The sequence below is a fragment of the Planococcus massiliensis genome, assembly GCF_000821325.1.
Lineage (GTDB): Bacteria > Bacillota > Bacilli > Bacillales_A > Planococcaceae > Planococcus > Planococcus ruber.
In genome coordinates this window covers 820,111-877,781 of record NZ_CCXS01000001.1, presented here as the reverse complement: position 1 = coordinate 877,781, position 57,671 = coordinate 820,111, and the positions used below count along the sequence as shown (strand labels likewise).

The 57,671-nt window shown below is 46.8% G+C and carries 54 protein-coding genes (2 of these 54 only partly in view); 7 read left to right on the top strand and 47 right to left on the bottom strand.

Going from position 1 to position 57,671, the window contains the following annotated elements; all coding sequences use genetic code 11:
* Both BN1080_RS04400 and BN1080_RS04395 read right to left on the bottom strand, forming a co-directional pair.
* Positions 1 to 903, bottom strand: the 5' portion of a protein-coding gene (locus BN1080_RS04400; protein WP_052650729.1) for a nucleotide sugar dehydrogenase. 369 nt of this gene lie to the left of the window's left edge; only the first 903 of its 1,272 coding nucleotides appear in the window; it begins with the start codon at positions 901 to 903; the stop codon falls past the left edge of the window.
* Between the two features lie 17 nt (positions 904 to 920).
* The gene (locus BN1080_RS04395) at positions 921 to 1,634 is read right to left on the bottom strand and encodes a WecB/TagA/CpsF family glycosyltransferase (RefSeq protein WP_052650728.1); all 714 of its coding nucleotides are present in this window, start codon (positions 1,632 to 1,634) and stop codon (positions 921 to 923) included.
* Positions 1,635 to 1,770: 136 nt separating this feature from the next.
* Here BN1080_RS04395 and csaB point away from each other — a divergent pair, with 136 nt between their 5' ends.
* From csaB to murJ, 3 genes are all read left to right on the top strand, one after another.
* Positions 1,771 to 2,880: a polysaccharide pyruvyl transferase CsaB gene (gene csaB, locus BN1080_RS04390; protein WP_052650727.1), complete on the top strand. Its 1,110-nt coding sequence runs from the start codon at positions 1,771 to 1,773 to the stop codon at positions 2,878 to 2,880.
* 24 nt (positions 2,881 to 2,904) lie between these two features.
* Entirely contained in the window at positions 2,905 to 4,077 is a 1,173-nt protein-coding gene (locus BN1080_RS04385; protein WP_052650726.1) for a glycosyltransferase family 4 protein, read from the top strand.
* Between the two features lie 106 nt (positions 4,078 to 4,183).
* On the top strand, positions 4,184 to 5,704 hold the full coding sequence (murJ, locus tag BN1080_RS04380; RefSeq protein ID WP_052650725.1) for a murein biosynthesis integral membrane protein MurJ: 1,521 nt from the start codon (positions 4,184 to 4,186) through the stop codon (positions 5,702 to 5,704).
* 343 nt (positions 5,705 to 6,047) lie between these two features.
* Here murJ and BN1080_RS04375 read toward each other — a convergent pair whose 3' ends face one another.
* The 17 genes from BN1080_RS04375 to BN1080_RS04295 all read right to left on the bottom strand — a co-directional run bounded on the left by BN1080_RS04375 (position 6,048) and on the right by BN1080_RS04295 (position 28,813).
* On the bottom strand, positions 6,048 to 8,078 hold the full coding sequence (locus BN1080_RS04375; protein WP_052650724.1) for an S-layer homology domain-containing protein: 2,031 nt from the start codon (positions 8,076 to 8,078) through the stop codon (positions 6,048 to 6,050).
* A gap of 333 nt (positions 8,079 to 8,411) precedes the next feature.
* Entirely contained in the window at positions 8,412 to 9,467 is a 1,056-nt protein-coding gene (locus tag BN1080_RS04370) for a C40 family peptidase (protein WP_052650723.1), read from the bottom strand.
* Positions 9,468 to 9,785: 318 nt separating this feature from the next.
* Entirely contained in the window at positions 9,786 to 11,684 is a 1,899-nt protein-coding gene (locus BN1080_RS04365; RefSeq protein ID WP_052650722.1) for a S8 family peptidase, read from the bottom strand.
* Positions 11,685 to 11,932: 248 nt separating this feature from the next.
* Positions 11,933 to 13,399, bottom strand: coding sequence for an N-acetylmuramoyl-L-alanine amidase (locus tag BN1080_RS04360; protein WP_052650721.1), 1,467 nt, complete (start codon positions 13,397 to 13,399; stop codon positions 11,933 to 11,935).
* Positions 13,400 to 13,621: 222 nt separating this feature from the next.
* Positions 13,622 to 15,808 carry a 5'-nucleotidase C-terminal domain-containing protein gene (locus BN1080_RS04355; RefSeq protein ID WP_052650720.1) on the bottom strand — a complete coding sequence of 729 codons (2,187 nt, stop codon included), beginning with the start codon at positions 15,806 to 15,808 and terminating at the stop codon, positions 13,622 to 13,624.
* A gap of 98 nt (positions 15,809 to 15,906) precedes the next feature.
* On the bottom strand, positions 15,907 to 16,383 hold the full coding sequence (locus BN1080_RS04350) for a VanZ family protein (RefSeq protein WP_052650719.1): 477 nt from the start codon (positions 16,381 to 16,383) through the stop codon (positions 15,907 to 15,909).
* A 95-nt stretch (positions 16,384 to 16,478) separates the two neighbouring features.
* The gene (locus BN1080_RS04345; protein WP_199876585.1) at positions 16,479 to 17,891 is read right to left on the bottom strand and encodes an alanine/glycine:cation symporter family protein; all 1,413 of its coding nucleotides are present in this window, start codon (positions 17,889 to 17,891) and stop codon (positions 16,479 to 16,481) included.
* Positions 17,892 to 18,013: 122 nt separating this feature from the next.
* The gene (locus BN1080_RS04340; RefSeq protein ID WP_052650718.1) at positions 18,014 to 19,048 is read right to left on the bottom strand and encodes a CAP and S-layer homology domain-containing protein; all 1,035 of its coding nucleotides are present in this window, start codon (positions 19,046 to 19,048) and stop codon (positions 18,014 to 18,016) included.
* 133 nt (positions 19,049 to 19,181) lie between these two features.
* Entirely contained in the window at positions 19,182 to 20,273 is a 1,092-nt protein-coding gene (locus BN1080_RS04335) for an amidohydrolase (protein ID WP_052650717.1), read from the bottom strand.
* 3 nt (positions 20,274 to 20,276) lie between these two features.
* Positions 20,277 to 21,398 carry a mandelate racemase/muconate lactonizing enzyme family protein gene (locus BN1080_RS04330; protein ID WP_052650716.1) on the bottom strand — a complete coding sequence of 374 codons (1,122 nt, stop codon included), beginning with the start codon at positions 21,396 to 21,398 and terminating at the stop codon, positions 20,277 to 20,279.
* Between the two features lie 312 nt (positions 21,399 to 21,710).
* The gene (locus tag BN1080_RS04325; RefSeq protein ID WP_052650715.1) at positions 21,711 to 22,667 is read right to left on the bottom strand and encodes a nuclease-related domain-containing protein; all 957 of its coding nucleotides are present in this window, start codon (positions 22,665 to 22,667) and stop codon (positions 21,711 to 21,713) included.
* Positions 22,668 to 22,740: 73 nt separating this feature from the next.
* Positions 22,741 to 23,097 carry a hypothetical protein gene (locus tag BN1080_RS04320; protein ID WP_052650714.1) on the bottom strand — a complete coding sequence of 119 codons (357 nt, stop codon included), beginning with the start codon at positions 23,095 to 23,097 and terminating at the stop codon, positions 22,741 to 22,743.
* A 61-nt stretch (positions 23,098 to 23,158) separates the two neighbouring features.
* Positions 23,159 to 24,772, bottom strand: coding sequence for a M20/M25/M40 family metallo-hydrolase (locus tag BN1080_RS04315; protein ID WP_052650713.1), 1,614 nt, complete (start codon positions 24,770 to 24,772; stop codon positions 23,159 to 23,161).
* Between the two features lie 15 nt (positions 24,773 to 24,787).
* Positions 24,788 to 25,948 (bottom strand): aminotransferase class I/II-fold pyridoxal phosphate-dependent enzyme, encoded by a 1,161-nt coding sequence (locus BN1080_RS04310; RefSeq protein ID WP_052650712.1) that lies wholly within the window; start codon positions 25,946 to 25,948, stop codon positions 24,788 to 24,790.
* A 198-nt stretch (positions 25,949 to 26,146) separates the two neighbouring features.
* Positions 26,147 to 27,058, bottom strand: a complete 912-nt coding sequence (locus tag BN1080_RS04305; RefSeq protein ID WP_052650711.1) for a DMT family transporter — start codon at positions 27,056 to 27,058, stop codon at positions 26,147 to 26,149.
* 28 nt (positions 27,059 to 27,086) lie between these two features.
* Positions 27,087 to 28,547: a sodium/pantothenate symporter gene (gene panF / locus BN1080_RS04300; RefSeq protein WP_052650710.1), complete on the bottom strand. Its 1,461-nt coding sequence runs from the start codon at positions 28,545 to 28,547 to the stop codon at positions 27,087 to 27,089.
* Positions 28,544 to 28,813, bottom strand: coding sequence for a YhdT family protein (locus BN1080_RS04295; RefSeq protein ID WP_052650709.1), 270 nt, complete (start codon positions 28,811 to 28,813; stop codon positions 28,544 to 28,546). The genes panF and BN1080_RS04295 overlap by 4 nt, the downstream gene beginning before the upstream one ends.
* Positions 28,814 to 29,037: 224 nt before the next feature.
* Here BN1080_RS04295 and BN1080_RS04290 point away from each other — a divergent pair, with 224 nt between their 5' ends.
* Positions 29,038 to 29,949, top strand: coding sequence for a C40 family peptidase (locus BN1080_RS04290; protein ID WP_052650708.1), 912 nt, complete (start codon positions 29,038 to 29,040; stop codon positions 29,947 to 29,949).
* A gap of 124 nt (positions 29,950 to 30,073) precedes the next feature.
* Here BN1080_RS04290 and BN1080_RS04285 read toward each other — a convergent pair whose 3' ends face one another.
* The 7 genes from BN1080_RS04285 to BN1080_RS04255 form a co-directional block, all read right to left on the bottom strand.
* On the bottom strand, positions 30,074 to 31,381 hold the full coding sequence (locus BN1080_RS04285) for an efflux RND transporter periplasmic adaptor subunit (RefSeq protein WP_052650707.1): 1,308 nt from the start codon (positions 31,379 to 31,381) through the stop codon (positions 30,074 to 30,076).
* Positions 31,374 to 31,991 carry a hypothetical protein gene (locus BN1080_RS04280; protein WP_052654393.1) on the bottom strand — a complete coding sequence of 206 codons (618 nt, stop codon included), beginning with the start codon at positions 31,989 to 31,991 and terminating at the stop codon, positions 31,374 to 31,376. The genes BN1080_RS04285 and BN1080_RS04280 overlap by 8 nt, the downstream gene beginning before the upstream one ends.
* 282 nt (positions 31,992 to 32,273) lie before the next feature.
* The gene (locus tag BN1080_RS04275) at positions 32,274 to 32,495 is read right to left on the bottom strand and encodes a DUF2187 family protein (RefSeq protein WP_052650706.1); all 222 of its coding nucleotides are present in this window, start codon (positions 32,493 to 32,495) and stop codon (positions 32,274 to 32,276) included.
* Between the two features lie 487 nt (positions 32,496 to 32,982).
* Positions 32,983 to 33,906 (bottom strand): S66 peptidase family protein, encoded by a 924-nt coding sequence (locus BN1080_RS04270; RefSeq protein ID WP_052654391.1) that lies wholly within the window; start codon positions 33,904 to 33,906, stop codon positions 32,983 to 32,985.
* A 47-nt stretch (positions 33,907 to 33,953) separates the two neighbouring features.
* A complete protein-coding gene (locus BN1080_RS04265) occupies positions 33,954 to 34,778 on the bottom strand; it encodes a M55 family metallopeptidase (protein ID WP_052650705.1) in 825 nt (274 codons plus the stop codon).
* Positions 34,779 to 35,303: 525 nt separating this feature from the next.
* Positions 35,304 to 35,759, bottom strand: coding sequence for a hypothetical protein (locus BN1080_RS04260; protein ID WP_052650704.1), 456 nt, complete (start codon positions 35,757 to 35,759; stop codon positions 35,304 to 35,306).
* A gap of 105 nt (positions 35,760 to 35,864) precedes the next feature.
* Entirely contained in the window at positions 35,865 to 36,224 is a 360-nt protein-coding gene (locus BN1080_RS04255) for a hypothetical protein (protein WP_052650703.1), read from the bottom strand.
* Between the two features lie 317 nt (positions 36,225 to 36,541).
* Between BN1080_RS04255 and BN1080_RS04250 the strand changes: the two genes are divergently transcribed.
* Both BN1080_RS04250 and BN1080_RS04245 read left to right on the top strand, forming a co-directional pair.
* Positions 36,542 to 38,074 carry a hypothetical protein gene (locus BN1080_RS04250; RefSeq protein WP_052650702.1) on the top strand — a complete coding sequence of 511 codons (1,533 nt, stop codon included), beginning with the start codon at positions 36,542 to 36,544 and terminating at the stop codon, positions 38,072 to 38,074.
* Positions 38,071 to 40,794, top strand: a complete 2,724-nt coding sequence (locus BN1080_RS04245) for a DEAD/DEAH box helicase (RefSeq protein ID WP_052650701.1) — start codon at positions 38,071 to 38,073, stop codon at positions 40,792 to 40,794. The genes BN1080_RS04250 and BN1080_RS04245 overlap by 4 nt, the downstream gene beginning before the upstream one ends.
* 52 nt (positions 40,795 to 40,846) lie before the next feature.
* On the opposite strand, the gene BN1080_RS17160 is transcribed toward BN1080_RS04245, so the two are convergent.
* Positions 40,847 to 40,990, bottom strand: coding sequence for a hypothetical protein (locus tag BN1080_RS17160; RefSeq protein ID WP_199876584.1), 144 nt, complete (start codon positions 40,988 to 40,990; stop codon positions 40,847 to 40,849).
* 23 nt (positions 40,991 to 41,013) lie between these two features.
* Positions 41,014 to 41,427 carry a single-stranded DNA-binding protein gene (locus BN1080_RS04240; RefSeq protein WP_110925567.1) on the bottom strand — a complete coding sequence of 138 codons (414 nt, stop codon included), beginning with the start codon at positions 41,425 to 41,427 and terminating at the stop codon, positions 41,014 to 41,016.
* A gap of 292 nt (positions 41,428 to 41,719) precedes the next feature.
* Here BN1080_RS04240 and BN1080_RS04235 point away from each other — a divergent pair, with 292 nt between their 5' ends.
* A complete protein-coding gene (locus BN1080_RS04235) occupies positions 41,720 to 42,157 on the top strand; it encodes a YwpF family protein (RefSeq protein WP_052650700.1) in 438 nt (145 codons plus the stop codon).
* Positions 42,158 to 42,206: 49 nt separating this feature from the next.
* On the opposite strand, the gene BN1080_RS04230 is transcribed toward BN1080_RS04235, so the two are convergent.
* From BN1080_RS04230 to BN1080_RS04140, 19 genes are all read right to left on the bottom strand, one after another.
* Complete coding sequence (locus BN1080_RS04230; RefSeq protein ID WP_052650699.1) at positions 42,207 to 42,590, bottom strand: hypothetical protein; 384 nt, start codon at positions 42,588 to 42,590, stop codon at positions 42,207 to 42,209.
* A gap of 113 nt (positions 42,591 to 42,703) precedes the next feature.
* Positions 42,704 to 43,141, bottom strand: a complete 438-nt coding sequence (fabZ, locus tag BN1080_RS04225) for a 3-hydroxyacyl-ACP dehydratase FabZ (protein WP_052650698.1) — start codon at positions 43,139 to 43,141, stop codon at positions 42,704 to 42,706.
* A 59-nt stretch (positions 43,142 to 43,200) separates the two neighbouring features.
* On the bottom strand, positions 43,201 to 43,467 hold the full coding sequence (locus BN1080_RS04220; protein WP_052650697.1) for a DNA-directed RNA polymerase subunit beta: 267 nt from the start codon (positions 43,465 to 43,467) through the stop codon (positions 43,201 to 43,203).
* Between the two features lie 208 nt (positions 43,468 to 43,675).
* A complete protein-coding gene (gene mreB / locus BN1080_RS04215) occupies positions 43,676 to 44,668 on the bottom strand; it encodes a rod shape-determining protein (protein ID WP_052650696.1) in 993 nt (330 codons plus the stop codon).
* Positions 44,669 to 44,925: 257 nt separating this feature from the next.
* Positions 44,926 to 46,224, bottom strand: a complete 1,299-nt coding sequence (gene murA, locus BN1080_RS04210; RefSeq protein ID WP_052650695.1) for a UDP-N-acetylglucosamine 1-carboxyvinyltransferase — start codon at positions 46,222 to 46,224, stop codon at positions 44,926 to 44,928.
* Positions 46,225 to 46,567: 343 nt separating this feature from the next.
* Entirely contained in the window at positions 46,568 to 46,801 is a 234-nt protein-coding gene (locus tag BN1080_RS04205; RefSeq protein WP_052650694.1) for a DUF1146 family protein, read from the bottom strand.
* A gap of 130 nt (positions 46,802 to 46,931) precedes the next feature.
* Positions 46,932 to 47,336, bottom strand: coding sequence for a F0F1 ATP synthase subunit epsilon (locus tag BN1080_RS04200; protein WP_052650693.1), 405 nt, complete (start codon positions 47,334 to 47,336; stop codon positions 46,932 to 46,934).
* Positions 47,337 to 47,360: 24 nt separating this feature from the next.
* Entirely contained in the window at positions 47,361 to 48,776 is a 1,416-nt protein-coding gene (gene atpD, locus BN1080_RS04195; RefSeq protein ID WP_052650692.1) for a F0F1 ATP synthase subunit beta, read from the bottom strand.
* A 105-nt stretch (positions 48,777 to 48,881) separates the two neighbouring features.
* The gene (gene atpG / locus BN1080_RS04190) at positions 48,882 to 49,739 is read right to left on the bottom strand and encodes an ATP synthase F1 subunit gamma (protein WP_052650691.1); all 858 of its coding nucleotides are present in this window, start codon (positions 49,737 to 49,739) and stop codon (positions 48,882 to 48,884) included.
* A 106-nt stretch (positions 49,740 to 49,845) separates the two neighbouring features.
* Complete coding sequence (atpA, locus tag BN1080_RS04185; protein WP_052650690.1) at positions 49,846 to 51,354, bottom strand: F0F1 ATP synthase subunit alpha; 1,509 nt, start codon at positions 51,352 to 51,354, stop codon at positions 49,846 to 49,848.
* A gap of 28 nt (positions 51,355 to 51,382) precedes the next feature.
* Positions 51,383 to 51,913: a F0F1 ATP synthase subunit delta gene (locus tag BN1080_RS04180; RefSeq protein WP_052650689.1), complete on the bottom strand. Its 531-nt coding sequence runs from the start codon at positions 51,911 to 51,913 to the stop codon at positions 51,383 to 51,385.
* Positions 51,910 to 52,431: a F0F1 ATP synthase subunit B gene (gene atpF, locus BN1080_RS04175; RefSeq protein ID WP_052650688.1), complete on the bottom strand. Its 522-nt coding sequence runs from the start codon at positions 52,429 to 52,431 to the stop codon at positions 51,910 to 51,912. The genes BN1080_RS04180 and atpF overlap by 4 nt, the downstream gene beginning before the upstream one ends.
* 286 nt (positions 52,432 to 52,717) lie before the next feature.
* On the bottom strand, positions 52,718 to 52,942 hold the full coding sequence (atpE, locus tag BN1080_RS04170) for a F0F1 ATP synthase subunit C (protein WP_006829234.1): 225 nt from the start codon (positions 52,940 to 52,942) through the stop codon (positions 52,718 to 52,720).
* Positions 52,943 to 53,000: 58 nt separating this feature from the next.
* Positions 53,001 to 53,711 carry a F0F1 ATP synthase subunit A gene (gene atpB / locus BN1080_RS04165; protein ID WP_052650687.1) on the bottom strand — a complete coding sequence of 237 codons (711 nt, stop codon included), beginning with the start codon at positions 53,709 to 53,711 and terminating at the stop codon, positions 53,001 to 53,003.
* A 27-nt stretch (positions 53,712 to 53,738) separates the two neighbouring features.
* Positions 53,739 to 54,110: an ATP synthase subunit I gene (locus tag BN1080_RS04160; protein ID WP_052650686.1), complete on the bottom strand. Its 372-nt coding sequence runs from the start codon at positions 54,108 to 54,110 to the stop codon at positions 53,739 to 53,741.
* 3 nt (positions 54,111 to 54,113) lie between these two features.
* The gene (locus tag BN1080_RS04155; protein WP_052654389.1) at positions 54,114 to 54,335 is read right to left on the bottom strand and encodes an AtpZ/AtpI family protein; all 222 of its coding nucleotides are present in this window, start codon (positions 54,333 to 54,335) and stop codon (positions 54,114 to 54,116) included.
* Between the two features lie 237 nt (positions 54,336 to 54,572).
* Positions 54,573 to 55,691: a non-hydrolyzing UDP-N-acetylglucosamine 2-epimerase gene (wecB, locus tag BN1080_RS04150; RefSeq protein ID WP_052650685.1), complete on the bottom strand. Its 1,119-nt coding sequence runs from the start codon at positions 55,689 to 55,691 to the stop codon at positions 54,573 to 54,575.
* Between the two features lie 76 nt (positions 55,692 to 55,767).
* Complete coding sequence (upp, locus tag BN1080_RS04145) at positions 55,768 to 56,397, bottom strand: uracil phosphoribosyltransferase (RefSeq protein WP_052650684.1); 630 nt, start codon at positions 56,395 to 56,397, stop codon at positions 55,768 to 55,770.
* Positions 56,398 to 56,552: 155 nt separating this feature from the next.
* Positions 56,553 to 57,671: the 3' portion of an EAL domain-containing protein gene (locus BN1080_RS04140; RefSeq protein ID WP_052650683.1), read on the bottom strand. Its footprint extends 1,056 nt past the window's final position; 1,119 of the gene's 2,175 nt are visible here — the last part of the coding sequence; its start codon lies off the right edge, out of view; its stop codon occupies positions 56,553 to 56,555.

Sequence of the window (57,671 nt, the reverse complement as noted above, 5' to 3'; positions counted from 1 at the left end):
AGCGTTCAAAATATCCGCTGTCAGCTGCGCTGTGTAAGACGGCATGCCGTCGTTTGTTTTGCGTGCCAAGTGGATGAGTTTCGATTTTTCCGGATCCAATTCAACTAGGAACCATGGATCCACCGCGATGCAGTGTCCGCCGACGCCAGGTCCTGGCGTGTGGATGTTCACGCGCGGATGGTAGTTCGCAAGCTTGATCGCTTCCCAAATATTGACATTGATTCCTTGGGCAATCATAGCGAGTTCGTTGGCAAATGCGATGTTGACGTCACGGTATGTATTTTCCATTACTTTGACGAGTTCCGCTGTTGTTGCGTCTGTTTCGTGCATCTTCCCTTCGACAAACGATGCATACAATTCAGAAGTCAGGCGTGCCGATTCTTCGTTGATGCCGCCGATGATGCGGTCGTTGGTAACGAGTTCCTGGAACACACGGCCCGGGATAACGCGTTCCGGCGAGTGGGAAACGAATAGCTCAGTTCCAATTTCAAGACCGGATTGAACAAGTTCCGGCATCATGACATCTTCCACCGTTCTTGGTGGCACAGTTGATTCCAAAATGACCAAATTGCCTTTTTTCAAGAAAGGCACAACCGAAGCGGTCGCTTTGCGAACGTATTCGAGTTCAGCTGTTTTATCCGCTTTGATTGGCGACGGAACTGCAATGATGAAGACGTCTGCTTCTTCCGGTTTCATGGAAGCGGTCAGCATGCCTCCATCGATGGCCATGTTGAGGCGTTCCTGCAATCCGTTTTCTTCTATATGAAGCTCTTTATTTTGAATCATGGTTACCGCTTTTTCATTGACGTCTACGCCATGGACTTTGTGTCCGTGGTTCGCAAACATAACGGCTGTCGGCAAGCCGATGTAGCCAAGTCCGACAACACAGATGGATTTCTTCATTTTGACATTATCTCCTTTTATCGTGATCGCAATACTTTAAATAAGAAAACCGGCAAGTTGAGCTGGCGTTTGAAGCGGGAAGGGCTGGCGAGAAGCCTGTACAGCCATTCGATTCCGAGTTTCCGGAAAGGTGCCGGTGCGCGTTTGACGGTTCCTGAGAACACATCAAAACTGCCGCCAACCCCCTGGAATACTTGGACGTTTGGCAAGCTCTTCAAGTTTCTTCTGATCCAAAGTTCTTGTTTCGGGCTGCCGAGCGCAACGAAAAGGATTTTCGCCCCGCTTTGGTGGATGCGTGAAACAAGCGCCGCTTCATCTTTTTCATAGCCGTTCGTGTAGCCGGCTACGCGGATATTCGGGTGCTGCGCTTGGATGTTCGCGATCGCTTTTGTGACCACTTCTTCCTTAGCACCGTAAAAATACACAGAATGGCCATCACTTTCTGCAAACTTCAATAATCTCGCCATCATATCGACGCCGGTGACGCGCGATGTGATGCCGCCGCCTTTGATTTTCGCAGCGAGCAAAATGCCGACGCCGTCCGCAATCTGGTACGTGGAAGCGTTGATCAATTCCTTCACGTTCGGATCGCGCTGGGCGCTCATCACTTTTTCCGGGTTTACCGCAATGATGGTCGACTGTTTGCCAGCCCCAATGCGGACCCTCAAATCATTTATTATACCTTCATATGACAGAGGCGAAACGTCCACCCCTAAATATTTTTCCTTCATTAGTCAAACCCTCGATTCAGTCGCTTTCAATTTTATTAGTATAGCAGATTTTTAGAGGAGTTGCACAGGCTGTTTGACAAGTGGTAGAATTTAGCGAGGACAAGGCTTGCGAGCTTTAGTTTGAGGAGGAAAATATGTGAAAATTGTACTATCTGGCTTCTATGGATTGGGCAATACGGGTGACGAAGCGATCCTGAAAGCCATTATTGATAACTTGCGTGCGGAATTGAATAACCCGGACATCACCGTCTTTTCTTTGTCACCGGAAAAAACGGCGAAAGAATACAATGTGAAATCAGTTTACCGCGCATGGCGCCGTGAAAATAAAGAAAAAGTCAAAGCGCTGCGGAGCGCCGACCTGCTGATTTCCGGCGGCGGCGGCTTGCTGCAGGATACATACCCGACGAAATTCCTGTTCGGTCCCCTTCCGTATTATTTGCTGATTGTGATGCTGGCAAAACTTTGCGGAACGAAAGTGATGTTCTTTTCACAAGGCATCGGGCCTGTCACTTCAACTTGGGGCAAGATTTTGATGAAAGTGTTTGCGAACCGCGCCGATTTCATCACCGTGCGCGACCAGTATTCGAAGGATTATTTGAAAAAGCTCGGCGTGACGCGTCCGGAAACGGTCGTGACGGCGGATATCGTGTTCGCGTTCAAAGCGGACGAAGAAGACCGTGCCTATAACTCACTGCCTTTGACAGGCAATGAAAAAATCGTCGCTGTGACCGTGCGCCCATGGTTCGACAATCCTGATTACATCGAAAAAACGGCTCGCCTGCTTGACCAGTTGATCGAGCTTCGCGGCGTGACGCCGGTATTCGTTCCAATGGAAGGAAAATACGACGTCCCCGCTTCAAACGATGTGCTATCGAAAATGAAGCATGCGGATAAAGCGATGCTGCTCGGCTCCGACTTTACGCCGAATGAGTTCTTGAACTTCATTCGCCATGCGGAACTGACGGTCGGCCTTCGCCTGCACGCGCTGATTTTCTCAGCCCTTTCAAATGTGCCGCATCTCGGCTTCAGCTACGATAAAAAAGTGGAAAGTTTCCTGAAGCGTTCGGGCATGTGGGACTATTCGTTCCGCCTGGGCGAAATCGATGAAACTAAACTGCTCGAGAATGCGTTATATCTATTAGACAACAAAGAAGCTGCGCAAGCGATCATCGAACCGAATGTCGCGACGCTTCATGCAGAAGCCATGCGCAATGTGGAATTATTGGAAGAGAACTTTGTGAAATAAAGGATTTATGGAAGGGACAGAATCATGAAAATTTTATTGGCAACATCTTACGATTACCCTCACCTCGGCGGTTTGTCGACACATATGACGACGCTGAAGACTGGGCTTGAGAACTTGGGGCATACGGTTGAGACGTTATCGTTCTCAGACGTCGCTAAATGGCGCCGCGATTTGATTGCCCGCGGGCCTTCGTTCGTTTTGAACAAAATGTCTTTAGGTGCTGGATATGTCTGGACATTAAACCGCCGCCAAGGTTTCTTGGAAGCGATGCTGAAACAAGAGAAATACAAATCCTTCGACATCGTCAACGGCCAGGACGTTTTCGCGACGCGCGCTTCGTTGAACGCGGGGCTTCCGACGGTCACAACGGCCCACGGCTATTTGACGTATGAAGGGATTTCAAAAGGTTCGGTCGCTGAAGACAGCAAGCACAAACAGACTTTGCTGAATGTTGAGTTCAGCATGTACAAAAAAACGCGCGCCGTCATTACGGTCGATACGCGCATCAAAGAATACATCAAACGCGAGTCTGGCGTAGATGCGACGATGATCAAAAACTTCATCGACGTGGAAGATTTCAAACCGGAAGTGGAACGCCGCGCAGAATTCCGCACTAAATACAATTTGCCGCAGGATGATTTGATTTTCTTCATCCCGCGCCGGTTGACGAAGAAAAACGGCGTCATCTATCCGATTCTTTCCTTCCCGCCTGTTCTTGAGAAATACCCGAATGCACGATTGGTATTTGCCGGAACCGGCGAAATGATGGACGACATGAAAGCGAAAGCGCGCGAACTCGGCATCGAAGAACGCGTGACAATGCTTGGCGCTGTTGACCATAAAGACATGATCCAATATTATGCTTTGAGCGATATCGCCCTTGTGCCGTCGATCTATTCGGCTGGCGTTGAGGAAGCGACGTCGATTTCCGCTTTGGAAGCGATGGGTTCCGGCATTCCGTTGATTGCTTGTGCCGTTGGCGGCTTGAAAGAAATCGTCGACCACGAAAAAGACGGCCTGCTTGTCGAAGAACGCAATGTGGAAGACTTGTCGAATGCCATGATCCGCTTGTTGGATGAGCCGGCGTACGGGCAGGAGCTTGCGAAAGCGGCCCGCGAAAAAATCGTCGCGGAATACTCGCATTTCGCAGCGGCTGAGAAATACGAAGCCATCTACAAAAAAGCGCTGAAGAAATAAGAACTTGAGCTTAAATACAACCGGCGGCTGACTCGAGACTTTCGGAGTCAGCCGCTTTGCTTGTCTGTGCCACGTGCGCACACACTTTCAGAAAGAAGGGAAATTGATGTCCAGTCTTAAAAAAGCGGCCATATGGACCACCGGGCTTGCACTTTTATTAAAATTATCCGGCTTCCTGCGCGAATCGATTGTCGCAAAGGAATTCGGGGCTTCCGATGCCACCGATGCCTACTTCCTGGCGTTTTCATTTATTACGCTGGTCGTCGCAATGATTGCCACCGGCTTTAACAACGTCTTTTTGCCGATGTACATCAAGCGCCGGAAATCCGGTGAAGATAAAGACGACACGAACGCCAATGCCTTATTGAACTGGACGATGATTCTGTTCGTCGGCATTTCGGTCGCCGGCTGGTTCTCTGCCCAGTGGCTTGTGCCGCTCATCTACCCGAAGATGTCGGAAGGCGCTGAACCGATTGCCGTTGAAATGACGGAAGTGTTCTTCATCTTCATGGTCTTTATCGCCCTAGCCGGCTTATTGGAATCCTACCTGCAGTCGCGCCGCATTTTCGTGCCGACCTTGATTTCGAAATTGCTGGCGACGTTGATGTCCGCTGTGTTTGCTTTATTATTCTCAGACATTTGGGGAATTTATTCGCTGGCATACGGGTTCGTTTTCGGGACGGTCGTCGGGGCATTGATCCAAATCTATTATTTGATCCGCTCTGATTATTCCTGGAAACCGACGCTGCGCCTGGAATCCGACTTCAAGAAAGCCTTTATCATCCTGATCGTCCCTTCCCTCCTGAACTCGGTGGTCGGGCAGATCAACCTTTTTGTCAATAAAGCCTTTGCATCCGGCACCGGCCTTGAAGGTGCCGTGACGTATTTGAACAACTCGCAATTGATCGTCAGCATTCCAAATGCGATTTATGCCGCAACGCTCGCGGCCATCATCTTTACGTTGATGTCGGAACAAATTGACGATCTGCCGAAATTTAAAGATACCGTCTTCCGCGGCATGGAAATTTCGTTCATCACGCTCGTGCCGATTGCGGTCGGACTTGCGGTTGTCGGAGATGCTGTCGTGTCGTTCATCTACGAACGCGGACTCTTTACCGCTGAAGACACAGCGAATACACATCTTGCTCTCCTGTTCTATTTGCCGATCATCATTTTCCAAGGGATGCAATTGATCCTGTCGAAATCGATGTACGCACGCGGAAAAACGGCTGTCGTTTTCCGCATTTCCGTGACGACGATCGCTGTCAACTTGCTGCTGAACTGGCTGCTCGTTGACCGCTACGGCTACACGGCGCTCGCTTTCGCCGCTTCCGCCGTTTCGATTTACTACTTCACGGTTTCGATGATTGTCGTGTATAAAGATTTAGGCTGGGACCAGTTGCGCCGCTTCGGCACAACAGCTTGGCGCATCCTGGTTCCGGCGCTTGTCATGGGTGCGGTTGTATGGGGCGCGAAACAGCTGCTTGGCGCCGAAGACTGGTATTCATTGATTCAATTGGCAGTGCTTGTACCGATTGGAGTCATTGTTTACGCAGGGATGCTGCGCATCGTCCACCCGCATGGCTTCAAGCGTTTCCTCGGGCTTGCAAGACGCGGGAAGAAATAAAATAGGTTGATTTGATTGAATGAAAGATCCGCTGCGGCGGGTCTTTTTTGTTTGGGTGGGCGTCAGAGGTGATTTCGAGAGTGTTTGGGGTAATTTCGGACGCTCGAAGGGTGATTTCAGACTCGAATGGGGTAATTTCGCAAGCTATCCGGGTAATTTCCGGTGATTGGTGGTGATTGCACTGCTATTTTAGGCATTTGGCTTCATCTAGAATAGGATGGGTTGATTTGGAGGCCGAATGGATTGATTTCACATGCTTAATGGTTGATTTCGCACCCACCAAGGTTGATTTCAGCCAAAATAGTAAAAAAAAGGGCAGCCGCAGCTGCCCCTTTTCTCAATTTCAGTTGATGACATCGACCAGGTCCGAACGGATCCAGCCAAAGCCATTGTTGGTATCGTGTTCCGGGTTTAAGTCGGAAATGACTTTGTACCAATTGTAGCCGTCTGTATGTTTTTTCGTTTCAACGATGACCACCGGGTAGCCAAAGGCATTTTCAACTCCCAGGTACGTGCGTTTGTATTGATACAGCAAAGCGCCTTCTGGAGCATTGCGTACATTTACTGACGCGGTATTCGTGATGCCGAGCTTGTATTTGTTGATGTCTTTTTGGCCCAGTTCCAAGTCAGCGCGATACATATGCCCCGCCACTTTCGATCCCCATGTCGGGTCAGAAGCGTAGCTGACGTTGAAGCCTGTGGTTTTATTGCCCGGAGCTGCTCCGTTTGCATAAGAGCCGTTCGGATTGACGTAATTGCGGTTCATGTATTCGCGCGCGAACGCGTCAATGCTTCCTTCCGGCTGCTTGTACGTCGTGCCTTCATGCGGCGAACCGTCGTAAACGCGGATGCCGAACAGGTTGTTCTTCGTCTGTGCGTTCGCGCTCATGCCATACGCACTTTCGTGCATCGCTGCCGACAGCATGAACAAGGCATTGATGTTGTATTTCTCCTGCATTTCAAGGAAATATTTCCCTTTGCCGATCAGTTTTGATTTCGTGATCGCGTCTTTGTACGTTCCTGACGAACTGTTCAAAGCAGTCAAACGACTCATGATGTATTTATCGAGTTCCGCTGCTGAGTAATTCGTTTTCGTGCGGACCGATTGGTATTGGAAGTACGGGTAGTGCACCACTTTCGACGATCCTGCTGTAAAGTGGACGCCGTCGTGGCTGTAGTATTTCACGCCTTGCTGCATCGATGAAGGTGCTGGTCCGATGGAATAGCTCGAGCCTTGTTTATTCACATAATTGTATTGGTAATGGCTAAGCGTCCCCCACTGGCTGACGATGTAGTAGTCGCGGTCTTTGATCAATTCATAAGGCACAAAATCCACTTCGCTGTGCTTCGCATAGCCGATCGTTCCGCCGACCTGCACTTTGACGAAATCAGCGTTTGAATCGATGTAGCGGATTTCACGGCCGTGTTCGATATACGTCGCTTGTTTCTTGAAATCGGTATCGTAGTAGATCGTTGTGACTTGCTTGACGCCGTTTAATACCCGGTCACCGAACGCAAGCCCGCTCTTCACGCGGATGATTTCATCGCCGCGCAGAATCGCTTTTGCGGATGCCACGTTCTTGAACGATTCCGCTGCGCTTAGATAATCTTTATGTCCGTATTCCTGTTTAACTAACTTCCCGTTTTCAACGTACCCTAAATAATAAAGGCTGTTGTCTGTTGGAGGCGTTGGTGCAGGAGTTGGATCCGTTGGTGCCGGCTGCTCAGGCGCCGGCGTCGGGGCTGCTTCATAAGCCGTTAAGAAACGGTAAATAAAGGCTGCTGCCTGCTCACGTGTCGCATTGTTTTTCGGTTTAAAAGAATAAGTCACAGGTGAAGTCTTGTAATCCGGATAGCCGAAGACAATATCGTAGTTGGCAATATTGTAGATGGCGCTTAACGTCACCGACGACATTTCATTTTCATCGGTGAAACTCATGCGTTTCGGATTTAACGTCATCTTGCTGTATTCCAGCATGTTCTTTACGGTGATGGCTACTTGATCACGCGTAATCAGGGCTTGCGGCTGGAACGAATCTTTTGTAATACCCTGCATGATGCCGGCGGCGTACACTTTGCCGACTTCAGCACCGAGGCTTGAATCGCTTCGGACGTCTTTGAATGTATGCGTCCCTGCCGGCAATTTCATGGCCCGGCTAATAAAAGCGGCAAATTGTTCACGCGTCACATTTTCAGTTGGACGGTACGTGCCATCTTTATAGCCTGAAAGGATGCCGCGGTTGATCATTTCATTCATTTCTTTTTCCAGGGCGCTGCCCGGGACTATGTCACTGGCCTGGCTTGGTGATGATGCGAACCCTAAAACTCCCATAATCAACAAGATAGACGCAACGAATTTACTAATGTTCTTCATGAAGTCCTCCTTATTTCTGCCTGATTTCAGTGTAATGCATTTTTGTCCTTTAAAAAAGGTTTTTTATGGCATGTTCTGAAAGAACGAGCCCTTTGCCTTATCAAAAATACAGTAAAAAAAGTTTCTTCTATAGAACTAGTTCTTTTGTTTCGAAAAAATGAGAAGAACGTTTTACAGTTGCCATGAGTTGCTCTCTAATTGTGTCGAGTTTTCCTCAAAGTGGCGTGAGTTGCTCGCAAATATTGGCGAGTTTCCCTCAAGACGGTTTGAGTTGCAGCTAAAAAAACTGCCGCCCAACCATTTTCATGGCTAAGCGGCAGTTCTTGTCTTTTATTATTTTGCGTTCATTGCGCTGTAAAGGGCTGCAGCGAATTCTGCACGGTCTGCATTCGATTCACCATAGTAATTCGATGTTTGGAAGACCGTTGTTTGATCGATTGCTTTCAATGTCACGATTGGCTTGTGCGCCCAGAAAGAAGTTGCCACATCCAAATATTTCACTGAAGCTGTTTGTGCTTGAATTTCTGCTGATGTCGACATCTGGAAGGCTCTTTCCAGGATGACTGCCAATTGCGTTTTCGATAACGGTGCGTACATTCCGAAAGATCCGTTTGTAAATCCTTGGAGAATTCCTGCTTCGTTCATCGCTGCAATATCTTTAGCAAACGAATGGTTCGCTGCGACGTCGCTGAATTGGACTTTGTTTTTCGCTGTCAGGCCGAGCACGCGGTTGATCATCGTTGCTGCTTGTCCGCGCGTCACTTCTTCTGATGGGCGGAAATCTTGTTGGTGGTAGCCGCTGATGACGCCCGATGTGTTCAATGTTTTGATGGCTTCATAAGCCGGGTGCGATGTTTTAACATCCACGAAGTTGCCGTCTGTTACTGGCGGCAGCGGTTTCGGCTCCGCTTTTACCGGAGCTGCGCTTTGTACGCTGCTCAAGCGTTTCGCGCCTGCATATTTCGGTCCCCAGTACGGGTTCGTGTTAATATTTGAAACATTGACTCCGCCGCTTTCAGCAGAGACCACATTGCCGTCACCTAAGTATATTCCTGTATGCGAAATGCCTTTTTTATATGTATTTGCGAAAAATACAAGATCACCTTTTTGCAGGTTGCTTTTTGATACGGACGTTCCTACGTTATATTGTTCTGCGGATGTTCTCGGCAATGAAATTCCGAAATGGTTAAAGACGTATCGGATATAGCCTGAACAATCGAACCCTGACGGCGTTGTTCCGCCAAACTTATAAGGGGTGCCTTTAAATTTCAAAGCGTATGCTGCTATATCATCTGGTGTTGTTCCACTGGCATCGGCTTTAGTTGTCATAAATGGACTAGCTGCTATCAATAGGACAGCAATCATCAATAGTATAATACGTTTTTTCAAATCGTCACCTCTAAGTATTATTGGCGATTCAAAGCGCTGATCAGGCACTGAATCTTTCTGTTTTCTTGACCTGTTTTAGATTCTAACAGAGAAACTGCCAATATTAGGTTACGATTCTATTACAGTTGTGTAACATTGCCTAGAATCAGGTTTAGAAACCGGGTAAAGCGGGCAAAATAAGGAGTTGACGCCTGATTATTGAGTCCTGAAAAGAAATAAAATCTTCTTTTTCCGAGTAAATCTTACAGAATTGAAATCTAAAAAACCGCAAAACGGCTCTTCCGTTTCGCGGTTTTTATAGTTAAATATTTACTTTTATTATTTAAATAGTAATGGATTTTCCGCTCTAGCTAGGAATACGCTGAACGAATAGCGGTTCATGTTCAGGCTTGGTCCAAAAGTTGTTTCGTTTACACCCAAAGTAATGCCTTGCTGCGTCATGGCTTGGATCGCTTGATAGCTTGCCATGTTCTCGTTGACGTCTGTGAACGGCATTTTTGCGGCTGGATCAAAATCGAATTGATACGTTTTTTGGATCAACAATGCCATTTCAGCACGCGTTACTGACTGGTAGGGACGGAACGTGCCATCCGGGAAACCGGACAAAATCCCTTTATCATAAGCAGACTGAATATAGCCGGAAGCTGCATTATTCGCGCTCACGTCTTTGAAGACGGTGTTGCGTGCTTTTCCGTCAAGCCCTTTGGCTCTGCCGATCAATATCAATGCTTCTGCGCGGGTGATTTCTTTTCGCGGTTTGAAGGTTCCGTCTGTGTAGCCGCTAATTCTATCGTTGCTGTAGAGGTAGCTGATATGCGGCGCAAACCAGGACGACATCGTTACATCTTTAAAGGCCGGCTCTGTCAGCGTGATGGACAGATTCTCCGACTTTTTCACGCCTTTTGCATCCGTGTAGCTGAACGCAAAGGAATAATTTCCTTTTGTTTTGTACGTTTCCCATTTGTTCGTACCTGTACTTTTCAATTCCGCATCCCCTTCTTTTAGAGAAGGCGAAGCTGCAAGCTCAGGATTTTTTAAGGTAAAGGAAATGCCGCCTTTTTTAATGGCTGCTTGGATAAACGGGACGGCTTTGATTTCTTTTTCGTATTGAATCGCCCCAAAGCCAAATACATTGTCGCGGCCAGGCGTTCCTAAATCTTTTGCGGTTGCTTGCGCCATTTCACGCAATTTCACGTTCGAAAGGCCCGGATACTGCTCTTTGTAAATGGCGAATACACCTGCTACGTGCGGAGCGGCCATCGAAGTGCCCGTCAAATTCCGGTAGCCGTCTATTTTATTGTCCCATTCGTCGAGCTCTTTCGGATAAGTGCTGAAAATCTCCGTTCCGGGAGCTGCAAATTCCATTGAAGGCCCGATCGACGAGTTTTGCTCTCTTGAAAAGTCATTGTTAACGGCGCCTACTGCGATGACTGACGAATACTTGGCCGGATACGTCATTGTGTCCATCTGTCCGGAACCGCCTTCATTTCCGGCTGCGGAAACGATGATCATGCCTTGTTTGTAAGCTTCCTGCAGCATCAATTCCAACGGCCGGTCATTAACCGAAATGGAAATGCTCAAGTTCAAAATATCGATCTTATTTTGAATTGCCCATTCCACGCCTTTCGTAATTTGCGCTGTCGATCCGGCTCCACGGTTGTTCATTGCTTTGATCGCGTACAATTGCACATTCGGTGCGATACCGATGATGCCGGAATCATTTTTTTGTGCTGCAATAATGCCCGCTACGTGAGTACCGTGCCCGAAATTATCATCGTACGGAACTTTGCTCGCACAAACAGCTGCCGTACAGACACCGCCCGCCACTTTCAGGTCGGGATGCTCCGTATCGATTCCTGTATCCAGGACCGCCACTTTCACGCCTTTTCCGGTATAAGGGGAAGTTTGCTTCGGCGTACTTTTAATCATTGAAAAAGAAGGAGAGACAAGGTCTGCTGCAGTTTCGTACTGCCGGTTCGGGTAGATCTCAGCGCTAGAAAATCGCTTTTGCAAAGCCGCTTTTTCCGATTCGCTGAGCTCTAATTCCACGAGCAGAATTTCTTCAAACGCTTCGGCAAGCGTCCCGAACTGTTCTTTAATGGCCTCCAATTCTGTTTCATTCGCATGAATCAAATATGTATCGGTTTCCTCCGCAAAAATGTGGGAAGGCAGGAATAGGAATGCAAATAATAAAGCAAGTAAGCCGACGCGTTTCATGGTGGCAATCCCTCTTTTCTCAGTATATTTCTCATGATACCCTAAGCGGGATTTTAAAAAACCGGACAAAAGATCGAAAAACGTATTTTTTTAACATTAATATTATTAATTTAAAATAAAAAACTAGCTTTTGCTATTTTCGTGGGTATTTGAGACAGCTGAATAGCTCGATTAGAACTAGAGAAATGGCAAGGTGAATAGAGGGAAATAAAAATTCCGCCTGGCAGCTGCCTGGCGGAATTGAAGGATTAATGAAGTTTTTTGGCTGGAGATCCGCTTACTGTGCTGTAGTAAGGAAGGATATCGGTACGCCCTTCATAGTTATAGAAGTAATCAAGTGTTCCAAGGAATAAGGCTCTCCCCATTTTCTTGCGTTCTGCTTCTGAGCCGATGTATTTAATATCCGTTGAGTTGTCGATGAAGCCCATTTCCACTAGAGCAGCCGGAACGGTATTTTCACGAAGAACCGCATAGTTGCCAGCGCTGTTGTTCGGGTTAACGCCGCGGTTTCTTAGTGTTGGCCAAGCTTCCATCATGCGGTTCTGCAAATAGATCGCTAAAGCGCGAGACTGTTTCACGTTTGGATTAGTTGCAGCCGTTTTTGCGTAATAATACGTTTCCTGGCCGTTCGCTGTTCCGTTAAATGCGTTTGTATGCAGGCTGACGAAAATGTCTCCGTTATTTTTCGAAGCGAATTTTGCACGGTCTCTCAATTCCATAAATGTATCGCTTGTACGTGTCATTTTCACATTGATCGGTGTTTTATCAAAATACGATTTTGTATGAAGTCCAATATTCAATACGACGTTCTTTTCCATATAGCCATTGCCGATGCCGCCGGAATCCTGCTTGCCGTGGCCCGGGTCAAGAATGACCGTCAAATCGCTGCCGCCGATCGGTGCCGGGCTTGGAAGTACAGATCCCGGTTTGGTTGTAGAAAGATAGCTTGTCGCCACGTAGCCGACTACGCCATTTACACGGATGTTTGACCAGCCGTTAGATGAAGTGCCAACGCCTACAGCCGTTCCGCTCTTTAATTTGCTGATGACTTTGCCGGAGTTGCTTGGTGCTGAACGCATGTTCAACGTATCTGAACCGGTATTCACGTACATTGTCGTGCTAAATGAAACCTCGCCTGGCTTCACACGGAAGCTTTCGTTCAAGCTGCGTGCCAAGAAGACGGCAAAATCGGCACGAATAATCGTAGCTTCCGTTCCGAACGTGCCGTCCGGGAACCCTTGGGCAATCCCTTTGTTCATCAAGTTCGTTGCGGCTGCCGATACGCTATTGCCGCCGTAGCCAAAGGCGCGGTTGATCAAAATCGCCATTTCTCCGCGTTTTAATACCGTATTTGGTTTGAATGTGCCATCAGGATAACCTGAAATAACGCCTTTTTTCACCATTTCTTTGATGTAGCCCGATGCAAAGTTGCCGGCGCCGACATCACTGAATCCCGTGTTTTGTTTCGTTCCGTTCAATCCGAGTGAACGGCCAAGCATCGCTGCCGCTTCTGCTCGGGTAACTTGTCTGCTTGGTACGAAATGAGTGTTCGAAACACCATTGACAAACCCTTTTTCCACCAAGAAGGTGATCTCCGCTTTTGCACGATGCGTGTCTCCGATGTCTTTAAAATTTGTACTGGCATTCGCTGGGCTTTGTGGGACGATTATTGAGGCAATTAATGCAAAACATAGCATCATAATCCATTTTTTCAAATCTCATTTCCTCCTAGGGTTTAATTCTCTTCACATACCTTAACCCAATTTATTGAAAATTTCTATGTATCATTTGGTCTAATTCGCCATTTAGACCTGACTTTTAGCTAGTTCGTGTAGGTAAAAAGAAGTAAAGCCCGCCCTCGCATTGAGGTCGGGCTTTCGATTTTATTAATTTCTTCATATCTCCTCAATTAAACTTTTACAAATAATTGAAGGGAATTAATTTGCTGCAGCTGCTGGATTTACATCCACGATGCGGCCTTCTGTTTTCGGTGTAACAGTACCGATTCTTTCCAATTCTTCTCTCAAGTTCTCCCAATCTGAAAGACCTAGATCGGTTACGCGGCCTTCTTCATAAGCTTTTGCAAAACTATCAAAGCCGTCGCCGCCTTTAGCAGTGAACGCATTTGTTGCCACTGTGTAAGTTGTTGCATCTTCAATACCCGTCAATGTGCCGTCCGCATTTTTCAATGAGATTGAAACGATGCGCTCGCCAGCCGGTTTAGAAGAATCGAATTTCACTTCTGCTCCAGATACGTGCAAGAATCCGCCGTTTTCTTTCGGATATTGGCCAACGCTGACTTCAAATGCCTCTTTCAATTCTGCACCTGTCACTTTCATCGTTGCCAATGTGTTGCCGAATGGAAGAACCGTGATGATTTCTCCAACAGTGATCGGTCCTGCATCAATGCCTGCACGGATTCCGCCGCCATTTTGGAAAGCCATGACGACATCTTTGTTATATGTTTTCGCTTTAGACAACATGCCGTCTGTGATGATGTTTCCAAGAGCCGTTTCGTTTTTACGGACACTTGGGGCATCCGGATTTTCGCCTGTACGCGGTGATTCAAGCGCTGCTGTTGCCGTTGCTTTTGTTGCTGTTTCAGAAACTTTCTTCACGCCTTCTTTATATGGCGCCAATACTTTCACTGCCGCCTCGTCTTCAGCCAATTTGCCGACTTCGATCAATTCTCCGTCATGGCTCACAACAACGCCTTTGTCATCGAACTTAACATCCAATGTCCCTAAGTTTTCGCCGTATTGGCCAGTTTGAACGATAACCGTCGGCTCTTCTTTCGTCCCTGCAACGACTGGTTCAGCCAATTTCGTATGGCTGTGGCCGCCAACAATGACGTCAATTCCTTGGACCGCTTTTGCCAATTCCAAATCGTTGTCGATTGCCGGGTTGTCGTCATAGCCGATGTGCGTTAAAGCGATGACTTTGTTAACACCCATTTTTTCAAATTCATCGACCATGTCCTGAGCTTCTTTGATATAGTCTTCATCAAACGAAACCAGTTCCGGGCTAGCGATGTCTTCTGTTTCTTTCGTTGTCAAACCGAAAATCCCCACTTTTTCGCCGTTTACTTCTTTGACGATGCCTGTGTAGATATTCGCTTTTTCAGGTGCAGAAGAAATTTTTGTTTGGAATAAACCATCGAATAATGGATCTTTCGAGAAGTCCACGTTTGCCGAAACGAACGGGAAGTTCGCTGCTTTTACAAATTCCTGCAACGCTTTATGGCCTTCAGGAGATGAACCTAAGTCAAATTCATGGTTCCCAAATGTCATTGCGTCGAAATTCATCAGTTTCATCAATTCAAGATCCGCTTGCCCTTTGTATTCATTGAAGTAAAGCGTTCCAGAGAACACGTCCCCCGCATGAAGCAATAGGGAATTCGGGTTTTCTTTGCGGAATTCTTTCGTAGCCGTCACCAATTTCGCTGCATCATCCAAATGGGCATGCGTATCGTTCAGGTGCATCAATGATAGTGAGAATGTATCATCTTCCAACAGGAGTTTCGCTGTTCGGTGAAGGAAAAGAGCAGCTTCGCCGCGTGTTACAGGAGCGCCTGCTCCGAATTGAGTAGCCGTCTTGCCGACTGCCAGTTTGTTTTTCACTAAAGCGTCTACGTATTTTGCAAAACGCTCGTTTACATCTGTAAATTGCGTTTTCTTCAAATCATTGTTGATTTCTAGTCCTGCAGCAGTTGCCAGGATTTTTGCTGTTTCGTTGCGTGTCAATGGATCGCTGGCGCCAAAGCGTTTCGCCGATTTCCCGTCGATGAATCCTTTTTCCGCCAATGCATCCACTGCCCATTTCGCGCTAGCTGGAACGTCTGTAAACCCAGAATCTGCATACTTGCCGCTTGAAGTGTAGCCGAGTGCGCTGGCAATCATGACTGCCGCATCTTGGCGCTTCACGCTGTGATGTGTACCATACGTTGTTGCTGTTTCACCTTTTACGATTCCGAGATCAAACAAAAATTGAACGGCTTCTGTATAACGGTCCGGCACATCAGTAAATTTCATCTCTGCTGCTGATGCTGGTGAAACTGCTGTTGCCACTGCCGCGATCGCTACTGCTGAAGCGACAAACTTTTTGTTTTTCAAGACATTTGTCATGTGTTCTTTTCCTCCTTAGGGAATGGGTTTTCTCATGCATCTCTACTTTACCAAATTTGTGACTTACGTTCTATAGAATTTGCGTAATTTTTACAATCTTACAACAGAGAATGTTGTTCTTTTCTCCTAGCTTTTATTTTCCGGAATAAAAACAGGCAGCTTAATGCGAGGAGGGCGCCTACTGTGTCAAGAAGAACATCGGCGGCCATCGGGCTTCTGCCTCCGGTCACCGCTTGATGCAGCTCATCCAAAACGGCGATGAAAGCTGTTATCGGCAAAGCAAACCACACCAATTTTTTCGGCAGGAAGCTGGCGATGGCTAGTGCAATCAGGCCGAAGATCGCCACATGCGCCCCTTTTCTGATAAAGAATTCGAGAAATAAATAATAGCCCCTTTCTTCAATGGAAATCACGCTTCCCCAATACGTAAGTTCGAGAGTACTGAGTGTGGAATAAAACGGCATGGACGGAAAATATTTTTCAAGCGCCGGTATTAATGATTGCTGCTCATAGGTCTGGCTTGAAGAGATAAATAACACAATAAATAAGGCGAGAACAATTATTAATTTTTTCATATGCAAATTGTATCATTAGCCGTACCGTTTTTTACATTTTTTCCCGCAAAAAAGCACATCTGCAATCGCAGATGTGCTCCTATTTAAATTCTCAATTAATCCCGGTGATGTTCTCCCCAGCATTCGGTGTTCTTCAAGCCGGGAATATTTTTCGCAAAGAATTCCGGATTCTTGCCGGCTTTCCGTTGATCGGTATAGTCGTGAAGCACTTTGAACGCCGTCTTCCCGAGAATCGCAATGACCGTCAAGTTAAGCACAGCCATGAGGCCCATGAACAGATCGGCCATATTCCAAACCAATTCGACTTTCGCCAATGCACCGAACATCACCATGGCCAAAACGCCGACACGGTATGCGGTCAGCCAATTTTTATGTGCATTGATGAATTCGATATTGGTCTCGCCGTAATAATAGTTCCCAATGATCGAACTGAAGGCAAAGAATAGAATCGCTCCAGCTAAGAAGTAAGGCGCCCAATCGCCAACATGCACGTTAAGTGAGGCTTGGGTGAGTAAAATGCCTTCCTGTTCTCCTGTTTTGTATACGCCCGCCAAAATGATGATAAAGGCAGTCGCTGAACAAATCACAATCGTATCGAAAAATACGCCGAGGCTTTGCACAAGCCCTTGCTTCGCGGGATGCGAAACGTTGGCAGATGCTGCCGCGTTCGGAACGGATCCCATCCCGGCTTCGTTGGAGAACAAGCCGCGGCGTACGCCTTGCATGATGGCGATGCCGATTGCCCCGCCTGCCGCTTCTTCAAGCCCAAATGCACTTTTCACAATCAATGAAAAGACCGCTGGGATTTCAGTGACGTTCATAATGATGACGTATAGCGCAACCAAAATATAAAGAATCGCCATGACTGGAACCAATACTTGGGTGACGCTCGCAATTCGCTTCACTCCACCGAAAATGATCAAAGCAGCCAGGATAACCAAAGCGATGCCAACCGTCCAATTCGGAATGTTGAAAACATCCCCAAATGATTCGGCAATCGTATTGGACTGGACCGAATTAAAGATGAATCCAAATGCCAAAGTTAAAAGAATAGCAAAAATAATGCCAAGTTTACGGTTGCCGAGCGCCATTTGCATATAGTAAGCTGGACCGCCGCGGAATTGGTCGCCGTCTTTAATTTTGTAGACTTGCGCTAACGTACTTTCTACAAAAGCAGTGGCCATCCCGATCAAAGCGACGATCCACATCCAGAAAACAGCTCCCGGCCCACCGATGGCAATCGCTAATGCGACGCCCGTGATATTCCCGGTCCCGACGCGGGAAGCCGTGGAAATCGTAAAGGCCTGGAATGCGGAGACTCCACTGTCGCCGTCTTTTTTCTCTGTGATAACACGGAACATTTCTCCGAACAGGCGAATCTGCACAAATTTTGTGCGGATGGTGAAGTAAACGCCAAGCCCGAGCAAAAGCGCAATCAGTATGTACGTCCATAATAAATCATTGCCTTCATTGACAATCCAGTTTAAGCCATCAATCAATGCATCCATTTTTAATCTCCTCTTGTTCATTTTGTAAATATCTATCTATACCCTAATATACCAGTGAGAAACAGATTGCTTATGTATTTGTAAAAGTGAAAAAATCCTCTGGTAAGAGAGGATTTCTCACTTTAGTTGATTGCGAAGAGGTGAACCCAATACGGAATGCCGTCTTCGTCTTCCACATAGCCCACGCCAATCGACGTATAGCTTGGAAGCAGGATATTGTCTTTATGGCCTTTCGATTCCATCCAGGCGTCCATCGTTTCACGGGAAGAAGCGTAGCCGAGCGCAATATTCTCCCCTACCTGGTTGGTCGGATAGCCGAAATGCACCGCCATTTCCGAAGGTTTGCCGTAAAGCGGGGATACGTGGGCGAAATAGCTATTGTCGACCATGTCTTCCGCTTTCAATTGCGCAATTTTGGATAACGCCGGATCTTCCTTAAGCATTTTCAATCCTTTTTTCGCCCGTTCTTTATTGACCATGGCGATTGTGTCGAAAGCAACTGAATTGATGCCGGAATACAATTTCAAGTTCGCATCATACGTAATGGACTTGTCTTTTACACGCTGGTCGAATTTCAATGCCCGTTCCGTAAACGCCGCCAGTTGTGCTCGCGTTACCGAAGCTCCTGGCTGGAACGTGGTGCGCGTTACGCCGTAAGAAATGCCGACTTCGGCGATGGTGATGATGTAATCATGCCCCCAATAATCTTTCGGTACGTCCTGGTAAGATTCCAAATGGTTGGAATCCACTTGGATGCCAAAGCCTTTGATAAGAATTTTCGCCATTTGCGCCCGTGTCAATGGCGCTTCCGGGTTAAACGAACCGGCATCCGAAAAGACGCCTTTTTCCGTTAAGGCATTAATCTGTTTGTACGCATAATGGGAAGTGGGCACATCTTTAAATTTCGCTTTAAAGCTGGTCTTTCCATCAATTTTCAACGCTTTGGCCAATACAATAGCCGCCTGCGCCCGTGTGATTTCCTGGCTCGGTTTGAAATTCCCGTTCGAATAGCCGGTTATTATTCCGGAATCCGCTAAGGTATGTACGGAATGATAAGCCCAATGCTTTTTCGATAAATCGGTGAAATGATGTGCACTCACCGTCATTGGCAATAGAAACAGGAAGAGGATAATGGCAGCTGACAGATATTTTTTCATTCGAGCACCGCCCTTTCTTTGATGTTATTGCCCAGGAAATAGCTTATTTTGGCTTCATACACTTTCTATACCCATTTTCACATGCTTTTTACACCAAAATATTAAAAAAGTCCTTTATTTTAACAAAAATAAATTATGTTCTTCTAATTGTTTCAGCAAGTACGCGCGCACCGATGTCCAGTGCTTCATGGTTGAATGCCATATCCGGATGATGCAGCCCCGGGCTCAAGTCCGCGCCGATTCCAAGCATGGCCGCTTTCAATTCTGGCTTTTTGATCGTATAGAAATGGAAATCATCCGCTCCAGTCGTTTCAATCGGCGGGGCTGTGCGTTCATCTCCGATCACTGAACGGATCGCACTGTCTGCCAGTCGTCTAGCGTCTTCTGACACTTCTGCTGCCGGCGTATAATCGGTCCACTCCCATTCCAAGTCTACGTTATGAAGCGATTTAATCGAATCAAATCCGCTGTCGATCCGGCTGCGGAGTTCGTCCATCAATTCGTTCGACTGAGAACGGACATCGAGTGCGAATGTGGCATTTCCCGGAATGATATTGAGGCTGTTTCCACCTGCTTGAACATTTGTCAGTTTCACCGAATACGATTCGAACGGCGAAAAGTAAATCGTTTTGATGAATTGATGGATCGCTGCAATCACATCGATGGCATTTTGGCCTTGGTGCGGCCGCGCCCCGTGGGCATCGCTTCCGCTGATCTTCCCTTTCAGGAAAATGCCCGATCCGTGATGGATGGCCGGCGCAACTTGGCCGAACGGCAATTCTTCGATCGGCCGCAGATGGACGCCGTACAGATGCGAAACGCCATCTAGGGCGCCTCGCTCAATCATCGCAAGCGATCCGTTTCCTTGCTCTTCTGCCGGCTGGAAGATAAAACGCACACGTTTCGTCAAGGTTTCTTCTTTCAAATACAGAAGCGCACCGAGCACCATGGCCATATTCGCATCATGGCCGCACGAATGGTTGGCTTGAACAGTGCCGTTCACTTCCTGCCAAAGCGCATCGATGTCTGCCCGCACAGCAATGACGTCCGGTCCATGGCCGATTTCTGCAATCAACCCGGTGACATCGTCGAATATTTTGTACTCGATTTGGAGCTCTTCCATGATTGCCGCCAATTTTTTCGTGGTCTCGAATTCTTTCCAGCTCACTTCCGGATGTGTGTGGAAGTGGTGGAAGTATTCCAGAATTTTCGCTTCATGACCCATGGGTCAAGCACCTCCTTCAACGATGCACGAAGCGGTCGTGAGCTTTTCCAATTGCGCTTCGTCTATATCGATGCCAAGCCCGGCCTTTTCCGATAAATGGACGTTCGGCAATTGATAGTTTAAGTTGCCGATCTCTTCTTGGAAAAGGAGCGGGCCGGTCAGCTCGGAGCTTTGGATGTTGCGGCGCGCCATTACTGCGTGATAGCCGGCAGCGGATCCTACGGAAGATTCGACCATAGAGCCGATTTGCGCAATGATGCCGGCGCTTTCTGCCGCTTTCGCCATCTGGACCGCCGGGAAGATGCCGCCGGACTTCATTAATTTGATGTTGATGTAATCGGCTGCATCTAGCCGGATGATTTCAAGTACATCTTCCATCGTCTGGATGCTTTCATCCGCCATGATTGGCGTCGAGGTTTTCCGGCGGACTTCCGCTAATCCGCGGATATCGCCCATACTGATCGGCTGTTCAATCCAAGTGAGCTGCGCTGCGTCGAGCTGATTGATTACTTGGACCGCATGCCCGACCGTTTTCCAACCTTGATTGACATCGATGCGGATCGGCATCACTTTTCCGACCGCTTCGCGCACGGCATAGATGCGCTCGATGTCTTTGGCTGAATCTGCACCGCCCACTTTCAATTTCAGGCTGCTGAAGCCTTGGCCGACGGCGAGCTTCGCTTTTTCCGCCATGATGGCCGGCTCTTCGATGCTCAAGACTTTGGGGTACTGAAGCTGTTTATGCGCGCTTCCGCCGATCAGATTATAGACCGGCTGATTCGCCGCTTTCCCCATCAAGTCGTAGCAAGCGATATCAATCGCCGCTTTCGCCGCCTGGTTGCGGACAATCGCGCCGTTCATGAGGTGATGGATGTGTTCAATATCAAATGGATTCTGCCCGATAATCTGCGGAATCAAAACGGTGCGCAAAATTTCGTACGCCCCCGCCACTTGTTCGCCGGTCACATGCTCGTCCGGCACCGCTTCCCCGTAGCCGACGAGGCCTGTATCTGTTTCCAGTTTGATGATGATCGCCGGCATGTTCGGGTACGTGGCGTAGGAAATGATGAACGGTTCTTTTAATGGAAATTCGACTGCGTGGATATGTGCTTTGGTAATTTTCAACGCTTCTGCCCCCTTGATTTATGTATAAGGTAAATTGTACACAGGATAATTGCTCCAAACAATGAGGATTCTGTAGGGTTTCGGGTGGTGGGAGGCGGCTGGAAATATTTTCTTCATGAAGTAGGAGGGTTTGTTCTTACATTATCTCAGTTTGTTCTTACACTATACCGCGTTCTTCTGACACTATTTTATTTTCTTCTTACATACCCATGTTTTAACCCTTAGATGCCTAAGCCAATTGCTTCGCAATCGGCCCTTGGTTCGCTTGCAGCGAACGAAAAATAAAAAACCTCCACAAAATATGCAGAGGTTTTATTGCCGTTTAAGATTTTCTTTTGGTTGATAGGTGCGAAAACATCGACTGCCGCTTTCTTCTAGATCCACATTTTTTAGTATACGCCTGGCGGTATCCGAATCCCTTAATCCGAGGAAATTCATGCATTCTTTTGCAGTGATGGTCGATTTATAAATCATAAACCATTCATCTAGTGCCATGAGATGCGCGTTTCCGCTAAAAAAATTACAGGTTTTGCAATGCCATCTGCGGTTAATCTTATTCATCTTTTTCACTCGACACTGTTCGCAAAACACACCGCTTTCTATCTCGTGGAAAGCTATATTGAATTTGGGGGCTAGCGGAAAAGGTTGATAGGGTTGGTGCATGGAGAGGAGGAGTTGTCCGATGGCATTCATTTGCTCGAGGGTAATAAGGGGCTCCGTACTTTGGAATCGATGCAGCTGGACCATCACTTCGTCGGCTTTCCACACATTTACACCGGGCGGTACACCCTCCATTGTCTGGGACGGATAAGCGAGGACGATGGCCGTTTCAATTTTCAATGGATAACTGAAGCGCTTCAGCACCTTCTCCATTTTGATCTTGGCTGTTTCCGCTTGCACCACCGGACTTTTATACGTTTTTTCTTGGCCATTTGCCAAGGTTTGGTGCAAACCGCTCGGATTCGTGGTGAGACGCAGCTTCCCGGACATGTTTTTCACTTCTAAAATCATCAAGAAACTTTGTGTAATCAATAAGGTATCGATCTGAATTTTCTCGGGCAAACTTAAATCGTGGATGAATAGATGCGGATAGGGCGGATCGAAGAACTCCAGCATTTCGTCTAATCGTTCTTCTCCGCCTATTCCCGCTTGAGCTCCTTTAAGAACGTCAGAGATTGTATTTCTCATCGGATGTTGAAGTGACATCCGCCTCAATAGAGCTTCGTATCCTTCAATTTTGATCGGCTTTTCCCTGTGTTTAATGATCATATTTCACACCTCCTTCTGTAAGTGTAGCAGGTAGGGTTAATACATTCCATAAATATCCAAATTCCATTTTTGATTACGATATACGGGGTAAAAATGAGATTTGAATGGTTTCTATTTGGTGATTTTTTATTTCTACTTTAATTGTGTCGCTTTGTACTTTAATTGTGTCGGGTTCTACACGAACTATGTCCATTTCTACTTGAACTAATCCGCTGCCTACCGGAATTGTGTCAGTTTCTCTCACAAAACCTAATCGCCCAAGCCGCCCGCTCCGCAGCCGTCCCTTGGTTCGCTTGCAGCGAACGAAAAACCAATTGGTGAGAAGATGCTGTTTTTCTATGGACACGAATGGCTTATCTATCGACACTGGTTCACCTTCTATCGACACTAGTTCCTCTCTTACGGATACTATCTGCGTTTCTATCAACATGAGCTCCCTCCCCACACACAAAAAAAGAACCCCCACCCTAAGTGGAGGCTCCCGCTTTTATTCAATGCCTGCTTTTAATAGGAATCGACAAGATCATCTCTTCCAGCAGCACCGGCATTTCTTCGAATGTGTTTTTGATGTGCAGGCGTTCGGTGCGCTTGTGGGCGTCTTTGCCGAAGGGGCCGACGTTTAGCACGGGTGCTTTGAGTTCTTTCATGGTTTGGAACGGGATGCTGTAGGTGTCGCCGTAAACGGGTGTGTTCCGTTCGTAGGTGACCCAGCCGTCGCCTTGGTCGCCGTAGTTGACGTAGCTCAAATCCGAGATGCCGTTGAAGTAATGGACTTGCTGCATTTCCAACCCGAATTTATTCATCGCGTTGGTTGTGACTTGTTCGACGCATTGCTTGACGAGTTCATCTTCCGAAGAATTGACGGCCGGGTAGTACGGCGGCGCATAGAGCAGCACAATAGCCGGCGTCAGTTCCTGGCAATTGATCAGCAGAATGTCGACGATGTGCATCGATTTTTCGCGGACGTCCCATTCCGGGTGCATCAGCGTATCGTATAGGGCTTCGTTGACGTAGTCGATGCCGAATTTGCCGATGGCGTAATCCATCAATTCCTGGTAGCGCATGACGCGGATTTCGCCGACCGGCTCGATGCTTTCGCGCTCGCACATCGCCAGGTAATCGCGTGTGCAATGGGCGGCGGCGTCTTTTGCCACTTGTTCGAAAATCTCGAACACTTCTTCCGCGTTGCGCTCCATCATGAAGACGTTATACATCGCGCTCGTGCGGTATGGCGTTTGCGCGGAGTATTCTTGTTTGATGTCACGCTGCGTCAAAGTTACCGGCAGCGGCGTTGTTTCGCCGTAGACGGTTTCTTTAAAGCTTGGATTCCATTCCATCCGGTGCGTCAAATACGTCGAAATGTAGCTTGACGTGATGCCGGACAGCGGCTCGCCGACGTGCGTTTCTTTGCCGTAGAACAGGGCGGACGGCATGATTTTGCCGATGGATCCCGTGTACAGATAATGAGCAGTGTCGCCCGGCTTCATCGCAAAGACCGGTTCGCCGTTTAGAAATAAAATATATTCGAGCCCGTGCTCACGCTCCAAATCCAGCAGCTTTGAAACGCCGTAGCGCATGCCGGCTGAATTTACTTCTTCGTCCGGCACCGTCATCAGCACGAGATTGATCGGCCAGTTTTCATGGGCCGCTTTTTCAATCGTCGCCATGTGGAGCGCAAGCCCCGCTTTCATGTCCATTGTCCCGCGCCCGAATAGGTACTCGCCGGAATCGAGGTCGGCCTGGGCTTCCGGATCGAGTTCATCGCGGACCAGCTTCAATGCTTCCCCGAGTTCAAGCGGACGGCAAGCGAGCGGCTCCAAATCTCCATATTCATCTGTATGGACCGTATCAAAATGGCTGATGAGCACAATCGTGTCGACCGCTTCCGGATGTTTGTAAAACGCCGTCACGTACTGGCGCCCCCAGTTGACTTCACCGAGAAACAGATGGTCCGGATTCTCCTGGAAATAGGGAATCGTCTCTAGTTTTTCTTTTAGCCGGCCGGCGAATTCCACTTCGCCTTCAGTCAGCGTCATGCTTTTCCAGCTCACCAGTTCACATAACAGCTCCTGCAATTTATCCGGCGTCCCCCACATTAATGCCATCTCTCTCTCCCCTTTCTAGTAATCCAAGGTCTTCAGCCAAGCCGCCATCCGCTCCATCGCCTGTTTGAGCGTCGGCATGGAGTACGCATAGGAAATCCGCAGGAAGCCTTCGCCGTATTCGGTAAACGCGGTGCCCGGCACTGCAGCAATCCCCGCTTCTTTCAATAAACGCGTGGCAAACTCAAATGAACTCATGCCGTATTTGGCGATGGAAGGGAAAATGTAAAAGGCGCCGTTCGGCTTCACTACCTCAAGCCCCATTTCGGTCAATTTTCCATAGACAAATTCCAGACGCTCCATATAGGCCCTGTTCATTTCCGCCGGCACATGCCGGTTATTTTTCAGCGCTTCGATCGCTGCGTATTGCGTCGGCACCGATGCACAGACCGTATTGTACATATGCACTTTCAAGATGTGCTTCACGTATTCCTCGGGTCCGAGCAGAAAGCCCATCCGCCATCCGGTCATGGAATGCGATTTCGACAGTCCGTGGATCAGGAACGTCCGGTCTTTAATGTCTTCAAAGCACGCAAATGACGTATGCGATCCGATAAATGTGTTTTCGCTGTAAATTTCATCCGTCAGCACAAAAATTTCATGCTTCTTTAATTCTTCCACAATCGGCTCCATCTGCTCTTTCGACAACGTCACACCTGTCGGATTGGATGGGAAATTAAATAAGATGGCTTTAGTTTTCGGCGTAATCAAGGCTCCAATCGATTCAGCCGTCGGCACGAGTCCGGTCTTCGACGTATCCAGCAGGACCGTTTTGCCGCCGTTCAAGGAAACAAGCGGTTCATAGCCGGCAAAGCAAGGCGCCGGAATAATGACTTCGTCGCCTTCGCAAAGAATGGTGCGGAACGTCGCATCAAGTGCTTCGCTGGCGCCGTTTGTCGCAATGATTTCCGTCTGTGGGTTGTATGTAAGGTTATACGTATCGCTGAAAAAAGACGCAATTTCCTGCCGAAGTTCAAGCAGCCCGGCGTTATGGGAATAGCTTGTCATATCAGCTGCAATCGCCGCTCTCCCCGCTTCTTTGACTTTTTCCGGCGTTGGAAAATCGGGTTGGCCGATCGTCAAATTGATTGCGTTGGGGTAGTCGACCAATTGATTGAAAAATTGGCGGATTCCCGAAATCTTCAGCGCTTCGGCGCGTGGATTCAATTGTAAGGACATGTTCATACTCTCCGTTTCACGTTTTGGCTTTCCTCTATTATATTGCAATAAATGAGAAAATAAAGGGCGGCGGGCTGAGAAGCCTTGCGCTATTTTCTTCCATTCCGAAAATTGCTTGGGCTTTTATTCAAACTCCTCATGCCTTACTACAAGAAAATCCCACCCGCAGTCAAATGACAGCAGGTGGGATCTCCTCTTTTATTCCATCCGTTTTCTTCTCTTTCGGAGCAGGTCTTCCGCAGCGCCTGAACCGAATAGCACGCCGATGATAATCAGCACCAGGCCGTAAATATGGCCGCTGGTGATCTTTTCACCGAGGATGACGGCCGCTCCAACGAGCGAGAAGAGCGTGTTCAAATTCATGAAGATGGCGGCTTTTGTCGGTCCCGCTTGTCCAATCGAGTAGTTGTAAAGCATATGCCCCATTGCCGTTCCAATGATGGCGGAGAAAGCGAAGCCCAGCCAGAAAATCGTGGGCACTTCTTTGAAGGCCTGAATTTCTCCAGGTTCCTGGATCAAGGAAATCATGAGCAGCACGATTGAACCGAGCACAAACATATAGCCCGTCAACACACGCGGATCCATGGTAGCTGCCGCTTTCGCGATGACGATATAGCTGAAGACTTGCACCAAAATCGATAGGAAGACAAAAATGTCGCCGATGTTCATGCCGGAAGCGGCTTCGTTTCCGACAAGCACCGTTGCCGATACTCCGGCAAGGCCGATGAAAACGCCGAGCCATTGAAGTTTCGACGGATAGCTTCGCATGATCAGCGACACCAGCACGGCTGTCAGCATCGGTCCAGTCCCGAGAATCAATCCGGCATTCGAACCGCTCGTAATGGATAGCCCGCTCGACAAAAAGTAATGATGGCCGACAACATTCAGCAAAGCGCCAAGCCCGATGTATTTCCATTCATTCCTCTTCGGCCATCTCAACAGCCGCATGGCAGCGAGGATGCCCATAACAGCCATTCCGGCAAGCATGATCCGGAAAGCCGTGAGCGTAATCGGATCGACAAATTCGATCATGTATTTGACGACGGGCAGATTAATGCCCCACATGAGCATGACGAGCGTTAAGAGCAGATAGATTTTCCATGGTTTCAAATCTGAAGACCTTCCTTCGCCCGGCCGATTATTTCGCTGCCCTCACATTATAGTCGTATGCTCCTCGCCCAATCAGCAAACTGAACACGATAAAAGCGACGAGTGAAAGCAGGACCGGCAGCGTGACCGTATGGACTCCGAACAAATTGCCATTCGCTTCATTGTACAAGTGAAGGAAAACGTAGCTTCCGATTCCCGTCACCATCGAGGCAATCGCTCCGTATTTATTGCCCCATTTCCAGTACAGCCCAAGAACCACCGGCCAGATGAATGCCGCTTCCAAACCGCCGAATGCAAATAAATTCAGGAAGATCAGAAGGTCTGGCGGATCCAACGCGAACAGGAAGACAATGATGCCAAGCGCCGCTGTGACGCCAAATGACAGGCGTTTGATCGCTTTCAAATCGGCATCGGGTTTGATGTAATTCAAATAGACGTCTTTGACAATCGATGAGCTGACCAAAATCAGCAAGGAATCGACTGTCGACATGATAGCTGCCATCGGAGCCGCCAGGACAATTCCGGCTGCCCACGGCGGAAGCGTTTCAAGCGCAATCATCGGAATGACTTTGTCGCCGATATCGATGCCCGGTAAAATCGGGCGCGCGAACACACCGATCAAATGCATATTCAGCATAATGAATCCGGTAACGATCGTTCCAATAATCAAGGCCCGGTGCATCGAACGCGAACTTTTGTAGGACATCGCGCGTACCGTAATTTGCGGCAAACCGACCACGCCGACACCGACCAGAATCCAGAAAGACGAAACGTAAGCTGCGCTCAAATTGCCGTCTGCCCCGTAAGGCGTCACCAAGTTCGGATTTTCGTTGATCAAGTCCGCCATGATATTCGAAATGCCGCCGCCTGCGATAATGACCGCAATCAGCAAGATCAAGGTTCCGATAAACATAACCGCTCCCTGCACCGCATCAGTTACCGCTACTGCGCGGAATCCGCCGATGGTAACGTAAACCAGGACGCTGACCGCGAAAATGAATAAAGCCGTATTATACGGAAGGCCCGTCAGCGATTCGACCAGGCGCGCTCCGCCGATCCACTGTGCCGCCATCGCAGAAAACAGGAAAATGATGATGCTGAGCGCCGATAAGATCACGACCCATGTGCTGTTGTAGCGCGCTTTTAGAAAGTCGATCATCGTGACCGCTTCGTAGCGGCGCGCCATGATCGCAAACTTCTTGCCTAGAATCATCAAGACAAAATAACCGGTGACCACTTGCGTCATCGCGAGCAATACCCAGCCGAAGCCCATCGTGTAAGCCGTTCCGGGCCCCCCGAGGAAACTGGAAGCACTGCCGTAAGTCGCGACCATCGTCATTGCGAGTACGAAACCGCCTAGTTCCCGGCTTCCGAGGAAATAATCATTGATGAAATTTGAACTTGCAGAAAGTTTGGTGCTCGACCAATAGCCGATTGCAAAAATGATTAATAGGAAAATAAACATCGGAATGATAACTGCATAATTCATCGATCATCGCCCTCCTCATCAAAAGGTACTTCTACAAAGAAAAATTTTACGATGACAATCACTAAAACGACGATCACTAAAAAACCTACTACGCAGCTCCAGAAAAACCAATCCGGCAAACCGAATACATAGCTGTACTCTTCAACCGGCCGGCTCCCCATTCCATATGCGAACCCGAACCACCAAAGAAAATTGAAGACAGCCAGCCCCAATCCAATCAACGCTTCCCGGTTCGCAATTTTAAAACGCCAATCCGTTTCTTTCATTTATTCCACTCCGTTCTATAGTCTTAATTCCCCTTTAGTCTTTTGACGCAATTTTTTCATTTTAAAAGTATGTATCTATTTCCTTTTTCTTTCATCAAAAGCTTATTAAAACGACCTTTTTCTTATCTTACCACTAACGATATACGTAAAATATCCTAAAAGTCTATTGACTGAATATTCTTTATCACCTATATTAAAAACATCTTACCTTTGGAGGTTGAAGCATGAAGCAACAATTACTGTCCGGTGTATTGGCTATCGCTCTATTCTCCACCGTCTCTCTTCCCTTGGCGGAAGCCGCAACGTATAAGGTACAACCTGGAGATACCCTTTACCGAATCGCCCAAAAACACAAAGTCAGCGTCGCGGATTTAAAATCCTGGAATAAGCTCAGCAGCGACTCACTTTACGCAAACCAATCGCTTAATGTCGGGAACGCAGTGATCGCCGCGCCAAAAAAAGTGAAAAACCCGGTGAAAGCAAAAGTGACGGCTAAACCAACCACTCCGGCGCCGAGTGCCGGCACCACCACTTACACGGTCAAAAAAGGCGATTCGCTTTACAGCATCGCGAAAAAATACGGGGTCACGGCAGACCAGATCATCGCTTGGAACAAGCTCGGGTCCACGAACCTTCTGGTCAACCAAACCTTGAAAATCGGCAGTGCCCAACAGCCTTCTAAAGTCGTTCCGGTATCCGCTGAAAAGCCCGCTCCGATTCCTACTCCTGCACCGATTGCAGCGCCTGTCGGCAATCAAGCTAGCTCCATTTATGCAGCTGCATTGAAAATCGCCTATTCATTAGAGCGTACACCTTATGTATTCGGCGGCGCAACCCCTGCCGGATTTGATTGCAGCGGATTTATCTATTATGTTTACTCGCAGGCAGGATTAAAAGTATCCCGCACAGACACCGTCGGCTTTTATAATCTTTCTTCTGAAATCGCCAATCCGGCGATCGGCGACTTGGTCTTTTTCCAAGATACATATAAGGAAGGCATCTCGCATATGGGCATATACGCCGGCAATAACTCCTTTATCCATGCCGGCAGCAAAGGAATCGAAGTGTCCAATTTGGCTACCCCTTATTGGAATCAGCATTTCGTCGGATTTAAACGCTTAAAAGCTTTGAAATAAGCCAATCGAATCATTCGTTCAGTTCTTTATTATGTATTCTTTCTGCCGAGCAGGCAATCTTTTCTTTTAGCTATTAGATGCAAAAACCCCTTGGCCTTATGTGCGGCCAAGGGGTTTTTCCTGCTTATCGTGCAAGCAAGTATTCGATATAGTTGCGCCAGTTCGTGTTTTTCGCAAACTCGAAATCCGGCTGTTCGCTTGGAAATGGCATAAAGACTGCCGGCGGAGAAGTGAAGTTTTCGAGCTTGCCGTCTGTGACAACGACTGTTCCTGGAACCACGCCTTCAGACAACACCGCTTTGCCATTCAAATCAAAATTGACCATAACAGGAACGGCGGCAGCATAGCCTTTTTCAGTTAAGGCATTGACTGAGCCATTCATGTCTGCCCGATCGAAGATCCACGATTCCGGCAAGGCAACAGCATCCGCTGCCTCGTTGGTGATGATCGAAGCGTTGGCTTTGCTGCCAAACGGCATGCTTGCTTCAATCGGCTCGTCAGTCATGATATGCACGGCATAAAATGCCAACGGATTTTTCTGCTCTTTCGGATCCAATGTCCGGTAAGCTTCCAGCCATCTTGTTTCTTCAGCAGGAACCTGTGATTTTTTCAATACCGTACCAGGCATTGCTTTCCCCATGCCTTCCGCATGGACAAATACCCGGTCCTGTTCGGAAACATCCTGCCATTCGTCTTCTAGCACATAAGTGACAAATGATCTTTCATTGGAATAAATTTCAATGCTAAGCGGTTCCGAGTTCCGCTGAATGGAAGACACGACGCCTTCCACCGGACTGATCAACGCCGGATTTGAAACACTTTGCGCCAATTGCGCTTCCACAACGGCCAGTTTCGAATCGATGGCTGCCAGCTGCTGCTCAGCTTGGGCAATGCCCGCTGCATACGAGCCGTCTTGCGGCACTTCTACATCGACCCCGACAGACAAGTCAACGTTCAGTTCAACCGTGTCGCCTTCTCCGTTTGTGACAGTCGAGTTATCCGAAGCGTCTCTCGACTCTGAACGGCTTTGCTGGCTGGAGCGAGCCGATTCAAGCGAAGATTTCGTGCTTTGGACTTCGCCTCTTTCCTGCAGCAATGCATCTCGTTCAGATTCCCAAATGGCGCGCTGGTCTTCTGATTCGGCTTCGTTCAACATCGCCAGTTCTGAACCCGCTTCAATCACGTCTCCTTCAGAAACAAGCCATTGCTCAATCGCTTCTGAGTCTTGAACGTAAATTTGCGTCGCACCAAGCGGCTCGATCAAGGCCTCTTTTGCTAACTTTTCGGTGTACGTATTCGCATATGCCCGTTCGTATTCACTGACGTATACGTCTTTTGCCAATATGCTTTTGTCGCCAAACATCAATAAGGCATTCGTGGCCAAAAATGCGGTGACAGCGACGGAAAGGCCGATGAAAAAGAATCTATTCAACGGAAGCGCCTCCTCTCGTGAAATCGGCAATGATTTCATCAAGCGGGATCAAGCTGAACGAGGCGACCGCCAAAGCCACAACCACGTGAATGAGAATCAATGCAAATAAAACCTTTTTCGGAGAGTATTCTGTAAAACTCCGGACATAACGGTATTGCACAGCAACGATGAGTGCGGTGAACAGCGTCAGTTGATTGAAGAAGAAAGTTAAAAACGGTACATCCAGGAATGATGCCGCCATTGGCCCAAACGATAGCATGGAAACGGGCAGCGTATAGCCGACAACTGCAAAAATCACGAACGTAATGGCTTTCTCAATAATTAAGAGGGCGAGGACGTACGTCTGCATGACCAGAGCTGACCGCCAAGGCATCTTCGTTATGCGGGCGAATAAATAAGCCACCCCGTAGGAATGGAATGCCAGGTAAAGCCCGGCCCAAATCAACGTTCCGGCAAGCGAAGTCCAACGTGCGAGCGTATACGTATCCCATTCGCCAGCGGCAAGGTACGGCGTCAACGAAGACGTATTCATCCCCCAAATTTCGCGCAGCGCAAAAACCAGCAAGCCTAGAGCGAAAATCCAGGCAAGCCGCTGATTAAATCGTCTCATCTCCGATTCGTGCAAATTATGTATAAGTTCTCCCTGTCTGGTAAAATAATGCCAGAATTTAAAATCAAATATCATGCGTTGTGATTCCTTTCGGTGCAAATGATGGTTCTGCATACTTTACTTTACCAAAAAACGCTAATCTTTGAAACGCAAAACCTGCCACATTTTTCAATATGCGGCGCTTTGAGCCAAAAGGCATAGAATAAGCACCGCCAAATCCAAAAAACGCCAGAAAGCTCTGCCTAAAATAAAAACCTTCCGAGGAAGCGGAAGGTTTAAATCTTAAACGATTTTATATTTCTTATGTGAAATTACGGTCATATTGGATGCCGCACCAATTTCTTTTGCATCTTCCGGCGAAATCTCGACAATTACCGAATTATCCATGATTTTAAAAATGGTTCCATTGACTTCCACGCCATTGCGAGTGAAGGAGATCCATTCGCCAATTTTGCGAGCTGCTACAAATTCAGAAACTTCTTTTTCATGTGGTTGAAATGCCATCGTTATCCTCGCCTCTCTTTATAGAAACAATATCTATTCATTATAGCATAAATCGACGAGGATTTCACCTCTTAAGGCGCTTTACATTTCGGGGGCTGACGGACCGTTTCACTTTTCTTTATTGTCCAGACTCCAACGGCCAGATTCTTGGGACATAAACCGTTCTGGCTGTGCGGCATAGATCGCCGCTTCGCCAGCCCGTCTTATGCCCGGCGAATCTACACGGCCGTTTCCACTTTTCTTTATGTCCAGACTCCAACAGCCAGCCCCTCGGGATCTTAAGTCACCCAGCTCTGGAAATCAGGATTTCCGACGCTGTGCGCCTTAAGCCTGTCGGGGCTGACGGGCCGTTTCCGCTTTTCTTTATTGTCCAGACTCTAACGGCCAGATTCTTGGGACATAAACCGTTCTGGCTGTGCGGCATAGATCGCCGCTTCGCCAGCCCGTCTTATGCCCGGCGAATCTACACGGCCGTTTCCACTTTTCTTTATTCAACGCCCGGCAGGATGGTCAATGTTTTTTCATCCGCATCGAGCCTTGCCTTCACGCCAAGCGGTACGGAAAAATGCGGTTCGCAGTGGCCGATCTTGAAGCCTTTGACAACCGGGACTTTCATTTCTTTGAAATAATCCTCTAAAACTTGATCCAAAGTCAGCGATCTTTCCGGCTTTTTCGGTTCCGCGTTTTTAAAATCTCCGATAACCACTCCAGCCACGCCATCAAATTTGCGGGCCATGCGCAAATGGTTCAGCATTTCATCGACTTGATACGGCTCTTCGTCAATATCTTCGATCAATAAAATTTTGCCGGCCGTGTCCAGATCAAATTTCGTGCCGATCGCTGAACGGATCAAAGACAGATTGCCCCCAACCAGTTCCCCTTCCGCCACACCGCTTGTCAACGCAGTCAAAGGCGAGATTTCTTCCGAATAAAACAATTCAAACGGCGCAAACAGCTGGCCGAACATCCGGGCGCTGCGTTCGTGGAAGGTATCTTTCCCAACATCAGAAGCAAGCATCGGCCCGTGGAAAGTGACAAGGTCTGCGTATTGGCCAATGGCCGTATGCAAAAACGTAATATCGGAATAGCCCCAAAACACTTTCGGGTTTTCTTTGATCATTTGAAAATCGATCTTTTCTGTATAGCGGGCTGCTCCATAGCCGCCGCCGGCACAAATAATTCCTGCGATTTCCGGGTCTTCAAACATGGCATGGAGATCTGCTAATCGTTCGTCATCGCTCCCTGCTAAATGGCCGTGTTTCGCTTCGACCGACTTCCCCATTTTCACTTTTAAGCCCAGCCCTTCTATAAAAGGCAATGCTTTCTGCAAGTTTTCAAGATTCGGCGGGCTTGACGGCGAAATGATCCCGACCGTATCTCCTTTTTTTAAACGTTTTGGCATTGTGCGCAAATCCATCCACTCCTTCTTATCATTTATATTCATATTCCTGATCGTTTTCAGCAGAATTTTGCTTGGTCGGCAAGTTCTGTCATGACGAGCATCGCGCGGTAGGCTTCCAGTATATCTTTTGCCTGGAACCGGACAACCGTGGTGCCTTCTTCAATTTCACAGCCTGGCATCATTGCGGCCAGCTCCGCTTCTCCGTAATTGGTGAATTCAATCCGCAGGAGCGGCGATTCCGGGGGCACGAGCGGCTCCACATTCCCACGGTTTTGAATCGCTTCTTTCGTCTTTTCTTTTAGGAGTTGCTGCGCTTTTTTCGGATGAAGGGTCTTCACCGCTGAACGCGTTATACTTTCTTTCACTGCTGCTGTGACAACATTCGGGATAAGTGCTTCCGCTTCCCGGCAAGCACAGTCATCGCCGGCGACGAATAACACCGGTACTCCAAAATGACCCGCTACATAGGCGTTAAAACCCAGCTCTCCAATTTCGGTTTCATTGATCCACATGGAGCGGACCGCAAAAACCATGGCATGCGACATGACGCCTTTTTGTCCAGCACGTGCGTGGTAGCCGGCCAACAGCAGACCGTCGAAACTGGAATCCAGCCCTTCTACCATCGATAGCCTCTTGACGCCGCCCGTGATCAGTTCCGCCTCTTCATGCAAATCTTCTGCAATGAGATTGTTCATTTTCGAATGGCTGTCGTTGATGACAAACCGGGCAGCCCCTTGTTCATATGCCCCCTGGATAATCGCATTGGCATCTTGGGTCATCAGACGGCGGCCGCGTTCATAATTCGGTTCTTTAGACATCACATATGTATAATCCGGAAGCGCTGTAACGCCTTCCATATCCATCGACAAATAGAATTTCATAACGGCTGATTTCCTTTCCTCTCAACTTCTTATTTACAAATGTAGCAATAGCAAGCGATGAATACAATTGCTATCTATTCCTTGAAGCAAGGAAAATCGATTCTTTTCATATGAAACGGACGAATTACAAATTATTTAGAATTTTTAGTCATTTAGATTCATGACGGATTCTACAAGATCTCTTATGATAACAATAAGCTATAAATAACAGGGAAATCGCAAAAGGGTTTCCGCTATAGCATACTAGATCTTCTGACAGCAAAGGAGCGATTGCAGATGAATTTTGAAAAAGTATTGGAACTGGAATTAGGAGATCTAGCACTTGGATTGGTCGGTTCGACGATATTTATGTTCATGCTGACGATTTTCACAGCTTTATGAGAGGTGACTTATGAAGAACCCTAAAGAATAAAAGCCCTTTTCCGCATATCCGGAAATAGGGCTTTTATTCGTTTTTGCGCACTTAAAAACGCCTGCTCCTCTTTAATGGCCGGGGCAGGCGTTTATCCATAATCCATATCCACTTTACAAACCTCCATTTTGTTGTTCTTCGAGCAAATGATGGAACATTTCTTCATTGCGCTCTGATAATGCATAGTCGATCATGCGGTTGAAGTTTTCTTTTTCAAGAAAATGAATCGCTTCTTCAGCTTCTTGCTTCGCTTGGTCGTTCACTTCCAGCAAGCCCGCTCTTTCTTCCTGCAAAATCGCCTGAAGGTGCGTGTGGATATCTGAAACCAGCAGCAGTTGATAAAGCGGCAAACGGATGAAACGGTTTCCTTTCTGGAACACAAACACTTCCGAAAGGTTTTCCACTTGGAAGGTGTTTAAATTGACGACAATTTCTTTTCCTTCTACTGGGATAAAGTGAAACAGCTCATCATCTTTCATGATTGAGAAATATTGATAAGCAAAGACGAATTTAATCAGATGATCTTCTTTCTTTGTATAAAAAGGCTTCATCAATTTCACGTGCAACATGACACTCCCCCCTTTATAAGAAATTAGAATTTTCTTACTACATCAATCATACCATGAATTTGCGGTTTCGGATATAAAAAAGCACGGGATAGCCAGCCATGCCAATTATTTTTCTGCCTTCAAAACAGCAGGCAACACCAAAAAATGCAATTGATCCGGGTGGACATGAAGAAACAGAGAATCGATCAGGCAATAAATAAAATCTTCAAATGCCTGTTCAGTCAACTGGCCCCTGTAAAAGACAATACGGTTGTTTTTAAAATCGAGCCGCACGGCTTTCAATGGACTATTACCTGAAACTCGTTTTCCGATGAATACGAAACTTTCCTTCATCGGCAATGCGAGCCAGGAAATTTTTCGGTATTCGTCATTGGCAATCAATAGAAATAATTCAAATCTTTCCACATCTTCTTGCTTTAACATATACCCAAAATCCGGTATCTCCAAAACATATGAATTGATCAATCTTACTCCCCCTTGGCTGGCTTCATTGTTTAGAAACTGTTCGTTTAGTCTGCAAATATTGCTTTGCCTGAAACTCTCTTAAAGCAATTGTTTTGTTCTAATTCAACGGGAAGGCGATGCCGTTTTCTCTCTTCCCACTCCTCCTACGCGCCTACATGACAGCATTCGTGATGATTTCATCAAGAAAATAACAAAGAGAATTCCGTGATTAAAATCTAAATACCTAAACAAAGACAGCAATTAACTTTCCTTCATCGTTTACGGAGAAGCTGTAAAGCCGTATAATAGAAGGAAAGTTTTATTTTGGGGCGATGTAAATGGCAACAGTTCAACACTTGGCAAAACGTTTTGATGATACGATCCACAATTATATGGCTGCTATCGACGACTCACTCAATCCATCTCGTGAAATGGATGAGGAAATGGTTCGAAAAGCAGTCTTTTTAGTGCGCCATGATGGCGTCCAGATTCTGTCGTTCAATGAAGAACGGCTCCTGCTCGAAGCCATCGTAAAAGACGCTCATACAGTTAAAGTTGTTTTGAATTTCGAAAAAATGACAGCGGTTTGCGCCTGTCCGCAGGAAGAGAACTGCCGCCACAAGCTTGCGGTCGTTTTTTCCCTCTACCAAAAAATCGGCTCGTTATCGGAATGGGTGGCCGCTTGGCGCGCCCGCCCAGCAGAACAGCTTAATTTGCTGACGGATAAACGGTCTCCGGTGCAATGGGTCCACATTATCCGCAATGCATGGCGGGAACCGGTTCCGGATTACACGAAACGCAATTATTTCTACTTTGAACAGTTATATGACGGCCGATTGAAAAACGCGTTGTCATTTGTTCCGCTTGAACGTGAATGGAAAGTATTCTACCGCACCTATGCCCATTTGGTTTCTTTGATGGAAGTATGGGAAACGTATATCGCCGGCACCCAGGAAGTGCACCATTCGTTCTTTAAAACGTGGTTCGATGATGAATTGCATGCGCTCCGTGATCTGTTGGAACAATTACGCGTTCAGCACCGCACATTTGAAGCGGATGCTTTTCTGGAACATTTGAGAAACTTGGTGCATAGTTTTGTTACGGTGAAAGACGGATCCTTTTCGCAGCGCTTTACGGTTTATCAGTTGTTCTGGACATCTCTATTTACGACAGCGAAGCTCCGGAAAGATGAGCTCGCTTCGTTTGCCCGTCCAGAACCGCGAATCGAAGCCTTTTTCGCCATTCTGCTTGGCGATAACGTCAAAGCAAAAAAACTGACACCGGATGAAACACCGGATTGGGTGCAGCTTGCCATCCTCGCAGAAAGCGAAACACATGAGCAAGCGTTGACCGCCATTTTGATGTCGATCAAACCGAACGTGAAAACCTTCCTATTTGAAGGCCTTTATACACAATACCGCCACCAATATGTGCGGGTATTGAGCAGGCTGTTTTCATTGATCCATTTAAGCGAAGCCGATTGGGAAGATTTGTTTAAACAGTTCGGCCATTACGGCCTCCCGGCTTATTCCACTTATTTAATCGAGAAAAAACAGTTCAAGCAATGGGCGGAACTTCACCACCTCCACAATTCCCCGCTTTATTTCGCGGAGGAATGCGGCTTGAAAGAAGTGCAGGAAGCTGCTCCGGATTTCGTCCTCCCTCTGTTCCACCGCTATGCGATGGATTATTTGGAAGAACGCAACCGCCCCAGCTATAAACAGGCGGTCCGGATGTGGAAGAAAATGAAAGCCGCTTGCAAGAAAAGCGGTCAACTGGAGTTCTGGAATGCGTATATCAATGAGATTCGTACGCAAAACAAACGCCTGCGGGCACTCCAGGAAGAGATCGAGAAAGGACATCTTGTATGAATCAGTTCCAAACCGAAGGAAACCGCACCTATTATTTAAAAATCCGGCGCTCGGAAGAATTCCGGGTGCAGGCGATAAATGAAACCGGCAACCGGATTCCGCCGGAAGTCTGGAAACCGTACCTATACTTCCTCGACAAAGAAAGCTTTTTCGGCTTGACTGCCCGGATCGACGGACTTGATCTGCTATTGACGCCTGCTGAATTTGTTCGTTTATTTCAGCGGGAAGCGCATCACTATGTGTCCTTTTCCGGCCAGACTCCAGAAGACGAAACGTGGCTGAATCTTGCGGGAAAAGTGGCCGATTCCTTAAACGATCCAAAGCTATGGGATCATATCTCGGTCGACGGAGAAGACATTTTGATCGATTCGGCATACGGAGATCCGGAAATCCAGGATTTTCTGAGCGATACCATCAAACATCAATTGCGCCAAAAAGGATTGTCCACGGCTCAGCTGCCATTCATCCAGCATTTTGTCCAGCAGGCCGGATGGGACGGTTTGCCTGCAAGCGACGACTACGTCATGGCAGTCCAACTCGGCGAACCGCAGGACGATGCTTTCTGGTCCTTTAAAGTGGTTCTTCGCTCCAAACGCGGAAGCGTCTACTGGACCCCTTCCAAACGGCGAATGGATGAACCTTTCGATAAAGTGCTGCCTGAAAAATGGCGGAACCATCAGCAGGAGATCAAAGAAAAACAGATGCTGATCCTGAGCCTCTGCCCTTCTGTAGAAAACTATGACGAAGACCGCCTTTACCACGCGGAATGGACAGATGCAGAAGTGCTGGAGTTCTTGCGCAATGATGCGGAAATTCTCCAATCATTCGGCATCGAAGTTTCCATTCCCTCTTGGCTAAAAGCGGTCCAAGAATCCAAAATCCGGGTGAAGGCCAATATCCATTCGCCGGTCAAAAAAGCTTCCGTAGTCGGCTTGGATCAAATTGTCCGTTTTGACTGGCAGTTTTCATTGAACGGCCACGAGCTCAGCATGCAGGATTTCCAACAGCTCGTAGCTGAGAACAAAGAATTCATCCGCATCGGCAATGAATGGGTACGGGTAGATTCCAATTTGCTCATGCAGCTTCGGAAAATGATCGAAGAAGCGGATGACGCCGATTGGACAATTAAGGACATGCTGTTCCAGAATGTCCCGGAAATTATGCTTGAGGAAGGTGCAGATGAAGAAGACCCGCTCATTGAGTTCCATCTGAATCGATCGTTGCGGACCTTGCTCGATAAATTGCTGGATAAGCGCGATTTGCCGGAAACACCGATTCCTGAAAATCTCCATACAGAACTTCGCCCTTATCAAAAGACTGGCTTCGATTATTTAGTGTTCATGCGCGAAGAAGGCTTCGGCCTTTGCCTGGCAGATGATATGGGACTTGGAAAAACGGTGCAATTGATCACTTACCTTCTGCATGTTCATGCGAAGAAGCCGGAGCAGCCTTCATTGATCATTTGCCCGACTTCCGTGCTCGGCAACTGGCAAAAAGAGCTGGAACGCTTTGGCCCGGACTTGAAAGTCGTCACTCATTACGGCAGCGCCCGGCCAAAAGGCGAAGATTTCCAGGCGTTCCTGCAGAATGAGAAACCGGATGTCGTGTTGTCTACGTACGGCATCGCGTCTTCCGATGCAGAAGAAATCCAAGGCGTCCACTGGACGAGCATCACATTGGATGAAGCGCAGAATATCAAGAATATGTATACGAAGCAATCCCGCACCATCCGCAAATTTAAAGGCGACCATCATATCGCTTTAACTGGGACCCCGATTGAAAACCGGCTATCTGAGCTTTGGTCGATTTTCGATTTTATCAATAAAGGCTATTTGTATCGCATCAAGCAGTTCCAGGAGAATTTCATGATTCCGATTGAACGCGACGATTCCGAAGAAACGAAAGAAAAGCTGCGGCAGCGCATTCAGCCATTCTTGCTGCGCCGTACGAAAAAAGATCCGGACTTGCAATTGAATTTGCCTGAGAAGCAAGAGCAGCTGGAATATTGTCCACTAACGCCGGAACAAGCAGCTTTATATGAAGGTTTAGTGCAGGACACGGTGCAGAAAATGGAGACGCTCACCGGATTTGAGAAAAAAGGCCTTGTTTTAAAGATGCTCAGCAAACTAAAACAATTATGCAATCATCCGTCATTGTATTTGAAAGAACCTTATACTTCCGCCGCAGAAATATTGCCGCGGTCTCAAAAACTTGAACGCATTGTGACTCTGGCGGGAGAAATTGCCGAGCGCGGAGAACAATGCCTGATTTTCACTCAATATATCGGCATGGGGCATTTATTGCAGCAAGCCATCAATGAATTATATGGCCATGAAGTTCCCTTCTTGACTGGAAGCATGCCAAAAAATCAGCGCGATTCTCTCGTAGCTGCTTTCCAGAACGGCAAATTTCCGATTTTCATCCTCTCGTTAAAAGCGGGGGGAACCGGTTTAAACCTGACAGCAGCTACTCATGTGCTGCATGCAGACAGATGGTGGAATCCGGCAGTCGAAAACCAGGCAACAGACCGGGCTTACCGAATCGGCCAAACCCAATTCGTGCATGTCCATAAATTCGTGACCATTGGCACAATTGAAGAAAAAATTGATGCGCTGCTGACTCAAAAGCAGACAATGTCCGAACAATTTATCCAGTCCAGCCAGTGGATGACGGAGCTGTCAGACAGTGAATTGAAGGAACTGTTTACGTATAATCTATAATGATCCGGCTGAGCCCCCACCCAACCGGATCTCCTTCTGGTTAGCGAAAACGTCATCCTTGCTGGACGGAACGGATGCTTTCTTTCAGTTCACCTAGTTCCCGCTCCGCCTCTGCCAAACGGCGATGAAGCAAGGCGGTCAGTTTGATTAATTGCTCCATATGCACTTCCAATTGCAATTGAACGTTTTTTGGCATAACTAAGTGCCTCCTTATCCTAATTAAGTGCTTATAACAGTGGCCGTTCCTGGCGGCTGGAAATCAAAGTCTGCTTCAGACCCAGGTTCCAGCGGTTTAGGAGCGGCTTCTTCTTTTGGCCGTTTTTTATCCAGAAAACGGATTTGATCCCCCAGCACTTCTGTGACATAAACGCGGGAACCGTCTTCTTTATCGTAATGGCGGGATTGCAATCTCCCTGTCACTGCTACCAAAGAGCCTTTGGTGCAGTATTTCGAAACGTTGTGGGCAGGCTTGCCCCAGGTGGAGCAGAGAACAAAATCCGTTTCCACTTCTCCTCGCTGATTTTTGTAATTCCGGGACACAGCGACGATGAAAGAAGTATGTACGCGCCCTTCGCTCATCACACGCATTGTCGGGTCTTTTGTTAAGCGGCCAACGATTCCGACTTGATTCATTTTTTCACCTCCTTTTGGCTTATTAACACTATACTAAGGAAAGTGAATATTGCGCAAAAGGCGAAATTCCATTTTTGGTTCGAAAACGACGATGAAATCTGATTTTTCATCCAATGCAAAAATTGTTTTTTTTCGAAACCCTAATGGCTAAGCGGTTTCTGAAGTCTTTTCTGGTTTGTGGAAAAATGGAATTTGGCATAATTACAGGAAAAATAAGCCGGATTTCCAACCGATAAGCGGCATGTTTTCGGCTATGCTATACTGAAAAAAAGCGATGTTTGGAGGAATTGGCGTGAAGACATTTAAAATGCTGTCACTTGGAGTTGTTAAAGACGACGAAGTGATCGATTATCCTTTAATTGACGGAATCATCATCAATCAGGAAAATAGCCACCGCTCGTGGGTGCTTGAAATGCTGATGGAGTTGGACTACAAGGAAAGCTTCGATCGCATGATGGAAACTGGGCATATTTACGATGTGAAAGTCGTTATCTCTTATCCAGGAAACGAACCGGCCACTTTTGAAGTCGCCATCTACGACGTGAAAGTCATGGGCCACCAAGTTTCCGTGCTCATGAAAGGAACCTTAAAACGAGCGCGCCGGAAATACGCGGAAACGCTATTGTCCGAACTGCTTGAAGACGGACTCGAAGGCGAGGAGCTGCTCGAGCGCTTCGAGTCGGACATGCGCACACGTCCAGGCTTGCGAAAAGACGAATCCAAAGCATAAGAAAAGGCTGGCCAAGATGGAATTCCATCTCGCCCAGCCTTTTATATAATTAGTTCTTCATGGCTTTTAATTTCGTTTCCACAAAAGCTGCTTCTGCTCTGCATGAATAATCGAAATGCGTGTCCATCGATTCCTGCATGATTTCAATGCGGGCGATCTGGTCTTCTGAAGGCGGCTCGTTCAAAATCTTATCGATGATCTGATTCATTTTATTCGCCACTTCTTCATGGAACTCCGGGCTTAACTTGACTTCAAGCGGAACTTTCTCATACCAAGCGGCTCTGTTTTCAATATAGTCTTTCCAGACTTTGACAAAGTCTTCTAAATTAAAACGTTCTTCATCCCACTCGATATCCGCCATGTAGGCTTCAAATATTTTTGAGATGGAGCGTGTGATGCTGCTTTTAACGCCTGTCGGCAATGTTTTGTACATGGTAAACCTCCTACACTCCGCAAGAAAGAATAGCACTTGCTTCCCGCTATTCCCCTCCTATGTATTTCCCTGAATCATTTTACAGGAATGAACTTTCAAATACAAATCCGAGTTTATTTTTCAACTACCGGCCCTAACGCGAATAAAATATCGCATTCACAAGCGATTTCGCCGTCGACTGTGGCAATGGCATGCCCTTTGCCCATCGATCCGCGCAATTTCGTCAATTCCACTTCCAACCGCAATTGGTCGCCCGGAACGACTTGGCGCTTAAAGCGGCAATTATCGATGCCGGTGAAGAATGCCAAGCGGCCTTTGTTGGCTTCCAGCTGCAATACAGCTGCCGCTCCAACTTGCGCTAAAGCTTCGACGATCAGCACACCCGGCATAACCGGATAACCAGGGAAATGGCCATTGAAAAATTGTTCATTGGCTGAGACGTTCTTTAACCCTACCGCTTTTTTGCCCGCTTCGATTTCCAAAATCCGGTCCACCATCAAAAATGGATAGCGGTGCGGTAAAATTGCCTGAATTTGTTCGGTCGTTAACATACTCCCACTCCTTCAACCATAAATTATGTATTTGCTTAAAACTCATACAAGCGGAAAAATTATTTCTTTCCGCTCATGATGTCTATGATATGCTGCCATGTTTCCCATTTCAGGGCATCTTTCGGTTCGCCGTCCCCAATGACGCCATAACCGACCATAGCCCCCAGAATTGCCGCCAGCACGATCAATGCCAGGACAAGAACAATTCGAAGCCAGATTGGAAATAAACGAATTTGGACCCACCAAGTCTGTTTATCATCCTTTTCCGGAGCCTTTTCGGCTTTTGCTTGTTTTCGAAGGGAGACCTTCTTTTTTGTTTCAGCCATTCACTCAGTCAACCTTTCTATTGATGCATGCCTATCTAAGGCAGTCAATCTTCAAGAATTCTATACGGCAGTGGCTACACCCTGTATCGCTTTTTAAGAGATCCGGATTCCCACTTCGGTAATATGCATTAATTATCATTATACTAAAGATTTTTACCATCGCCATAAGGCATTCTGCTTAAAAGTCGACTGATGCCTTTATACGGTTTTAACGGCGCGAAAGCTTCTGGATGTTGTCCAAAATGATGCCCGTTCCAAGCGCCACACAATCCATTGGCATTTCGGACAGAGAAACCGGGACTCTCAATTCTTCTGCAAGCAATTGGTCAATGCCATGGAGCAGGGCTCCGCCGCCTGTTAAAATCACCCCGCGGTCGATAATATCCGCTGAAAGTTCCGGCGGTGTTTTTTCGAGCACGCTTTTCGCAGAAGCGACAATCATGGCGACCGATTCTTTCAAGGCTTCTTCTATTTCAGCAGACTGAATTTTGATGATCCGCGGCAATCCGGTCATCATGTCACGGCCGCGAATTTCCATTTCTTCGCTGCGGCTGCCGCCATACACAGAACCGATTTCAATTTTGATGTTTTCTGCTGTGCGGTCGCCGATCAATAATTTATATTGGCGTTTCACATACTGAAGAATGTCGTGATCAAAAACATCGCCTGCCACTTTAATCGATTCACTCGTTACGATATCGCCCATGGATAAAACAGCGATATCCGTCGTCCCGCCGCCGATATCAACGACCATATTGCCGCTTGGCTGATAAATGTCCATTCCGGCCCCGATTGCTGCCACTTTCGGCTCTTCTTCCAAGAACACTTTCTTGCCGCCCGATTTCTCGGCTGCTTCCCGGATCGCTTTTTGCTCCACGCTCGTAATATTGGTCGGGCAGCAAATCAAGATGCGCGGCTTGCTCATAAAGCCTTTCACTTTCAAACGGTTCAAGAAGTACTTTAGCATCATTTCAGTCACGTCAAAATCTGCGATGACGCCATCTTTAAGCGGCCGGACTGCCACAATATTTTCAGGTGTGCGCCCGATCATTTTGCGGGCTTCTTCCCCCACTGCCAATACACGATTTGTTTTTCGGTCAAGCGCAACAACCGATGGCTCATTTAATACGATACCTTTTCCTTTTACGTGAATTAAAACATTTGCCGTCCCTAAATCAATACCGATATCTTTTGAAAACATTATTACGCTTCCCCTTCCAGCTTTCTGTACCTACTCTGTTGTCTAAAAAGACTCTCCTAAATGAACATTTTAGCATAGTGTGATTAGAAAAGAAAAAGAATTTTCAAGGAATAAAGACCCGATTCGAATCAGAAAATATTTCATCGACCATAAAATTTTGTGATAATGATTAGCGTGCTTTCAAAACCAAGCACAATAAAACCCGTGAGGCGAATTGGCCTCACGGGTTATTGAAAGAAAAATAAATGATGGTAGAATTAGACCGTTTGTTCCTCTTTGACTTCCGTTTCAACTAAAGATACGCGTTCAATATCTGCTCCCAAAGCGGCAAGCTTCGAATGGAAATTCACGTAGCCACGATCTAAATGCTGCAATTGGTTAACGCGCGTAATGCCCTCAGCAGCCAGTCCTGCTAGGATCAATGCGGCTGCAGCACGAAGGTCTGTTGCTGCAACTTCGGCTCCTTGCAATTGTGAAGGGCCTTCCATGATGACTGAGCGTCCTTCAATTTTAACCGACGCGTTCATGCGGCGGAATTCTTCTACGTGCATAAAGCGGTTTTCAAAAACAGTTTCTGTTAAAATCCCATTACCAGTAGCCGTCAACATTAAAGCCATCATTTGAGACTGCATGTCTGTCGGGAATCCCGGATGCGGCATTGTCTTGATATCAATTGAACGAAGCGGACGGGTTGAACGGATGCGCAATCCTTCTTCTTCCTCTTTAATCTCGACACCCATCTCGCCCATTTTAGAAATCAATGCAGCCATATGTTCAGGCACTGCATTTTCGATGATGACATCGCCTTCCGTGATCGCTGCTGCTACCATGAATGTTCCAGCTTCAACACGGTCTGGAATAATGTGATGAACTGCTCCGTGCAATTCTTCTACTCCTTCGATGCGCATTGTGTCTGTACCGGCACCGACTACGCGGCCGCCCATTTCGTTGATATAGTTTGCTAAATCTACAACTTCCGGTTCTTTTGCCGCGTTCTCGATGATTGTCACGCCATCAGCTAAAGCAGCTGCCGACATGATGTTTTCAGTTGCGCCGACACTCGGGAAATCCAAATAGATTTTTGCTCCGCGAAGTCTTCCGTTCACATTCGCTTCAACAAAACCATTTCCAAATGTAATTTGGGCACCCATTGCTTCAAAACCTTTTAAGTGCTGATCGATTGGACGAGAGCCGATTGCACAGCCGCCTGGCAAAGCAACTCTAGCGAATCCATTACGCGCTAAGAGTGGCCCCATCACCAAAATTGAAGCACGCATCTTTCTCACATATTCAAATTGTGCTTCACTGGATAATGTTTCTGATGAATCAATCACCATTTCATTCTTTTCAGGGAAGTATTCAACCGACGCATTTAAACTTTTAAGCACTGCTTGAATAGTGTATACGTCTGCTAGATTAGGTACTTCCTTAATGATGCTTTTTCCGGATGATGCGAGTAGTGCTCCTGCCAGAACTGGCAAAACTGCATTTTTAGCCCCTTCTACTCGAACTTTCCCTTTTAATTTTTGGCCGCCTTTAACGATAATCTGATCCACTGATATGCCCTCCATATGTTAAATATTCATCTATATGTACCCTTTAAAGTCCAATGTCATAGTTTGCAAACAAAACCTTTTCCATAATACCCGTTTTTTATTAATTATACAAGTAACTTAACGCTCATTTTAGTAGTTATATTATCCAGTTAGTATAACATTCGTATAATAATGAGTCCTTATGTCCGTCCCATAAAATTATATATTACAATTTGATTACAAACTCTAATTTCCCTTATTCTGACGAGCTAAACATGAATTTCGTTATTCCCCGGGAAATAATTTTTAAGGTTTGCTGTTTTGCCATATGCGCGAAAATCGCTCTCATGGCAAACTAGCAAACCTAGAATAGATAAGGCAATTGTCTTGACCATGAAGAGATGTTCAAAAAGAAAGTAGACACCGCTGTCCCAATGGCAATACTGAGGAAAATATACAGGATCTGCGCTTGCAGCACATGCTGTTTGCGGATCCATTTCTCAAACATCACTGCACGCAATGCGTAAAACGCGACACCCGTAAAAAAGATATGGCTGATAATTGAAATGAGGGCTTGCTGCCCAATGGCGGTTTCCATCTAACTGATCCCTCCTATTTAAAAAGCGGGCAAAAGTCAATTGCCCTTCTGCCCGCTCATAACATTCTACTCTTTTCATTTAATGTCTGAACTCCAACGGCCAATTCCTCAGCCGTTTTCGCTTTTCCTATTAAATGTTACCCTCATAAACGTTGATACGATTCTTCGCACGTCTTAATGCTAATTCTGCACGTTGAAAGTCGACTTCACCTTTGTTCGCCTGAAGCATCGCTTCTGCACGTCTTGCAGACTCTTGTGCACGCGCCAGATCAATATCTGTCGCAAGTTCTGCAGACTGAGCAAGAATCGTCACTTTATCCGGACGAACTTCCAAGAATCCGCCGCTTACAGCTGCTAATTCAGTCGAGTTCTCTTTCTTCAATCGGACTGCACCGATTCCAAGAGGAGCTACTGTAGGAATATGGCCAGGCAAGATACCCATCTCACCTGTCGCTGTAACTGCTATTACCATAGAAACTTCTGAATCGTATACCGGGCCGTCGGGAGTGACAATATTGACTGTAATGGTCTTCATTTTTTCCCCTCCTGGTCCCTTGTTTTAGACTTCTACGCCCATGCTTTTAGCTTTTTCAATAACATCTTCAATACGTCCTACTAGACGGAAAGCATCTTCCGGCAAGTGATCGTATTTACCAGCAAGAATTTCTTTGAATCCTTTGATCGTTTCTTGAACAGGAACGTAAGAACCTTTTTGGCCTGTGAACTGTTCAGCAACGTGGAAGTTCTGAGAAAGGAAGTTTTGGATGCGGCGTGCACGGTTAACCGTCAGCTTATCCTCATCACTTAACTCATCCATACCAAGGATGGCAATGATATCTTGAAGTTCGCGGTAGCGCTGAAGCGTTTCTTGAACTTGGCGGGAAATTGAATAGTGTTCTTCACCAACGATTTCAGGCGACAATGCGCGTGAAGTCGAAGCCAAAGGATCCACCGCTGGGTAGATACCCATTTCAGAAAGTTTACGCTCAAGGTTCGTTGTCGCATCCAAGTGAGCGAAAGTTGTAGCCGGAGCCGGATCCGTATAGTCATCGGCTGGTACGTAAATCGCTTGGATAGATGTTACAGAACCTGTGCTTGTAGTCGTAATACGCTCTTGCAATTGACCCATTTCCGTAGCAAGTGTCGGCTGGTAACCAACGGCTGAAGGCATACGTCCTAGTAGGGCAGATACTTCAGATCCTGCTTGAGTGAAACGGAAAATATTGTCGATGAACAAAAGAACGTCTGCGCCTTGCTCATCACGGAAATATTCTGCCATTGTCAAACCAGTCAAGGCAACACGCATACGCGCACCAGGCGGCTCGTTCATTTGGCCGAAGACCATTGATGTTTTCTTGATAACGCCAGAATCGCTCATCTCGTGGAATAAGTCATTTCCTTCACGTGTACGTTCACCAACACCAGCGAATACAGATAAACCACCGTGCTCTTGCGCGATGTTGTTGATCAATTCCTGGATAAGAACGGTTTTACCTACACCGGCACCACCGAAGAGACCGATTTTACCACCTTTGATGTAAGGAGCAAGCAAGTCTACTACTTTGATACCTGTTTCAAGAATTTCAACTTCTGTGGATAAGTGTTCGAAAGTCGGTGCTGAACGGTGAATCGGGTCACGGCGTTCAGTTGTTGGAATTTCTTCCCCTAAATCGATGACTTCTCCTAATACGTTAAATACGCGGCCTAAAGTTACTTCTCCAACTGGAACAGTGATAGCACTGCCTAGATCGGTTACTACTGAACCACGTTGCAATCCATCGGTGGAATCCATCGCAATTGTGCGTACTGAATCATCACCAAGGTGAAGCGCCACTTCAAGCGTCAATTTCACTTGTTGTTGGCCTGGACGATCAATATATACAGTTAGGGCGTTGTAGATCGCTGGAAGTTGGCCATTCGCAAACTTAACGTCTACAACCGGACCCATAACTTGAAGAACGTGTCCTGTGTTCATGCTGTTCCCTCCTGTCTTACTTTTTTCGTATGGTTAAAGGCTTCGGCACCCGGCTTTTCGTGGTTTAAAACCAAGCCGATCGGCTAGGCGCACCAGCTTTCTGTTCTATTCTAACGCGGCTGCTCCGCCGACGATTTCAGTGATTTCCTGAGTGATCGCTGCCTGGCGGGCACGGTTATATGATAGAGTCAATCCATCGATCAACTCACTTGCATTATCGGTTGCGCTCTTCATAGCGGTCATGGACGCAGCGTGTTCACTTGCCTTACCGTCAAGAACTGCACCAAAAATCAAGCTTTCTGCATATTGGGGAAGAAGAACTTCCAAAATCGCTTCGGCTGATGGGTCAAACTCGTAAGAAGCAGTTGAACCAGTCGTTTCGATATCCGTTAATGGCAAAACTTTCTTTTCGGTAACTTCTTGCTGAATAGCAGAGACAAAGTGATTGTAGTACATATAAACTTCATCATACGTACCATCTGAGAACATACCAACAGCTTTGCGCGTTATTTCTTTAATATCAGCGAAACTCGGGTGATCTGGAAGTGCGATTGCACTATCTAGAATCGTCATTCCCTGCTTAGCAAAGAAATCCCGTCCTTTACGGCCAATACTTAAGATAACGAACTCGTCATTTGAGGTATGGCGCTGACGGATTTTGCTCATCACTGTACGAAGAATATTACTATTGTATCCGCCTACTAATCCACGATCTGAAGTGATGACAAGATAAGCAGTTTTTTGTACGGGGCGTGTCGTCATCATTGCATGGCTCGTATCGTTTGATCCGGCCGCGATTGAAGCGACAACCTCCTGAATTTTTTCCATATAGGGAACGAACGCTTTCGCATTCAATTCAGCACGGTTCAACTTTGATGCAGAAACCATCTGCATCGCTCTTGTGATCTGGCTTGTTTTCTTGGTTGACGTAATGCGGTTTTTTATATCGCGTAAAGATGCCACTGGTATTTCACCACCTTATTATTTTTTCTTCTAGTCCGAACGAAAGTTTGTTTGAGGCACTTCCATTCAGCAGCAACTTATGAAGCTGCTGAATGTGAAGCTTCTCTTATTCTGATTTTGCGAATGTGCGTTTGAATTCGTTGATTGCTGCGCCAAATGCTTCGTCAGAAGGCAAACCTTGCGTAGTGCGGATAGTTTCTAAAACTTCTGTGTGGTTAGAATCCAGCCAGCTTGTCAATTCAGCTTCGAAACGTTGGATATCTTGAACTGGAATATCATCAAGGAATCCGCGAGTCAAGGCATAGAAGATGACAACTTGTTTTTCAACTTTGATTGGATTGTTCAAATCTTGTTTCAATACTTCAACTGTACGTTTCCCACGCTCAAGTTTTGCTGCAGTAGCTGCATCAAGGTCTGAACCGAATTGAGAGAACGACTCTAGCTCACGGTATGCAGCCAAGTCAAGGCGTAATGTACCCGCAACTTTTTTCATCGCTTTGATCTGAGCTGAACCGCCAACACGTGATACAGAAAGACCTGCGTTGATCGCTGGACGTACACCCGAGAAGAATAGATCCGATTGAAGGAAGATTTGTCCATCCGTAATCGAAATTACGTTTGTTGGAATGTAAGCAGAAATATCGCCCGCTTGCGTTTCAACGAATGGAAGAGCTGTAATCGAACCAGCACCCAATGTTTCATTCAATTTTGCAGCGCGTTCCAGTAGACGGGAGTGCAAGTAGAAAACATCCCCTGGATATGCTTCGCGGCCTGGAGGACGACGTAGCAATAGCGACAGTTCGCGGTAAGCCGAAGCCTGTTTAGTTAAATCATCATATACGATCAAAACGTGTTTGCCATCGAACATGAACTCTTCCGCCATTGAAATACCAGCATAAGGAGCCAAGTATAATAATGGAGCTGGTTGAGATGCAGATGCCGTCACGACGATTGTGTAATCCAAAGCACCGTTTTTACGCAAAGTTTCTACTACGTTACGTACAGTAGATTCTTTTTGTCCGATTGCTACATAGATACAAATCATGTCTTGGTCAGCTTGGTTCAAAATCGTATCGATCGCTACAGAAGTTTTACCTGTCTGGCGGTCACCGATGATCAATTCGCGCTGTCCACGGCCGATTGGCACTAGAGCATCGATCGCTTTGATCCCTGTTTGAAGTGGTTCATGAACCGATTTACGGGCCATAACCCCTTGTGCAGGGCTTTCGATCGGGCGAGTTTTTGTTGTGTTGATCGGTCCAAGACCATCAACTGGTTGGCCAAGCGGATTTACGACGCGTCCGATTAGTTCTTGTCCTACCGGTACTTCCATAATGCGGCCAGTCCGACGTACTTCATCGCCTTCTTTGATGTCTGTGTAAGGCCCAAGGATGATGATACCAACGTTGTTGGCTTCCAAGTTTTGTGCCATACCCAGGACACCAGTAGAGAACTCAACAAGTTCTCCAGCCATGATGTTGTCGAGGCCATGAGCGCGTGCGATACCATCACCAATCGTGATTACTGTACCGACGTCGTCAACTTTCATCTCAGATTGATAATTTTCAATCTGCTGTTTGATCAAGACACTGATTTCTTCAGCTTTGATGCTCATGTATTTCACCCTCTCATAATTTCCTGAATTAACCGATCAACTGACGCTGCAAGCGGCCCAATTTCGAGCTGATGCTGCTGTCATAAATGCGGTTTCCGATTTGAAGACGCAATCCACCGATTAGGGATGGATCAATGATGTTTTCGATGCGCAAAGATTGCTTACCGATTTTTTTAGCGAAAGTCGCAGAAATCGATGCACGTTCTTCTTCCGTCAACGGACGGATCGAATAAACTTTGGCATCTTCGATTCCCTGTGCTTCGTTCGATAAGTTAATGAACTCATCAGCTAATCCGCTGACTTCGTTCAAACGGCGGCGTTCTGCCATCAATTGAAGTGTGTTCATAACGTAAACGTTCACGCCATTGAATACTTCACTGATTAGATTTGTTCTTTTTTCAGCTGATAGTTTAGGAGAAACGATCAAGTTGTAAAGTTCCGGAGTCAAGTTAAAGACTTTCTTCACTTCACGCAAATCCATTTCTACTTTATCAACCACTTCATGTTTTTGAGCGATTTGGAATAAAGCTAATGCGTAGCGTTCTGAGACTTGGCTCATTGCACTTCGCCTGCCTTCGCAATCGTTTCGTTAATCAACTGGCGGTTGTCTTCTTCAGAGATTTCTTTTTCCAACACTCTAGATGCTGCAAGCAATGACAATGCCACAACTTCTTCGCGTACTGCAGAAATCGCTTTTTCACGTTCGTTCGCAATTTCTTGTACAGCTGCATCTTTCATGCGGCCAGCTTCAGCACGCGCAGTCGAGATAATGTCCTGACGCGAAACTTCGCCTTGTTTTTTAGCATTCTCAACGATTTCTTGTGCTTGCGTACGCGCTTCTTTTAACAAAGTGCGCTGTTCTTCAAGCATTTTTTGTGATTCCTGGCGGCTGTTTTCAGCCGTTACGATTTCACTAGCGATCAATTCTTCACGCTGCTGCATGATTCCCATCAAAGGACCCCATGCGAACTTTTTCAATAACAGCATCAAAATAATGAAAACTGCTAGTGTAGCGATGATATCTCCGACGTTCAAAAACTCCCCGGATGCACCGAGTACGAGGTGATCAAAAAACACGATTGTTTCACTCCCTTCAAGAGCCTAAAATTCAGTTTCTTCTATTATAAGATCTTTAATATAAGATGTTTATTCAAATTTGAAATGGGCCATACAAACATAAATGGCGAAAAACCTGCCGAAGCATTCCCGCCATTTACCTTGTTATTGTCCGGATTTTGATGTCCAGACTCCAACGGCCAACTCCTCGGCCTTAAGCTGCCCTTGCTGTGCGGCAAAAAGCGCCGCTTCGCAAGTTCATCTTAAGCCTGGCGGAGCTGAACGGCCGTTTCCGCTTTTCTCGATACTATTGGTTCATAACGATGAACGCGATAACTACAGCGATGATTGGCAATGCCTCAACCAATGCAACCCCGATGAACATAGTTGTTTGAAGAACGCCACGAGCTTCTGGCTGGCGAGCGATCCCTTCAACTGTTTTTGATACGATAAGACCGTTACCAATACCTGCGCCTAGTGCTGCTAAACCTACTGCGATTGCTGCTGCTAATAAACCTAATGAACCTGTCATTGTAATTTGTCCTCCTCAGGATAGTTGTTTTTTTCTGCTCAATTTGAACAGTTTATACTCAATGGTCGTCGGCAACTTTATGCGATAAATAAACCATCGTCAACATAACGAAAATAAATGCTTGGATTGCACCGATAAAGATCGAGAATCCTTGCCAAGCCATCATCGGAATGATAGCCGTTGCAAAGCCGACAACGCCAGCTCCGCCGAGTCCCGCTAATAAGCTAAGCAAGATTTCACCTGCATAGATATTACCGTAAAGACGCAGACCAAGTGTCAGCGTATTTGCGAACTCCTCAATGATTTTCAACGGGAACAAGAATGGCATTGGTTTTAAATAACCTGCACCGTATTCTCCCAACCCTTTGAGCTTGATGCCATAATAATGGCTCAAAATGATGACCATGGCGGCCAAAGTCATTGTCACTGTTGGATCAGCTGTCGGGGATTTCCACCACAGTTCGCCATAGACAATGATCGAGAACGGAAGACCTAACATATTCGAAACGAAAATGAACATGATCAGCGTAATTCCGAGTACGTGGAATCGCCCGCCGTCTTTCCAGTCCATGTTGCTCTTGATCAGCCCTTTTACGAAATCCATTACCCATTCCATGAAATTTTGCATGCCGGTTGGCTTAAGCTTTAAATTCCGAGTAGAAATGAAGGCAATTAGAAATACGATAACAGCGGCTACGATGAGCATCATAACGTTCGATAAGTTAAACCAGATCCCGAACACTTCAAGCATAGGAGCTTCATGACCCACGATAGTTTCACCTCTCTTTCCACTTTCTTAATGGTGTTTCACATGATAAACAATCCGTTCTGCCAAAAGCAGAACATAAGGGATCATCAACCCGATTACTGTACTGATCAAGTGAATATGCTCGGCGAATAATAACGCCATCGCTACAGCAGCTACACCTGATGCAAACCGTAATGCCGTTCCAAGCGAACGAACCTTCGAGCCTTCTGCCACCGCCCGGTCGAATTTTTCCATCCGGCGAACCAGAATCCACATATTATAAATGCCGAACAAAGTTCCGATCAACAGACCCGCGAATACCTCTTGATAAGGGGTAAACCCCCAACCAATAACGAAAGCCGCCAGGATGAAATAAATCATTCTTTTTAGTCTTGTATATATCTCCCTAAGTCCATCCATTTTTCATTTGTCTCCTGATTCGAATTTTCGGACGGTCTGCAGCATTGCCCACACACCGGCAAACATGCCCGTGAGCAAGCAGATGATTAAGAAAAGCGGGGCGGTTCCGAATTGTTCATCGAGCCACATACCTGTGAACGTACCGATGAGCACGGACCCGACAAGTTGTGAGAGGATAGCACTGTAAAGTGCCATCGCTTGTAAGGGACTTTTTGTTGGGCGCATGATAAACCCCTCGAGTTTCGTTTGATTTGACATTTTACCCCTATAAAAGAGCAGTCGCATCAGGCTTTCGGAACAACATCTATATGTAAGAAAACCTTCTCATGCATACCCTTTGTAAGCATACAATAGGGGTAAAATCATGTCAATTCCTAGAAGTGAAAAACTTCACAAGCAAATACCCTCCGACATATTCTTGACAAATTCGTGTCCGACATGTCCTCTCAACCATTTTGCTGCTTATTTCTCAGAAAAATAAGTGTGCAGCGCTTCAACGATCCGGCGCGAAGCCTCTCCGTCCCCGTAAGGGTTTGAAGCGTGCGACATTTCTTTATAGGCGCTTTCATCCGTCAACAATTCTTTTGCCATTGAATAGATGGTTTCTTCTTCTGTTCCGGCAAGTTTCAATGTGCCAGCATCGATTCCTTCCGGGCGTTCTGTCGTATCGCGAAGAACGAGTACCGGCTTGCCTAGCGACGGAGCTTCTTCCTGGACGCCGCCTGAATCTGTCAGTATAAAGAATGAACGTGCCGCAAAGTTATGGAAATCCAAGACTTCCAGCGGTTCAATCAAATGGATGCGCGAATCGCGTCCGAGAATTTCATCTGCCACTTCACGAACTGCCGGATTCATATGCACCGGGTACACGACTTGGATGTCATCGTGTTCTTGAATCAACCGTTTGATGGCGCGGAACATATTGCGCATCGGCTCGCCTAAGTTTTCACGGCGGTGGGCTGTCAACAAGATCATCCGGTCTTCGCCGATCTTTTCAAGGATCGGATGGCTATACGTTTCACGCACGGTCGTTTTCAACGCATCGATCGCTGTATTGCCGGTAATGTAGATGGTTTCTTCTTTTTTGTTTTCATTGCGCAAATTCTGTGCAGATTTTTCAGTCGGCGAAAAGTGGATATCAGCCATTACGCCCGTCAATTGGCGGTTCATCTCTTCCGGATACGGCGAGTATTTATTGTGCGTACGCAAGCCTGCTTCTACATGGCCGATGGCAATCTGATTGTAGAACGCTGCCAGGCTCGCCACGAAAGTTGTTGTTGTATCGCCGTGCACCAACACGATGTCCGGCTGCGCTTTTTTCATCACTTCGTCTAAGCCAAGCAAAGCACGCGTCGTGACGTCGCTCAATGATTGGCGGTCTTTCATAATATTCAAATCGTAATCCGGCGTAATCTGAAATGTCTCAAGCACTTGATCGAGCATCTGTCTATGCTGAGCTGTTACCGTCACAATCGGCTCGATTGTTTCCGGATGCTTTTGAAGCTCGAGCACTAGAGGCGCCATTTTGATTGCTTCCGGGCGCGTGCCAAAGATCGTCATTACTTTCCACTTTTTCGTCAAACTAATCAACCTCGTTTTCATATTATTTGAGTTAGGAAATGATTGCCTCTGCTTACAGCAATCGCTTCCGCTTTTCTTATTTCGTGCCGAACAATCTGTCGCCGGCATCTCCAAGTCCTGGAACGATGTAACCGTGGTCATTCAATTTCTCATCAAGTGCCGCAATGTAAATATCCACATCCGGATGCGCTTTTTGCAAAGCTTCTACACCTTCTGGAGCTGCGATGATGCACATGAAGCGGATCTTGACAGCTCCACGTTTTTTAAGTGAGTTTACTGCTTCAATGGCAGATCCTCCTGTAGCAAGCATCGGGTCTACAACAATCAACTCGCGCTCTTGGACATCTGACGGCATTTTAAAGTAGTATTCAACCGGCTGCAAAGTTTCCGGGTCACGGTAAAGGCCGATATGCCCGACTTTTGCTGCTGGAATCAATTTCAAAATTCCATCGACCATGCCGATTCCTGCACGGAGAATTGGGACGACGCCTAATTTCTTCCCTGCCAGTATTTTCGAAGTCGTCATTTGGACGGGCGTTTCAACTTCAATATCCTCCAACGGCAAATCTCTTGTAATCTCAAAAGCCATCAATGTAGCAATTTCGTCTACCAATTCGCGGAATTCTTTTGTTCCTGTGGATTTATCACGGATATAAGTCACTTTATGCTGGATCAACGGATGATCAAATACATGTACTTTTCCCACGGCACATCTCTCCTCTTTAAAATTTATCTTAACTAGTATAACAGAAAATTTAGGCCGCTTGGGCTTGTAGTTCGCATTGCAATTTTTCAGTTAATTGGCATCCGCCGCTCAAAAATCGGCAAAATAAAAAACCGAAGCGAAAAACTCCGGTTTGTTTATAATAGGTTGGCTTCTTCGAGCGACATCGGGCGGTAATAGAAATAGCCCTGCCCTACCCGGCAGCCGAGCGAAACTAATATGCTTCGCTGCTGCTCTGTTTCGATGCCTTCTGCGACAGCTGTCATGTTCAAGTTTTCCGCCAGTTGAATGATCGTTCTGACGATCGCAAGCGTTCCGTGTTCATGCATACTGGAGATGAATGAACGATCAATTTTTATTTCACTGACCGGCAGCTTCTGCAAATAACTGAGCGATGAATAACCCGTTCCGAAATCATCCACAGAGCTTGTGAAGCCGTAGCGGTTTAATTTCTTAAACACCTGATGGGCGGTTTCAATATCCACGAAGCCGATCCGCTCGGTGATTTCAAGTTGGATCCATTTGTGTTCAATGCCGTATTCAGCCATTCGGTCAACCAAATGCGGAATGAACGAATGGTGGAAGAAATGATCAGCTGAGATATTGACAGCGACCTGGCGCAATTCAAGCCCAAGTTCTTTACGCTTTTTCAGCCAAGTAAGAACCCGTTTAAAAACAACTTGTTCCAACAGACGGATTTTGCCGTTCTTTTCCGCTGCCGGAATGAAGACATCCGGTGCAATACTGCCAAGCTCCGGAGAATTCCAACGGGCCAAAGCTTCAAAGCTGATGATTTTTCCTGATTTCAGATCCACTTTCGGCTGAAGGTGAACATCGATTTCCTCACGGCGCAGCGCTGCCGATAATTCATTGGCGATCCGCAAGTCCCTCATCATGAAATCATCGTGTTCATTTTCAAAATAACAAATAGATTCCCCCGCCCGCAATTTTGCTTTTGACAGTGCGCTGTCTGCATAGCGGATCAGTTCTTTCTCATCCTGCTGTTTCGGCGTAATCAGTGCGACGCCCATTTTTAACGTTAAAAACAATTCCATATCTTGCACATTGATCGGTTCGATCACACATTGCGATAACTTTTCTAAATATGCAGGCACATCGCCTAACGGATTCAAGTTGACTAAAGCGATGGTCGAATCGGAAAAGCGTGCGATGACATGATTTGCAGACATGCCAGCTCTTAAGAAACGTTTGCCAATTTCCCGGATGAGTGCATCTCCTGCGGTATGGCCATACTG

Excerpts from the sequence above, each read along its gene's own strand:
- BN1080_RS04395 (WP_052650728.1), bottom strand. The coding sequence starts at position 1,634 with ATGAAGGAAAAATATTTAGGGGTGGACGTTTCGCCTCTGTCATATGAA.
- BN1080_RS04385 (WP_052650726.1), top strand. The coding sequence starts at position 2,905 with ATGAAAATTTTATTGGCAACATCTTACGATTACCCTCACCTCGGCGGT.
- murJ (WP_052650725.1), top strand. The coding sequence starts at position 4,184 with ATGTCCAGTCTTAAAAAAGCGGCCATATGGACCACCGGGCTTGCACTT.
- BN1080_RS04375 (WP_052650724.1), bottom strand. The coding sequence starts at position 8,078 with ATGAAGAACATTAGTAAATTCGTTGCGTCTATCTTGTTGATTATGGGA.
- BN1080_RS04365 (WP_052650722.1), bottom strand. The coding sequence starts at position 11,684 with ATGAAACGCGTCGGCTTACTTGCTTTATTATTTGCATTCCTATTCCTG.
- BN1080_RS04355 (WP_052650720.1), bottom strand. The coding sequence starts at position 15,808 with ATGACAAATGTCTTGAAAAACAAAAAGTTTGTCGCTTCAGCAGTAGCG.
- BN1080_RS04350 (WP_052650719.1), bottom strand. The coding sequence starts at position 16,383 with ATGAAAAAATTAATAATTGTTCTCGCCTTATTTATTGTGTTATTTATC.
- BN1080_RS04345 (WP_199876585.1), bottom strand. The coding sequence starts at position 17,891 with ATGGATGCATTGATTGATGGCTTAAACTGGATTGTCAATGAAGGCAAT.
- BN1080_RS04340 (WP_052650718.1), bottom strand. The coding sequence starts at position 19,048 with ATGAAAAAATATCTGTCAGCTGCCATTATCCTCTTCCTGTTTCTATTG.
- BN1080_RS04335 (WP_052650717.1), bottom strand. The coding sequence starts at position 20,273 with ATGGGTCATGAAGCGAAAATTCTGGAATACTTCCACCACTTCCACACA.
- BN1080_RS04325 (WP_052650715.1), bottom strand. The coding sequence starts at position 22,667 with ATGATCATTAAACACAGGGAAAAGCCGATCAAAATTGAAGGATACGAA.
- BN1080_RS04320 (WP_052650714.1), bottom strand. The coding sequence starts at position 23,097 with ATGTTGATAGAAACGCAGATAGTATCCGTAAGAGAGGAACTAGTGTCG.
- BN1080_RS04315 (WP_052650713.1), bottom strand. The coding sequence starts at position 24,772 with ATGGCATTAATGTGGGGGACGCCGGATAAATTGCAGGAGCTGTTATGT.
- BN1080_RS04310 (WP_052650712.1), bottom strand. The coding sequence starts at position 25,948 with ATGTCCTTACAATTGAATCCACGCGCCGAAGCGCTGAAGATTTCGGGA.
- panF (WP_052650710.1), bottom strand. The coding sequence starts at position 28,547 with ATGAATTATGCAGTTATCATTCCGATGTTTATTTTCCTATTAATCATT.
- BN1080_RS04295 (WP_052650709.1), bottom strand. The coding sequence starts at position 28,813 with ATGAAAGAAACGGATTGGCGTTTTAAAATTGCGAACCGGGAAGCGTTG.
- BN1080_RS04290 (WP_052650708.1), top strand. The coding sequence starts at position 29,038 with ATGAAGCAACAATTACTGTCCGGTGTATTGGCTATCGCTCTATTCTCC.
- BN1080_RS04280 (WP_052654393.1), bottom strand. The coding sequence starts at position 31,991 with ATGAGACGATTTAATCAGCGGCTTGCCTGGATTTTCGCTCTAGGCTTG.
- BN1080_RS04275 (WP_052650706.1), bottom strand. The coding sequence starts at position 32,495 with ATGGCATTTCAACCACATGAAAAAGAAGTTTCTGAATTTGTAGCAGCT.
- BN1080_RS04265 (WP_052650705.1), bottom strand. The coding sequence starts at position 34,778 with ATGAAATTCTATTTGTCGATGGATATGGAAGGCGTTACAGCGCTTCCG.
- BN1080_RS04260 (WP_052650704.1), bottom strand. The coding sequence starts at position 35,759 with ATGTTGCACGTGAAATTGATGAAGCCTTTTTATACAAAGAAAGAAGAT.
- BN1080_RS04250 (WP_052650702.1), top strand. The coding sequence starts at position 36,542 with ATGGCAACAGTTCAACACTTGGCAAAACGTTTTGATGATACGATCCAC.
- BN1080_RS04245 (WP_052650701.1), top strand. The coding sequence starts at position 38,071 with ATGAATCAGTTCCAAACCGAAGGAAACCGCACCTATTATTTAAAAATC.
- BN1080_RS17160 (WP_199876584.1), bottom strand. The coding sequence starts at position 40,990 with ATGCCAAAAAACGTTCAATTGCAATTGGAAGTGCATATGGAGCAATTA.
- BN1080_RS04240 (WP_110925567.1), bottom strand. The coding sequence starts at position 41,427 with ATGAATCAAGTCGGAATCGTTGGCCGCTTAACAAAAGACCCGACAATG.
- BN1080_RS04230 (WP_052650699.1), bottom strand. The coding sequence starts at position 42,590 with ATGTACAAAACATTGCCGACAGGCGTTAAAAGCAGCATCACACGCTCC.
- fabZ (WP_052650698.1), bottom strand. The coding sequence starts at position 43,141 with ATGTTAACGACCGAACAAATTCAGGCAATTTTACCGCACCGCTATCCA.
- BN1080_RS04220 (WP_052650697.1), bottom strand. The coding sequence starts at position 43,467 with ATGGCTGAAACAAAAAAGAAGGTCTCCCTTCGAAAACAAGCAAAAGCC.
- mreB (WP_052650696.1), bottom strand. The coding sequence starts at position 44,668 with ATGTTTTCAAAAGATATCGGTATTGATTTAGGGACGGCAAATGTTTTA.
- BN1080_RS04205 (WP_052650694.1), bottom strand. The coding sequence starts at position 46,801 with ATGGAAACCGCCATTGGGCAGCAAGCCCTCATTTCAATTATCAGCCAT.
- BN1080_RS04200 (WP_052650693.1), bottom strand. The coding sequence starts at position 47,336 with ATGAAGACCATTACAGTCAATATTGTCACTCCCGACGGCCCGGTATAC.
- atpD (WP_052650692.1), bottom strand. The coding sequence starts at position 48,776 with ATGAACACAGGACACGTTCTTCAAGTTATGGGTCCGGTTGTAGACGTT.
- atpA (WP_052650690.1), bottom strand. The coding sequence starts at position 51,354 with ATGAGCATCAAAGCTGAAGAAATCAGTGTCTTGATCAAACAGCAGATT.
- BN1080_RS04180 (WP_052650689.1), bottom strand. The coding sequence starts at position 51,913 with ATGAGCCAAGTCTCAGAACGCTACGCATTAGCTTTATTCCAAATCGCT.
- atpE (WP_006829234.1), bottom strand. The coding sequence starts at position 52,942 with ATGACAGGTTCATTAGGTTTATTAGCAGCAGCAATCGCAGTAGGTTTA.
- BN1080_RS04160 (WP_052650686.1), bottom strand. The coding sequence starts at position 54,110 with ATGGATGGACTTAGGGAGATATATACAAGACTAAAAAGAATGATTTAT.
- BN1080_RS04155 (WP_052654389.1), bottom strand. The coding sequence starts at position 54,335 with ATGCGCCCAACAAAAAGTCCCTTACAAGCGATGGCACTTTACAGTGCT.